The sequence below is a fragment of the Ruminococcus sp. AF20-12LB genome (assembly GCF_003478985.1).
Lineage (GTDB): Bacteria > Bacillota > Clostridia > Lachnospirales > Lachnospiraceae > Blautia_A.
Genome location: NZ_QUGH01000002.1, coordinates 230685 through 288355, shown reverse-complemented (window position 1 = coordinate 288355; position 57671 = coordinate 230685). Strand labels below are relative to the sequence as shown.

Here is a 57671-nt window from a genome sequence, read left to right as displayed (position 1 = left end):
GACGGTCTTCCCTTTTTGTGAACAGCATCTCAAAAGCACCGATTACATATTTTCTTGTATCTTCTGCTTTGATCACAGTATCCACATATCCTCTTGCTGCTGCAGATGCGATACCGTTCTGGAGTTCTTTGTACTCAGCTGCCTTCTCATTCAGTGTAGAAGCGTCAGCTCCCTCATACATGATCTTTGCTGCAAGGGAAGCATCCATCATACCGATCTCAGCTGTATCCCATGCATAAACCATATCTGCTCCGACAGATTTGCTGTTCATGGCAACGTATGCAGTTCCGTATGCTTTACCAATTACAACATTTACCTTCGGTACAGTTGCAGATGCAAAAGCATGTACCATCTCACCTACAGATTTAGCCATCATCTTCTCATTGCAGAGTGTAGCTTTAAATCCTGTTACATTAGTAAGAGTAAGTACCGGAATCTCAAAAGCATCACAGAATTTTACGAAGTCTGCTGCTTTTCTTGCACCTCTTGCAGAAAGAGTTCCGTCGGAAATCTCTGTCTTATTGCCATCAGCATCGTAAGACTCACTTCTGTTTGCAACAGCGCCAACGGTAGCACCGTTCAGACGAAGGAAGCCTGTTACGACATCCTGGCCGTAAGCTGCCTTTGTTTCAAAAAACTCACCATTATCAGCGATTCTTGAAAGCGCGATAGCTGTGTCGCCTGTGCAGCCTGCGATATCATCACATACTCTGTTCAGGTCATCTGTGCATTCCTTGAAGCTGTCATTGTCTTCATTATTTTCCGGAAGCATGCTGATCAGTGTGCGGATCTGTCCGAGGATCTCCTCTTCTGTTCCGATGCCGTCAACAAGTCCTGTCTCCTCACTCTGGAACTGTGCGGAAGCTGAATCGCATTTTTCCACTCTGTTTCCTTCCAGTGCATTAGGAGTGTTTACAAACAGTCTGCCCTTCTTCTCCTCTACAAATGTAAAGTCTGTAAGAGCCGGTACAACTGCCATTCCACCGCCGCATGTTCCGAAAACAGCAGTGATCTGTGGAATAACACCGGATGCCAGTGTCTGTTTCAGATAGATCTCACCAAATGCCTCAAGTGCATCGGTAGCCTCCTGAAGACGAAGTCCCGCACAGTCTACAAGACCGATAACAGGTGCTCCAACTTTCAGAGCGAGATCATAAATTTTGGCGATCTTTTTGGCATGCATCTCACCAACTGTTCCGTTCAGTACAGATGCATCCTGGCTGTATACATACACCAGACTGCCGTCAATCACACCATATCCGGTGATCACACCGTCTGAAGGTGCTTTTTTTTCAGTCATGTTGAAATCCGTAGCTCTGGCTGTGACAGCCTGTCCGATCTCAACAAAACTGTTGGCGTCAAGCAGGGAATCAATCCTTGCGGCCGCTACGCTTTGTGTCGCATTACTCATTATACTATGCCCTCCATTTTTTTATTAATATAACCAAAAATTCAGCCGAGTATAATTGTACCTTTTTTTTGCAGAAAATTCAATACTTTTCGTCACGAACGTTAAAAAATTAACCCCTGACATATGCCAGGGGTCGCTAAATTAATGGAAATAATCCTTAAATACTTTATCCACATACCATTTATAGGTAATTCTGTCGATTTTGTCATCGGCGGTTACAAGGCAGGAAAGGAGTTCTTTTCCGTTGAGCTTTGCATGGAGTGTACCGATCTTCTGGTTTTTCTGTATCGGTGCCGGGAGCTTATCCGGAAGCTCCGTTTCCCATGTGATCGTTTCTGTTTTTTTCAGAAGATATCTTTTCTCACGATCTTTTTCAGAAAGTACTGCGTGTATTTTCAGCATGACCTGTTTTGGAGGATATCCTGAACGATCGGACTTTTGCGGATATGGATCTTCTTTTCCCGGTGCTGCTTCTGTTACCGGGATCTCCGGCAGCTGCGGAAGCTCCGGCAGCATTGAATAATGATAGTTTTCCCTGCCATAAGACAGAAGCTTCCTGGTATCGATCCATTTGTAATTTTTATTTCCAGGCCATCCGCATCCCAGAAGAGCCACGATAAATAATCGCTCGTCCTGTCGGACTGCGCAGACATAACAATATCCGGCATTTCCTGTAAATCCTGTTTTTCCGGAGATCACTCCTGTTTCCATATCCAGGAAAGCATTGGTATTATGTACCGAATAATGCTTTTTTCCTGAGATATCCGTAAAAGTATAATCTCTTGTCTGGGTAATATGGACAAATGTTGCATTTTTTATTGCATACGCCATGATCAGGGCAAGATCCCGGGCTGTTGTATGATGGATACCGCCTTCATCTTCTCCATCCAGACCATTGGGTGTAACAAAATGTGTGTCTTTACATCCCAGCTCTTTTGCTTTTTCATTCATCCTCTCTGCAAAAGCTTCAACGGAGCCGCTGATATGTTCCGCGATCGCCACAGCGGAATCATTATGACTTTTCAGCATCAATGAATAGAGAAGATCCTCCAGATAAAACTGCTGTCCTTCCCGCATGCCAAGACGTGTCTGTGGCTGAGATGCCGCATTCCCGGAAACCTGTACGTAATCATCTCCCTTTGCCAGCTCCAGAGCAAGAATACAGGTCATTACCTTTGTTGTACTGGCATTTGGCCGTCCTTTGTATGCTTCTTTTCCGTACAGCACGCGGCCGGTCTCCCCATCCATGAGAACTGCAGAAAGTGCATATAGATTTTCGTCATCTGCTGCCTTTATCGGAAAGATCTGACAAATAATAAGGACCGCTGTCATCAGCACGACAGCGGCCATACGCCGTTTGCTCATAATGCATCACCCCGTACACTGTTCATATAACTGTTTACAGTAACCGTTATATTTAATTTTATGCGGGGATAGCATCCGGATATCACTTGTATCTATTGTCTGCCGGGATCGATCATCCGTTAAAAGTCAGATCCCATCTGTCAGAAAGATGTCCTGGCCTGACTGCAAGTGAAGCAAGCTCTTCCAACATATCCGGTGCCTTGGCAAGTGCCTCTTCCATCAGACTGTCCAGCTTAAGAAGCTCATCTTTGCAGTCGATCTCCGGCTCCGGGCTCATAAAAAAATCGGTAATAAACGCAGATCTCTTTTTTCCTGCGGGGGAAAGGGCATGTTCCGAAAGGCGTCTCTTCCTTCCTCCATCATCACATACCAAAATACAGGTGAATATCTTCATCATTTTCAATGACAGATAAATGTTCCAGGTACGGATCGCCGGCAATACCTGGTGGATCGTCCATGCACTGAGAAAACTGGCACGGATCCCATGAGACGGATAAAAACGCAATGGATCTTTGCCGGTTTCATACATCAGCATACGATCAAATTCCTTCTCAAAGAGCGTATGTGAGACTTTCCCCCCGGCAGCTACCTGATTGACGTAAGGATGACAAGTAGAATCCAGGATATAATGACATCCGAACCCCAGCAGGTAGGCCATCAGTGCAGGATTTTTTTCCTCCCGGACCTTCGCCATTCCCTTTTCAAAGAATTCTCTTGCTTTCCGTCCGTGCATCTGCACTCCGTACTGTGTCACCGGATTTTTGGATATAAAATAATAAAACAGGATATCCGGACCATGCTGTCCGATCCGGTACAGGTTTCCGTTGCTTCGGATCAGATGCTGTAATTTTGCGGAAAGTTTCCGGTAAACCCTTTTTCCAAAAAGATCATGTGCGTATGTTGTGGGCATTTTTGTCACTCCTCTTCTGTTTCCTGATCTGTCCGGCAGGTCCCGGCAAACCGACATCTGTCCGTGTTATTTGTTATACGTCCAGCTTCAGCTGGATCTCTTCCTCTGCTTCCGCCTTGAAATCCTCCAGCTGGACCGGATCCATTTCCGGAAGATCTTCCAGCCCCTGGACACCAAAGCAACGCAGAAATTCTTCGGTGGTTCCCAGGAGGATCGGGCGACCCGGAGCATCCAGACGTCCAAGTTCTCTCACCAGATCATAATCCATCAGCTTATTGATGGCATGATCACATTTTACCCCTCGGATCTTTTCGATTTCTGCTTTTGTAACAGGCTGTTTGTAGGCAATGATCGAAAGGGTCTCAAGCATAACATCTGTCAGCGTGGGTTTCTTTGGCTGCGCTGCGATCCGGATAAGAGAATCATAGTATTCTTTTTTTGTACAAAGCTGAAAGGAGTTTTCGAGCTCTATGATCTGGATCCCCCGCTCTTCTTCCTGATAACGGATCATCATATTTCGGATGATATTTTCCGTTGTTGTCGGATCCTGACGGATCGCTCTGGCAATACGGGGTAATTCCACAGCTTCTCCCATTGCAAACAGGATGGCTTCGATTTCTCCTTCAATTCGTTTGATTTCCACTTATTATCCTCATTCCTACTATATTATTCATCTGCAAACTCTGTCAGATTCTTCCATGTGTCCGGATCCGTGATAACTTCCACATGAATATCATCAAAAAGATCTTCCTGTTCTGCATGAACATGTCCCATTTTCATCAGTTCCAGAATTGCCAGAAATGTCACGATCAGCTGTATTTTGGAATGCTGATTTTCCATCAGCCTGCGAAAGCTGAATTTCCGGTGAGCTTTTGCATATTCCTTCATTTCCAGCAATTTATCAGAAAGTGATATTTCCTCTTTTTCAATCCTTCCGAATTTACTTCGGATCGGATCGATCTTATCTTCCTGTCTGCGGATCAATGCCTGATAGATCGCACTCATCCGCTCCAGTGTCAGACCCCGGAGAAGTTCCTGGGGATCAGACGGTGGAGTATACTGCAGCACTTCTTCCGGAAGATCCTGTTTTCGGTAATAAACCCCTGCCGCATCTCCAAGCCTGTCCCGTAATTCATAGGACATATATTTGTACATCTTATATTCCAGCAGCTTCTGCACAAGTTCTGCTCTGGGGTCCTCCTCTTCGCCTTCCTCATTTACTTCTTTCGGAAGAAGCATTTTGCATTTGATATCCAGAAGAGTAGCTGCCATGACAAGAAATTCGCTCATGATTCCCAAATCTTCTTTTTCCATGGAATGCAGATATTCCATATACTGATCTGTAATCTCCACAATAGGAATATCATAGATATCGATCTTGTTTTTGTCAATCAGGTGAAGCAGAAGATCCAGAGGGCCTTCAAATACATTCAGCTTAACAGATAATGCCATAGGGTTTCCTCATTTCATTTTTTCGGAAGGTTTTATATCGATTACCAGCAGTTCCCTTGGATTATGGATCCGAAGGGGGATAGTATGTTCTCCAAGTCCGGCACTTACGATCATATGCTGATCACCTTTGTGAAAGTCTCCGCAGCAAAACGGCGGAAAAAGCAGATATTGAGGAGATGAAAGACCGTAATGTTCACTGAGGCGGACAACGCCTCCGTGATAATGTCCGGACAGGATCAGATCAGCGCCCCATTCAAAATAGGTTTTTCCGTATTTCGGATTATGTGCCAGCAAGATCTGCATCCCTGTATCTTCAGGTTTTCCGATCAGTTCTTCCATCACTTCTTTTTTCAGCTTCGGTGATCTCGGCTTGTGATAATATTCGATGGGAAGTTCCAGCCCCCAGAAACAGAAGTGCTCTCCCTTCAGGACTATGGATTCATGTCCGTTCCTTAAAATATGCACACCGGCTTTTTTCAGTGCCTTTTCATATTTCGCATAATATGGCCGATATTCTTCGGAAAGGGACATTTTATATTCATGATTACCAAGTGCATAATACACGGGAAAATCTCCTGCAAGCTCTGTCAGCAGCTTACATGCAGTTACCAGAGTATCCGTTTCTGTGCGTACAGCCATGTCACCGGCAGAAAGGATCACGTCCGGAGCAAGCTTTCGGATCGTCTCTGTCAACCGTATATTGTCTTTTCCGTAGGATATCCCGTGAAGATCCGCAAGAAGGATCATCCTCACGCCCTGTGGAGCATGGATCTTGTCCGTATGGATCTCATATTGTTTGATTCTGAATTTTTTCATATTATTTTCCAAATCCGCAATTCGGGAAAGTACAAACCGGACAGTTCAGACAAAGTCCGCCTTCTCCCAGCCTGGCGATCTCCTCTGCCTTGATCTCATCATCCGCCATTACTCTGGGCAGGATCAGATCAAATACCGTTCTTTTTGCGTACATGACGCAGCCCGGAAGTCCAAGTACCGGTATGGATCTTCCGTTCCGCTCAAGATATGCCACAAGCAGCATAGCCCCCGGAAGTACAGGTGCTCCATAGGTTACGATCTTTGCTCCGGTGTCATGGATCCCGCCTGGAGTACGATCATCGGGATCCACACTCATTCCGCCGGTACAGATGATCAGATCTGCTCCTGCATCTGCAAAAGAAAGAATTGCTTTTGTGATCTCTTCCTTATCATCTCCCGGCATTACCTGGCCTGTCACTTCTGTCGGAAACCCGGAAAGCTTTTCCCGGAGTACCGGTGTGAAGGTATCCCGGATCAGTCCTTTTTTGATCTCACTTCCGGTTGTGACAATTCCTACTTTTTTCTGCTGGTAAGGGAGAATGTCAAAGATCGGAAGACTTCCTGCTGCCTTCTCTGCCGCATTCATCTTTTCTTTCTCGATCACAAGCGGAATGATCCTGGTTCCTGCAACCTTATCACCTTTTTTTATCGGAAAATCGCCATGTCTGGAAGCGATCATCATTTCTCCCAGAGAATTCACAGCCACAAGTGCATCACGACGTATTTTCAGAATACCATCGATTTTTGATACCACCTCGATCTTACCTTCTTTGATCTCAGTTCCATGTACTTTGGAAGAATTTCCGGCACAGATTTTGTAAAGGATCTCTGCAGCTTCATTTTCGTGAAGGATCCCCGGTTTTTTCTCCCACACAAAAAGGTGTTCTTTTCCTACAGAGAGCAGCAGTGGTATATCCTCTTCTTTCACTACATGCCCTTTTTTGAAAAGAACGCCTTTTTTCTCATCTTTTATGATCTGCGTGATATCATGGCACAGAATGTGGCCCACTGCATCTTCTGTTCTGATCTCTTTCATCCAAAATCCCTTCCCTGTTCTGTTATTTCTTCAATCCGTTGTATTATACATCCAGTCTGCCCTTTTTGTCAAAATATGTTGCAGGCATCACAAAAGAAATGCCTGACAGGTTCTTTCCAGCCAGTCACGGTATCCGGCCTTTTTTATTGTTTCCCCGTACAGGATATCCAGACTGCCGATCTTTTTCCCATCCTGATAGTATTCCTGTGCCCCTGCTTTCTGCCCTTTTTTCACCGGCGCACTTTGTTCTTTGGGAAGGATCAATTTTTTCTTAACATTGTCAGGTTTCGTGCCATCTGTGCTGATATATCGGAATTTCCCTCTATATACAAGCGGAACCTGCTCTTTGACTCCTTTGCGGAGCTTCATAGGTTTCAGTGGCTCCAGAGCATCATCCAGATACAATGTGCACTTAGAAAAGCCGTAATTTAAAAGAGCTGCTGCATCCCGGAATCTTGTTTTCGGGTCCGGTGCGGCCATCACGGAGGCGATCAATGTGATCCCGTTTCGTTTTGCCACAGCACTGAGACAGTATTTTGCAATACTGGTGCTGCCTGTTTTAAGTCCCATACACCCCTCATAGCTGCGCAGCAGTTTATTGGTGTTGGTCAGTGTGAATTTTGAGGAACCTTTTCTGGTAACGTGTGTGATATCCTCCATCCAGACAGATGAATATGTAAGAACTTCCGGATATCTGCTGATGAGCTCCCTGCTCATAAGTGCAATGTCATAGGGCGTTGTATAATGCTCCTGTGATTCCGTCAGCCCGCAGCAATCCACAAAATGAGTATTTTTCATTCCAAGATCATTCGCCCTCTCGTTCATCCTATCCACAAAGGCCTGTTCTGTTCCCGCAACATGCTCTGCCATGGCTACACTGGCGTCATTTCCGGAAGCAATCACAATACATTTGATCATGGTTTCCGCATTCTGTGTCTCTCCCTCTTCCAGAAATACCTGCGACCCTCCCATGGATCTGGCGTAGGCACTGGTGGTAATGGTATCCTCCAAATGCAGTGTTCCCTCACGGATAGCATCAAAGATCAGGATCAGCGTCATGATCTTTGTAATACTGGCCGGGCTTCTTCGGGTGTCAGGATCCCTGGAATAGATCACTGTACCGGTTTCTTTTTCCATAAGAACTGCACCCGGCGCTTCGATCAGCTGCTGTGTTTTTCTGCTACCCTCAGTTTCTCCCCTGACACCAGCAGGTGTCAGAGCCAGGCATAAGACTAAGATACAGATTAAAAGGCTTTCCGGAACACTTCTGTTCATAAGCTCACTCCTGCCGAAAACATCTCTGTTCTATTGTAAAAGCTTTCCCGGAAGATTATTCCTGAAATTCTGAAAGATCATGGATTCCGGTCCGTATTCCTGTGTCTTTCACTCTGCATCGCTTTGTTTTTTCAGTTCTTCGTCATACAGCTTAACACCTGTTTCGCAATTTTCAGCAGCATATTTTCTTGCATAATTCGCTGCATCGATTGCCTCAGATGCATTGGCACATTCTTTGGTGATCAGATAGATCCCCGTGCGGACACAGAGCTTCATATCCGGGTATTTCTCTTTCATCTGCCGTAAGAATTCCTGATTGATCTTTAAAGCAACTGTTTCCAGATCACCATCCATATCACAGGGAGTGAAGAGGATAAAATGATCAGAGATCGCCCTGGTAAAATATGTATCCATATCTGTTTTAAGAGTGCTTATCACATACTCGGAAAACTGCCGCAGGATCTGATCTCCCACACGGTATCCGTATTTTGCATTGATACGTTTAAATTTTTCAAAATCGGTATATATCACTGCATGTCCCGGACCGTAACCTCCGATCAGCATTTTCTCCACATCTTCTCGAAATCTTGAAAAAGAAGACAATCCGGTAAGCTGATCCCATCCGGATTCTGCAGCAATGTCACGATAAACACTGTTAAATGCCTGGTTCTTGGCATAATGCGCGGAAATGATCTTGGTAACTTCTCCCAGCAGTTTACGGTCTTCTCTGGACCAGAGTCTTTTTTCCCGGCAGGTCACATATACAATAGTTCCTGTATAGCTTCCTTCACAGTACATGGCAGCACAGACTACGGTTTTTGCTCCACCTTGTAACACATTCTTTCTTCCCTGTTCCGAATAATCAGCCAGATCGCTCTCCTGAAGGACCACAGTACCATATTCATCGTTATGGCGAAATAATGTGATAAAATCACTTTTTAAAAAATGGATCTCATCTATCAAAAGTCTGTAGTCCTCTTCCGAAACCCATTGAAAAATCCGGTCTGTTTTCTGCTCTGCCACTTTAGTACGCAGGATTGTGATCCGGTTAAGTCGGAATTTCAGACCGATCACTTTCATCAGAAGTTCAATAGCAGTCTGAAAGCTGCTCATTTTTTCAAATATTTCAAATGCAGTAGAAACAATATCATTATGAAGATATCTGGCATCTATCTCAACACCCTCATATAATTCCTGCTTTTTCTCTGTCTTATCCTCAAAATGTCTCAGATTATCACAGAAAGCATATCGGTTTTTTCCATTTTTCTTTGCCTGGTAAAGTGCCCAGTCTGCATTTTCAAAGAGCTGCTGATATGTATATCCGGAAACATTTTCCGGAAGAAAGCAGATCCCTACACTGCAGGTTGCCAGATATGTGGTTCCGGGAAATTTGAGTTTCTGCACTTCCCGGATCAGCTTTCCTGCCTTTTTCATGATAGTGGCATGTCCGATGTCCTTCAAAAAAATCACAAATTCATCGCCACCCAGACGCATGATCACATCATTGATGTCGAACAAAGCCACAAACAGCTCTGCAAAACGTTTCAGGACTTCATCACCGAACATATGTCCGTAAGTATCATTTACATTTTTAAAATAATCCACATCAAGCACCATCATCCCGCATCCTGCATAGGGATTTCTGGATGTAAGGTATTCATCGATCAGTTCTTTTCCGAAAAAGCGGTTATACAGTCCGGTCAGAGGATCTTTTTGGGCACGTTCCTCAAGAAATTCTTCCTGTAGCTTCTCCCTGGTGATATCTCTGGAGCTTCCTATAAAATAATGATATCCGGTATTTTTGTCCTGTGCTATAAATCCCCGTACTGTCATAAGACCCGCATTACCGTCTTTATTGATACACCGCACTTCTATCGTCCCGCCTTCCCGGGATGTCAGAAAATCCGTCAGAAACTTCCAGTCGTCTTTATAAACATTGCTGTATTTCTGTCCACTGTTCTTAAAATCCGTAATATTTTTTACAGGTCTCAGGTATTCATCCAGACGTTCATATGTGTCCGTCTCCTGACAGTACTGAAAAATCTTCAGTGTAGTATTTCGATAAATGCAAGCGTATTTTTCCAATGTATCCCGAATATCAAAAACGGGATTTTTTTCGTCTGTTTTCATCATCGACCTCCCAGAGAGTTCTTGAATTCACAGTATTTGTAAAAAAGTATACCATATCTTTGGGTATATATGTAGTTTTTTTATTTCTTTTTACAGTTTGTTTTTTACTATATAAAATACGCAGCTAAGGGCAGGATTACTCCTGCCCCTCTGTATTTTTTTCAGGAAAATGATACGGGTATGGTATTTTTTATGCTGTCATTATGGGAATATCGATCATATCTGGATTTCTCATTTACAAAAGTCAGCGATGCATTTTTGTTTTGCATTGTCAGAGCAGCCGTACCGGAAGCAATCTTCCGGGGATCTGTACCATATGCAGGTGCAGCGCCTTTTATGATGCGGACATTCTCTGTATTTGCCCGTACATCTTTCAGATAGTAGCGTAGTACCGGTTTTTCCCAGACCGTATACTGCCCCAGCGGGATATTCCTGAGAGTGACCGATAATGTTGCATAGCCATTTTTATCGGTTTCATAGCTTCCTCTGGTAAAGGTCACATAATCCTCATATCTGTGAGGATTTCCGGATAGATCCGTACCTTCTGCCACAAAGGAAAAGGTTGGATTTCCATGAGCCCAGGTAATATCCTCCTCTTTGATCTTTTTTATGATGGTGATATTTCCCAGCGGAAGTGTTACCGGAGTATTCTCTGCTTTTAAATCCACAATGTCCGTATCTGTGTTTTCTTTTTTCTGGAAGATTACCTCCTTTTCATATTTGCCTGTATAGTTTTCCGGATTTTTTGTTTCCACTACTTTGAACCTTCCCTGATTAGCATCTGTAAGCACCAGCTCTTCAGTAGAGTACCATCCGGTTTCTACGTCAAACTTCAGGATACTCTGCCCGCCCAGGTCATCCTGGTAAGTCTGGTTCTCTCTGTTCCACTGAAGCACAGTAAATTCAGCATCTTCCAGAACTTCCCCGGTATAAATGTCTGTTTTTCTCAGTCGGATCACTCCTGTATATTCCTTTTCCTTTTCATTGACAACTTCAAAGGAAAGGCGGGCATCCTTGTCTGTGATATTTACTTCTTCCTCCCAGCTTCCTGTATATCCGGGCGGAGTCTTTGTTTCCACGATCTTATATTTTCCCTCATTATCCGAGGTCTTTAAAAGTTCACCGCTTACATAAAGCTCACTTGAACTATCATAATTCAGAAGTGTTCCTTTTTCTTTATAGGCTTTTTTAGCTGCGCTGTATTCATAAAGTGTAAACTCCGCACCCTTCAGGACCTCACCGGTCTTCGCATCGATCTTACGAACCTCTATCCTTCGTTTTTCGTTCTGATAGTTCACTGCTTCAAACAGAAATTCCTGCTTTTCTCCCGGCTTTTCCAACGTAAAATTCTTCTGCCAGTTTCCGGTGTAATTGGGTGGAGCTTTTGTCTCCCGTACACGGAATTTTCCCTGATTGTCTTCGGTATAATTAAATTTCTCGGAGTTATAGATACGTTTCTGTCCATCATAAGTCAGTTTTTTTAAGGTTACATAGCTTTTGCTTTTTTTACTCCACTGATACAGGGTAAATTCAGCTCCTGCCAGTGGATCACCGGTATTTCCATCTTTCTTTCTGATGGATACTGTTCCGCTGATATCCATGATATCCGTTACGTTGACGGTTGTTGTCTTTCCACCGGTTACTGTAAGATTTTTGATAACGGTGTTCAGCTTGTATCCGGCAGCGGTTTTAGTTTCCTTCACATAATATTTTCCGGGAAGCAGCTTTGAAAAAAGGATCTCTCCACCGGCGTTTGTTGTTCCGGATGAAACCTTCTGATCCTTACTGTACATAGTCCGGTATCCGGAGGTCAGAGCTTCTGCTGCAAACAGTCCGTACTGCGCTCCCTGGATCAGTTTTCCCGTGTTGGGTTCCTTCTTGACCAGCTTTGCATTGCCGTAAACCGATGGCTTTACTGAAAACGAAAGGCTTCCTCTTGTTCCCTGGTATACGTAAGCGCCAAAATCCTGTACTCCATCTTTTCCTGCCTGGGCACTTCCGTCAACCAAAATATAGGAAACCGGCTGAAGCAGCATTTTGCAGGAAAACTTCTTTGTAGCAGATGCATTTAACGGAAAGATCAGAAAAAAGTATGCTCCATCCTTCAGGTTCAGGCTTGTTCCCGACATCATTTTGGGATTGGATTTGTGAGAATTATACTCCGCTGCACTTGTCCAGTAGGCAAGCTGCCATTTTTCTGCAGCTCCCCTGGTAATGGTGATCCCATTTCCTGCTTTTGCTCCGTCTGTCACTTTCATAAGAGTACTCATCTGAAATCCGTCCTTCATACTGTCCGGAACAAAGGGAAAACCTGCTGGTCTGCTTCGGAATACACTTAAGGGGATCGTCTTTCCGGATGCTGCCGACCAGGGACCATCTTCGGAAACATAAACGGCTGCCTTGTTTCTTGCAGGGATCGTCAATGTTTGGATCTTATCGATCAGGCGGTTTATCCCTGTATGTTCTACTTCTGCTGCTGTGGCATATCCACAGTCATTAAAGTATACCTTTGACAATGCAATATGCGTGAATACATAACGGTTCTGCCATTTTGACCAGTCTATGTGACTGCAGGAGGGGTCATATCCGGTTCCCAGATCCCCCGGTCCTCCGTAACCAAAGTACAAAAGCTTCTGGATCACAGAATTAGTCAGTGCTTTTACTGCCTCATTCTTCAGTGTCATACTGTCCAGCCCATCCTGGGTCGCTTTCAGGCAATACAGAGGTGAAACCTTCTCCTCACCTGTATCATCGATATAATGTACAGAACGATACGTACATCCCATACGGGTTTTATTTCCGGGACCAAGAAAATCATTGGCAGCTTTCCAGATCTCATCGCAGTAAACCCTGGTCCAGCTGTCCAGATAATACTGGGACGGGGAAAGTGCTGTAACTGCAAGGGAATCCTCTCCCTCTGAAATCACTTCCGCACTGCCTGCTTCCAGGATCTTCCCCGGAAGTGCTGCAGAAAGGGCAATGATCTCTCCGTTTTCAATCTCCTGGATCAGTTTTTGATCCTCTTCACTTTCTGCTGTGAGGATTTCTGCATTTTCTTCCGTAAAAACGATAAATCCCGGATCTTCCGCCTGCTCCGGTGTTTCTGTCAGAGCTATATTTTCTCCTTCTTCTGAAGCAACTTCCGGTTCGGTCAGCTCATCACTGTCAGTATTTTCAGCAGTATCTTCACCTTCTCCAAAAGCTTCCTCCACCGTTTCCTGTTCAGGCAAGGCTGTCGGAACCGGCATCTCAGCCTCCCCAGGCTGAGACGTTACCGGAATATCCGGGGCCTCCTCTTCCTCCTCCGGTTCTGTCTGCTCCTGCTGCGGATCTGCTGATACCGAACTCATATCTGCTGCAGGACTGGCCGAAACCACAAGAGAAGAAGCTGTGATCATCAATGCCATCCATGCACCGATCATTCTTCTTTTCAATTTTTTCGTCCTCCTTTCCATAGCGTCAGACTGCAGGTAAGCAACGCCATACCAGCCATCAGTGCAAACAGGAGCATAGGAGATTCATCTCCGGTCTTCACTGGTGTTGTCCTTACCGAAGAACTGTTATTTCCGGAAGCTCTTTCTGTGGCTTCTTTCCTGTCATTCCGGCGTGGGACGGGACTGGTTTCCAACGTCTCCTGATCCTCCTCCACAGAAAAGATCCATTTCACGTCTGCTGCCCGAAGAGCATATAAATTATCCAGCTCTGCCGGAACCGTAACCTCAAATCTCATGTTTCCTTTTTCTCCACTGGAAAATTCACCCAGGGACACGGCTTTATTGAGAGACACAGCCAGAAGATCCCCGGAATACAGCTTTTTATGATTCATGGTGATCACCAGCTTCAGCTTTTTCAGAAATTCCTGATCCTTTACCGATTTACATTCCGGTGATGTGCGGAAGAATATCTCTGCAGCATGCTCCGTTGTGTTACTGATCTCTACAGAATCATGAAAAACATCTCCCGGCATTGCCGTTGAAAATCCGGAAAAAAAGTCTTCCGGAGCCGCGATCAGTTTGTGCGCGTTTCCTTCAAACTCTACCTTCAGATCCACCGGACTTTTTTTCTGAACCACAAGACCATCGGTATCGTGGATACATCTTAAGATCTTCTGATTTCCCCAGGGTGACATGGCACGGAAATCCGGTGCAAAATTTGCCGCCTGGACAGCATCTGCCACGATGGTGATCCCCAGCTTCTTATCCTGGTAGGATTCATCCCATTGGGATGGTACAGTCACACCGGTAAAAATATCCACGCTGTCTCCCTGTTCCAGCTTCCTGGTATAATAAAAATACTCTCCCTTCCGGATCCATCTCGGTGACATTCCTGTAAGATTCCTGTCATCCAGACCATCCAAACCTTCCAGATCATCTGTATAAGAGATCTTCACCCTTACCCAGCATGGCTCTGAGTGATTGGTGATCCTGGGGATCTTGGATATCTCATCTCCCGGAAGAACGATCCGGCGATCCTGATATTTCATTTCTCTGCCGTCCTTTTTTTCCAGTTCCCTGAGAGAAATATTGATATCTCCCACTGCTATGTGATTGGTCACTGTCACGGAATCTGAAAATCTGGCATAAGCAGCCGTGCACGCCAGGATACTGCCTGCTATAACAGCACCTGCCAGCAGGACTTTAAGGTGTTTCTTCAAGCATTTCCCCTCCTTTCTGCCTGAACAGAAATCGGATCTGAAAAATACCTCCACGCACTTTCATAATCTGAAAATCCTTCTGCCTGTACAGCTTCCTCATAAACATTGATCTCAAAATCTTTAATGCTGTCTCTGTAAGTATCATCGATCTTCTGGGGATCAATCTGAAATCCTGTACACAGAGGAGCTGTTTTTTCTCCCTCGGATATTTTTTTGCGATAGTAATAATAGCCGTCCTGACTGTTATACACCCAGTTTGCCGTATCCAGACCTGTTAATTTAACGCCTCTGCCGATATCGTCATTGGAGTAGGAAAGGGACATCCTCACATAGCAGTCTGCCTGGAACCCTTTCACACTGCCGGAAAAATTCCCGATCCGGATCTCTTTTCTGTAGGACGGACCATTCTCCATAGGCGTAGGTGTAGGATCCGGAAAATCCTCCTCGATCTCCGTTGTCACATACCCCACTGCAGCAGTATTTATCTTTTTTTCGAAATCTGAAAAATACGCCGCAGTCCCTGCTGCACACAGGAGCCCTGTTGTCAGGAGAAGAAACACGGGTCTTTTTAATCTATTCATTTCGTGACACCACCGGCCTGTCCTTTATTCTGATTTACATATTTCTGGTAAGCAGCAGTTGCCTGCTCCAGAACCGTAGTCTTGTCATTACCGGTATTGGTAGCCTGGATCGCATAAGCCCGTACCGGCATATCGATCTGCTGTGTATCCAGCTGACCTTCGATGATATTGGCAAAGGTTACTGTATCAAAAAGAGTTGTTGTCTTTGTTCCCGGCTTCAGGATGTGATTATATGCATAGGTATAGACCATATTCTGCCCCACTTCGGTCCGCTCCAGCTGTGTCCAGTCCTTGTTTTTGGTGAAGCTGAACAGCTCTGTTTTTGCAAGCGCATTCCTGGTGCCATCCTTGGCTGCCGTGATCACATTTCGGACCGGAACAGAAACTTCCAGATATACAAATGCTTCATTTACTCCTTTATTTGATACATAGGGGTCCTTCCGGATCACCTGAGTAGGAACCAGATCCGTATTGTCCTCCGGTTTCCAGTTGGGCTCATCCAGGTCGATATCCACTTTTCCTACGGTAAAGCTGTTAGTTGCCGTTTCAAAATCCGTAAGATATGCCGCTGTTCCTCCGGCTGCCAGTGCAGTGATCACAGCAGCAAGTGCGATTCCTTTTACCAGTTTTCTGTTTTTCATCATGATTAAATTCCTCCCTGTATTTTTTTCTTTTTTGGGGTATATGCCAGATCAAAGAGTACTGACAGACATGCCGCAATGCAAACTGCGGCAAAAGGGATCCGGGCTTTCAGAAAATGGATCACGTAGCCCAGATAAGGCAGGTGAAAGACTACCCGCCCGATGATCTGTGACGCCTCTGCGGGAACAGGATCTTCTGTCTTGTTGGCGTCACCTTTTGTGATAAAGATATCCTTTTCTTTTTTTACCACTCTGTGGGTGACAACGGTATCTCCGTTATGAAAAGTAATGATATCTCCCTTTTTCGGAGAAAACTCTCCTTCCTTTGTAAAAACCACAGCTCCGGTTGGAATCTCAGGTTCCATGGAACCGGAATAGACCACATAGGGCCGGATCCCGAAAAGTCCGGGAATTAAAAGTACCAATGCTGTCACCAGCATCAGCCCAAGAACCGTGTTGCCGATACATCGAAAAAATGTTTTCATTCCTGTATTCTGTTCTATATACGATATTTGATGATCACTTCCCTCTGCAGGGAAAGAAACAGTGTTCGGACATCAGAAAAATTCCGGCGGAGACCTGCTCCACATAAATTGAGCCATAAAAAAGTCCTCCCTGTATAGCAGTTAATATGGCAGTTCGCAACATGCTCCCATCACTTAAACTCACAAATCTTGAAGTGGGGACAAGCATGATCAAAATGATAATACAGCAAAAATACTGAATGGAAATTATTCGAGCAGATATGCTCAGATGTGCAGTTCCTCTCATCACATACAGAGATGAAAGAATTCCTGCAACATTTGTTAAAAAAGATTTGTTTCAGATGATGTTATTATAGGGTTCGCAGCCCCGGAAGTCAATCAAATTCGTCCGACAGGATTCGACACTGGTTTCTCAGCGGGTATGTCTGCCACCCTATTCTTCATAAGCTGACAGACCCTGCATCCGCACAACGCCAGATTTTTTTACAGCTGTACCAGAGAGTAAATATATTCCAATGGAAGGAGCAGCAGATCACGGATTTCCCGTTCTTCCTCTTCTTTATTTCCGGAATTTACCGGCAATTCGATCCGGAAAGCCGGCTGACGGATCATTTCTCCGTAATACTGTTCCGGCCTGCCTGTGCTCCTTCGCCCGTTCTGCACTTCTCTTTCTATTGCCAGCTGCTCCAGCTTTCCCCTGGTACATTTTTTTAAGTGACGTGCAAGACGGTAGCATCTCTGACCAGTGGAAAAATTCTGATCCCGCCGGTAATAAACCACCTTTTTCCCATATCCACAGAAAACCAGCAGGCCACGTCCTCCGTATTCCTGAAAGATCCGGATCAGCGCCCGTGTCTCATTTTCACTGGCAGGCTGCTGATGGATCTTTTTTCTGCTGCAGAAGGTGGTGGGAAAATTCCGTGCAGTATCCATTCCTCTTGCATTCCCCTCGAATTCATCACAGGGAACATCCTGCATTTTCAGCATCTGACGGAAAATGGGATTTCGCACAGTATTGTAGCCCTTCCGGCAAATCTCATATCCATCCGGATTGACCACCGGTATGATACAAAGCCTGGTCTGATCCAGGAGCTTTTTTACCTCATAAAGCTCGTCCACGGTCCAGTTGCATTCATATATTCTGCAAAGCTCCAGTGCCATCCTGGTAAGCCTGTCCGTCATCTGTCCATCCGTTCCGGAAAAGCCGGCCACACAGAAAATACAGGCATCTCCATGTCCGATCTCCAGCATAGGGATCATCCGGTCATCGTGGCTTTTTCCGATTACCCGAAACTGCGTAAAGCCGCTGTAACGCCTGGCAGCCTCCCACAGTGAATAATAAATTGCTTCGTAGGTTTTATCCTGTACTGTATCCATGATGTTCCCTTCCTTCCGTCTTTATATATGTTCATTATTATGTATATTATGCGAAAGAGCATAAAAAAAGAACCGGTTTAACACCGATTCCTTTTGTTTACAAAATAATTCAGGATACCGCCACCGATGATGATTACCAGCGCAACTGCAACCACTCTTTTCGCTGCCTCCTGAGGTAGCTGGCCCTTGGAGCCAATAGAAGCCTCATAAAAGGTCAGTGTATAATCGATCTCATGAGGGGCACCCATGGCCAGTGTATCTGCGATCACTTCCATCTTATCATCCAGGGCAGTTACCGGGACAGTAAAAACAGAATTTCTGCCTTCCTCACTCTCATTGAGATATTTTTCCTCATCTACGATCATGTAATCATAGTTGGAGCTGCTCCACTGGAGCCGTGCATACATCTTCCCCTCTTTTACCAGCATCAGTGTGGGGGAAGAAACGCTGGCCTTTCCGCTTCCGCCTTCCAGTTCCACCTGTATGGAATATTCTCCGTCCTCCAGATCTGTTTTCACTGCGTTCTCTCCATCTGCAGCCAGAACCTGTATAGGGCATAGCAACAGCATAGTCAGAAGAAGCAGCATTATTGTTCTCATCCTGTGTTTCATGGTTTTCTCTCCGTTTTCTGTTTTTCCTTCGTATCACTATAGCACAACGCTCCTTTTCTGTAAAGAACATCTCAGAGTTGTTGAAATGTCTCGGAAGTTTGACAGTTGAATAATTAAAAATCACCCTGCAAGCCTTATAAAACCTGCATTTTTTATGTCAAATTTTACGTTTTTATATGCACTTGTTTGCAATAGTGCGGTGTAATAAAAGAAAAAAGGATTTATTTATCATGTATATCGCAATCACAGGCAGCAAAAGAAACAGAACTTTATAAGCAGCATACCGGAAAAGTGTCTGTAGAGTTCTCCAAAGCGGCAACTATCCCTATGAATGAGCGTCGTTCTTTCAATGTTGGATATCTGTTTCTTCAGGAACTGTGCACTCAGCTCCGTTTAGACAAAGTCTGTCGGACAATCAAAAGCAGAGCCTAAATACAGTCTCCAGGACGTATATCGTTCTCTTTCCGTGATTGCAGGGGAATCTGATTTTATGCAGAGTGAACTTTATAAAAATACAAATTTTCTCTATCCAAGAAACTTATGATCTTGATGAAGAACAGATCCAGAAAGAAGAAATGTAGGATGGGTTTTATGCAGTTATCACAAACCTGGAAGATGATGTTTCAGAGATCATAAGGATCAATAAACAACGTTGGGAAATCGAAGAAAACTTCCGGATCATGAAGACAGAATTCGAAGCAAGACCAATCTATATCAGAAGAGAAGATCGGATAAAAGCCCATTTCATGACTTGTTATATCAGCCTTTTACTCTACCGTCTACTGGAAAAGAAACTTGGGAATCTTTATACAGCAGACCAGATATTGGAAACATTACGCTCTATGCAAATGACTCTGCTGAACACAGCGAGCGGATATGTCCCCTCTTATACAAGAACCGAACTAACCGATGCCTTACATAAAATATTTGATTTTAGAACGGATCATGAATTCATTACTAAAGCAGATATGCGGACCCTCATCAAGAATACAAAACAGATAAAATCAAAGCAAGGATAATATAGTACATATCGCTGCAAAAAGAAAAACGGCCACAACACCCATATTTACTGGGTTTGTAGCCGTTTTGTCACCTTACAACTGCCAAAGATGGGATCTTAACACAAACGCAAAGGCAGAACAACCAATTGCCGGAATCATCAGAATGATTGTTACTTTACCGTAAATCTGCAAAACTGCGCACAGCCTGTACTCTGTTTCTGTTCAGAGTGTACATACATTCCCACTGTACAGCCGGTAAAACCGCCTGCCGCTTCTGTACACATATGGCTGATATCCACCTCCCTGATTATACATTGTGATTTTTCTTCCGTCTCAGGCCGAATCAGCCATACCTGTGCCAGGCTTTGGTCTACGCTCAATCTCAGGGTCTGCATACCTCTTTTCTCTGTTTTCTTTTCTGCAAGTATCTTCTCTGTTCCATTGATACATACTGTGACATAGATATAGCCGTCTACCCCCACTTCTCCATATTCTGCCAGAAAATAATTCTGAGAATTCTGAAGATAGGCAATTCCGGCTCTGTCACCTTTTTCTCCTGCTTTTAACAAAAACTCCGTCTCTGCCTGAAATCTATGGTGCTTTTGTCTCACCGCAACATACGAAGGACTCCCATTATCCCCAATTGCCACAGCTTTTGCAGGAAGTTTTAAACATTCTTCCTGTTCATCTATTGTATAAGCATTCGGCTGGGGATTTCTGAGCATCATAAAATCCGGTGGAAGCTTTTTATCTGTCATATTTTTGAAACTGTAATTTCTGACTTCATTCAGTTCTCCGGGCATAGAGTTATCCTTCTCACCAGGCAGACAGATTTCCTTTTCCAGCATTCCTACTCCCGGGTTTACCACCGGCCAGTCATCCTCCCACTCTACCTTTGCCAGAAAAGTCTCTCTTCCCAGAAATGTCTTTCCGTCCACAGGTCTGCAGCCCAGAACAACCATAAACCAGTTTCCCTGTTCATCCTCAGTCAGATCACAATGTCCTACACAGGTAATCTCCGCATTTTTTCCCAAATGTCTGTGTGTCAGGATCGGATTTGTCCCTGCATATTCATAGGGGCCAAAAATATTTTTACTCCTGGCCACCATTTCACTGTGATGCTCCTCTGTTCCACCTTCTGCATGAAAAATATAGTAATAACCATTTCTTTTATAAAGATGAGGACCCTCCGGCCAGATTGCATTTCTCTGGAATCCATATAAAACAGGATGCGCCTCCCCTTCTAGCCTGAAAGTCTGCAAATCCAGCTTCTGTATCCATATTTCGCAATCACCATTGTACCTGCCGCCACGGGAATTTTCTCTCTGCCCGATATAATAACAGGTTCCATCCTCATCAAAGAATAAGCTCGGGTCAATTCCCCTGGCATTTTCCAAAAAATGAGATTCTGACCATGGACCCTGGGGATTTTTTGCAGTTACTATAAAATTTCCGCCGCCAGATACATTGGTAGTAATCAGATAAAAAGTTCCCTTATGCCACCGAAGTGTAGGAGCATAAATCCCCTCATTATGTTCACAGCCCTGTAAGGGCATCTGGCTCTCCCGTGTCAATATATTGCCGATCTGCTCCCATTGTGCCAGATTTCTGCTGCGAAATACAGGAATTCCCGGAAAATATGCAAAAGTAGATGTAACCAGATAAAACCACTCTCCCACCCTGCATATGGACGGATCCGGATAAAAGCCACTTAAAATCGGATTTTTACAAGTTATCATTGATCATTTCCTCCCGTAAATCAAATATGAAATCTGTAGACTCTCTTATATGCTTTTCAGCAAACCCTATATCAGTGAATGCCAGATTATAAGATCTGGCACTCTCCATTTATTTTACAATATATTTTTATTTTTGATAAATTTTCTACATAGGTACATTCTGCATTGAATATCAGATTTCTGGCTGCATTCATATAATTCACATAATCCATATTAGTGGTATACCACACATTTTCATGGTTTGAAATCTTTCTGCAGAAGCTTTCCATTTCCTCCCATGTCTGTTCCCGTTCAAACTCAAAGCTGTGTCCCCATACATAGAGAAGAGGAAGCTTCTGATAATCCGGTTTGTGCAAAAACTTTTCTGCAATTCCCCTGAATGCATCATTGTGATGACAGGACGGAGTCCACCTCATAAAATCCTCCGGAATGCGGAAATTTTCTGTAGACTCCACAGTCCTGCTGTATGCAAACCCAAGATTCTTCAGGGTATTGATGACCCTTTCGTCATATTCTCCAAATGCATAAGAACATCCCCTGATAATCCTTCCCGTTTCTCTCTCCAGACTGCATCTGTCCTGATAAAATTCCTGAACCAGTCTTTCCTGCGAAAGATGTGTGGGATACTCATGTGCAACACCATGACAGGCAATTTCATGTCCCTGATATAAGCTTTTCAGTTCTTGTGTTTTTATAAATCCTTCTGTATCCAAAGTCCCTGAGTTCAGATGAAATGTTGCTTTCAGATTATATTTATTAAAAATATCAACCAGTCTTCTATCAAAAATCTGGCCATCATCATAGCTGAATGTGACTGCCTGGTCTTTCCACTGCGGATAAAACAATTCAAATTTCACAAGCTCAGTCTTCTTTCTCCCAAATTATCTTTACAGGTTCTGTTCCGGTAAGCTCTATACTTCTTTCATCCGGCTGGCTGCAGCCTGCAAAAATCTCATATTTCCTGCCATCCTCTACGCGTTCTCCATTTTCATTTACCACTGTAAATGCCTTTTCCCAGACAGGAACCATAACTTTTCTGCGTTCTCCTGCTTTTATAAAAATTCTCTGGAATCCTCCCAGTGCAGGATTTGGAATTGCATTTTTACTGTCAAGATTTTTTACATAAACCTGAACAACTTCCTCAGTATCTGCATTACCCTTATTATATACTTCTACCTCTACTGTTATCTTCCGTCCGCACTGTCTTACCTCTGCATTTTCTACTTTTACATTGCTGTAGGTAAGTCCATATCCAAAGGGGAACTGTGCTTTTCCTTCCATATAACGATAGGTTCTGCCTTTCATGGAATAATCTGTAAATTCCGGAAGTTCTTCAAGGCTCTCGTAAAAGGTAACCGGAAGTTTGCCGGATGGGGAGTTTTCCCCAAACAGAATTTTTGCTGCTGCTTTTCCGCCCTGACTTCCTGGATACCACAGAACCATAACTGCATCAAATTTCTCTGCTGCATAGCTCATATCAATATCACTTCCTGCCATCAGACAAAGAACCACCGGTTTTCCGGAACCAGCCATTGCTTCCATTAAATCAATCTGGGACTGAGGAAGCTTCAGGCTCTCTTTATCTCCGGATGCATAGCTGTTTCCGGTATCTCCTTCTTCACCCTCCAGTGTCTCATCCAGACCTACACAAAGAATCACCACATCACTGTTTTCTGCAACGATCTTAGCTTCCGCAAGACGATCTCTGCTGAATGCCAGAGGTTCTGTTCTGTCTCTAAACAACTCGCTTCCTACAGAACTAAGAATTCTCACATCCTCACCTACATAATCCTGGATTCCCTCCTGGATTGTAATATATCTGGATGCAGTTCCATGATAATTTCCAATCAAAGCCTTTCTGCTGTCTGCATTAGGTCCCACAATTCCGATTGTTTTGATATCCTCTTTTTTTAATGGAAGAATTCCATTATTCTTCAAAAGTACAAAACTCTTCGCTGCTGCTTTCTCTGCTGCTGCCAGATGTTCTGCTGATTCTACTTCCCTATAGGAAATATTATCATATTCACTGCCATCAAATAGCCCAAGAAGATATCTGGTAGTAAAAAGTCTTACTGCTGATTCTGTAATCCTTTCCTCTGTGACAAGCCCCTTTTCATATGCTTTCATAATATGAAGATATGTATTTCCACAGTTCAGATCGCAGCCATTATTAATGGCAAGTGCTGCTGACTCATAAGCCGTATTAGTCACCATATGATGTTCATGGAAATCTCTGATCGCCCAGCAGTCTGATACAAAATGTCCCTGGAACTTCCAGTCATCTCTCAGTTTTTTCTGCAGAGCAGGGCTTCCACAGCAGGGCTCTCCATTTGTGCGGTTATATGCTCCCATAACTGCCTCCACATCAGCCTCCTCTACCAGGCTTTCAAATGCAGGCAGATACGTTTCTTCCATATCTTTTGCAGATGCCTTTGCATCAAACTCATGTCTGATCGCTTCCGGTCCGGAATGCACTGCAAAATGCTTTGCACATGCCGCAGCTTTCATAGTTTCTCCATTACCCTGAAGAGCTTTTACAAAAGCTACTCCAAGCTCTTTGGTCAGATACGGATCTTCCCCGTAAGTTTCATGGCCTCTGCCCCATCTCGGATCACGGAAAATATTTACATTGGGGGACCAGAATGTCAGTCCTTTATAAATATCTCTGTCTTCTTCACTGGAATATGCATTGTATTTTGCACGTCCTTCTGTTGCTACAATATCTGCCATTTCAGCTACGCAATCTCTGTCAAATGTGGCAGCCATGCCAATTGCCTGCGGAAATACAGTTGCCTGTCCTGCCCTGGCTACCCCGTGAAGTCCTTCATTCCACCAATTATAAGCAGGGACACCAAGTCTCTTTATAGCCGGCGCATCATATCTTAACTGACTGGCTTTTTCTTCCAGTGTCATTTTGGATACCAGTTCCTGTGCTTTCTTTCTTGCCTCGTCTCTGTTCATACAAGCCTCCTTTTACACATTCCTTTCATACATCATCCTTTTACAGCACCTGTAGTCAGACCTTCTACAATCTGATTACTGAACAGGCAATATACAATAACGGTAGGTGCAATTGCGATAATGATTGCTGCGAACATCTGTACATAGTTTGTGGCATATGGTCCTACGAAATATGTAAGTGTTACAGGCAGTGTTTTCTTTGCCGGATCTGAGACAAATACCATAGCCATCAGCAGCTCATTCCAGTTACCTACGAATGTCATAAGACCTGAAACAAAGAATCCTGTTCTGCAAAGGGGAAGTGCGATTCTGAAAAAGCATCCATAAATTCCACATCCGTCAATGGCTGCTGCCTCAAATAATTCTCCAGGCATAGATTTGAAAAATCCTGTCAGAAGGAAAATAGTCATCGGAAGGGAAAACGTAATATACGGGATCATCAGACCTACTCTTGAGTTAGTCAATCCCAGCCCTGCAAAACGTACGAACAGCGGAATCAGGATACAATGTACCGGAACCATCATTCCGATCAGGAAAAATGTGTGTGCTGCTTCTGATAATTTCCAACGCATTCTTGCAATGGCAAATGCTGCCATTGCTCCAAAAAACAGACTGACTACAAGTGTGATCCCACAGACCAGTACTGAGTTTACAAGTGCAATTCCAAGCTTACCCATTGTCCATGCCTGCTGGTAATTTTCCCAGTGAAATACTTCCGGCAGGGCAAATGGAGCTGCCATTACGCCTGCATTATCTTTTAATGAAACACATAACATCCATAACAGCGGAGCCACATAAATCACAGCAAGTGCAATAAGAAATATATAAAGAATTACTGTAACAGGCTTTACCGGTTTTCTTGATTTTTTTGTCTGCATCTCTGTTACCTCCTAGCCCTCGTAAGTTTCAACTTTAATTAATTTTTTAACCAATAATGTTACGATCAGACACATAACCAGTAAGACTACAGAAATCGCACTGGCATAACCATATTTAAAATAGTTAAAACCTTCCGCATAAAGTTCTGTCGCAAGCACCTCGGTTCTGTGGTTTGGTCCACCCTGAGTCATGTTATACACAAGGTCAAAGAATTTAAGAGAACCGATACAGTTCAATGAAAGTGAAGTTACCATCATTGGTTTAATCAACGGAAGTGTAATGTAACGGAATGACTGTGTCTTTGATGCGCCGTCTATATAAGAAGCTTCATATATGTCTCTGGAAATTCCTGTGATCTGAGCCATATAAAGCATCATATTCTGTCCAACATACTGCCATAAGGCAACAAACGCAATCACCCACATGGGAAGTACAATAAAACCTTTGGAATCCATCAGCCAAAGAGGGCCTTTGATTCCGAACTGTGCCAGCAGATTATTGATACCGATCTTTGGGTTAAACATAAATGCCCATAAAAGACCTAAGGCTGCTGAGGAAAGAACGGATGGAAGATAATAAATATTTTTGAAAAGGTTTCTGCCTTTCTTAATATTGGTAAGCATAACTGCAAGACCAAGGCCGATCACCTGCTGAGTGATAGCAGAAAAGATCATAAAGAAAATAGAGTTCTTTAACGCAATTTTAAATGTAGAATCTTTAAAAAATAGATTTTTATAGTTTGCAAGTCCGGTAAATTTGGGCGGTGTCAATGCCGCATAATCGCATAAAGAATAATAAACCATCTGCACCATAGGGATAACCAGTACCAGGACAAACATGATCAGTGCCGGTGCGATAAATATGAAAATAGCCTTCTTATTACGTAAAATTTTATCCATAATTGCCTCCATTTAAAAACTGCTACGGAACTTTTTTTCTTCCGCAGCAGCCATGTAAATTCTGTACTATCTATCCACAATTATTTCCAGACGTTTTCTTCATAGAAATCCTGTACTGTCTGGAAGGCTTCTTCCGGAGTCTGGTTTCCAAGGAATATATCAACCATTGCATTGTCGAAGCAGTCACCTGCTTCTACAGATGCCAGAGATTCATTGTAGAATCCAAAAGTACCAGTTGCTTTGTCCATAATATCCTGAACATATTTCAGCTGTGCAGGAGCTTTGTCATAGTCAATGTCAAGATCTTTGATGACCGGGAATTTTCCTCCTATTTCTGCTGTATATTTCTGTGCTTCTTCATCTGTAAACATCTTCATCAGTGCAATTGCTGCATCCTGATGCTCTGTTGTAGAGCTCATTATTAAGTTGTCTGTTTTAACGATCATACGGTTCGGATCATTCGCTCCGTCGATTCCAGGGAACTGGAATACACCGCATTTGCTCTGGAAATCAGGATTATTGCCATTGATCTGAGCCATAGCCCATGATCCCTGTACCAGCATTGCTGCATCTCCATTGTAGAAGTTTGCTGTAGCCTGATCATTAGAGTCACCAGCTGCTGTTTCCTGGAAATACTGAGATAACTCTTTTAATTTCTCACCTGCAGCAATACAGTTATCGTCTGTCCAGTTTGCTTTATGATCTGCGATTGCCTGAAGATCTACACCTGAACGGTCACAAAGATAACCTGCGATCATTGACAGGCACCATGAAGTTCCTGCGGAACAGGAGATTGGTGTAATACCAGCATCCTGCAGTTTCTTACATACATCGATCAGTTCATCATAGGTAGTCGGAACTTCTACTCCGGCCTTCTCAAAAAGCTCTGTGTTATAGTATACACAGGCAGCTGCGAAGTTTGTAGGAACTGCCATAATCTTTCCATCATAAGTCAGTCTGTCAAAGATTCCATCTGTAAATGTTGCGTACCAGTCTTTTTCCTGATTCTCAAGAATATCTGTCAGGTCTGCTGCTGCTCCTGCATTTACATATACATCCATGTTGGGTCCCGGGTTACAAATGTATACATCCGGTGTCTGTCCTGCTGCGATCAAGGCATTTAATTTTCCGTCATATTCTTCCAGATTTGTTGTGATCGGTGTTACATGGTATTTCCCTTCATATTCTGTATTGAAGCGATCAATAACATCTTTGTATCCTTTGGAAACCAGATCCTCTGTAGCTTCCAGGTCATCCCAGAACATCCATGTGATTTCCTCCGTGTCATCTGCATATGCAGGCACTGCTACTGCCATGGTTCCCGCTACCATAGCTGCTGAAAGTAATACTGAAAGTAATCTCTTCTTGTTCATTTTTTTAATCCTCCTTTTGATTCATTACCTCGTTTCTTGATGGTTCTACTATATCAGAATGGCCTGTGATTGGCTCCATAATTCTTGTCATGTTGCTATCAATTCTTGCTATTTATCTGCTACTATTTTCTTCAATATGTCAATTTTAATAGATTTTTATATTCTTTTTTGTGTATTTTGACATATGTTTTTATTATTTCAATTTTTCCAATGTTATATATTGCCATTTACACATGTTTTTGATACATTATATACACAAACATCAAAAAGCAACATTTGCTATCAAAAGCAGTAATTAGGTGTGAAAGGAGTCCATATGATCCGAAATTTACAGGGAATTCATGAAACCGTTGATTACAAAGCAGATACCCAGATCTGTCTTTATTACAATGAGGAAGCCGAAAACTATCCGCCTCACTGGCATCCCTCATTCGAAGTGATCATGCCTGTTATTAACGACTACCGGGTTGTCTGCGGTCATAACGATTATCTTATCAAAGAAGGAGAAATTCTTGTTATATGTCCCTGTATGCTTCACGAGCTCTTTGCTCCGGATACAGGAGAAAGGATTATTTTTCAGCCCGGCCTGAACCACATCAAGCTAAAAGAGCTAGATCTGATCACACCACTCCTCAGTCCTGCCATTCTGGTCACCAAGGAAGAATATCCACAGGTCTATGAACACATCCACCGTCTTATGCTGGAAATCAAGGATGAATATATGAATTTTACCACCTATTCTGAAATTTCCATCATTGCAAAATTCCTGGAAATCCTTGTGTATATTGGCAGAAATCACAAAGCTTTTCATCAGCAGGACGGAGACCGTGATATTCACCATCAGAAAGAATATATGGAGAAATTTCTGTTTATCACCGATTATATCAGCAACCACTTTTCTGAAAACCTTACTCTGGAGGAGGTTGCCAGTCTGGCAGGGTTCAGCAAATATCACTTTGCCCGCCTTTTTAAACAATATACTAATTCCTCCTTCTACAAATTTCTGAACCAGAAAAGAATTGAATACGCAAAATCTCTTTTGCTGGATCCGGAGCTTGCTGTTACCGAAGTGGCAGTACAATCAGGCTTTTCCAGCCTGTCCGCCTTTTTACGGATGTTCAAACAATTAAACCTGTGCACTCCCACAGAATTCCGAAATATGTATGATTCACACTTCCAAAAAACACCTGCTTCCGGGAAAAAGTAATCCCGGAAGCAGGTGTCTGTATTTGCTGCTTTGCAGCAAATACACCCCAGATATTCACTGATAACTACATTTCGCAGTTTTCTGGTCAGAGGAAAGGTTCTATCTTCTCGCTGTCTTTGATACAATTTTATTTTTACAGATACCTTTTTATTTTTCCTAACCTTTCAAAAACAAGGCCTGAAAAAGCACTCCACATTTTTCTGCGGAGCGCGTTCTTAATCTCTTATGTTTTTCACACCTTGATTTCCGTTCCGTTCTGGAATGTCACCCGAACATCATCTTTACTGTAGACCGTGATGTAATCGCAGAGTGCGTACCATGCTCCCTCGTCAAAAATCTCGACCTGCTCCGGCAGGGACTGCAGCGTTTCCATAAAATTTTCCATCATCTGCCGCTACGCTTTTTTGCTTTTGTGTAAAGAACATCTCAGAGTTGTTGAAATGTCTCTTCTTTTCCAGTATAATAGAGTGAAATTTGCATACAAACGAAAGGAAATGAACAGAGATGATCGAAACAAAAAATCTCACAAAAAAATTCGACAGTTTTACGGCTGTGGATTCTCTGGATCTTCGCATAGAAACCGGCGAATTTTTTGGTCTGCTGGGGCCCAACGGTGCCGGAAAAACCACCACGATCAGTCTGCTTTCCACTCTGCTCCTGCCCACAGAGGGCGAAATCCTCATTGACGGGCAGACACTTGGACGCAACCGACCGGATCTGAAACGCAAGATCAGCGTGATCACTCAGGAATACTCCATGCGCCAGGATATGAACATGGATGAGATCATGGAATATCAAGGCCGTCTTTATTTCATGCCACGAAAAGAGATCAAACGGAAAACCGAAGAGCTTCTGGATTTCTGCGGACTTCTTCCCTTCCGTAAGCGGACTGTAAGGAAGCTTTCCGGTGGTATGAAACGAAAGCTTATGGTATGCCGGGCGCTTCTCACAAGTCCGGAGATCCTTCTTCTGGACGAGCCCACCGCAGGCATGGACGCGCTTTCCAGACGACAGATGTGGAATCTTCTCCGTCAGCTGAACGGAAAAAACCTGACTATTCTTCTTACAACCCACTATATGGAAGAGGCACAGTCTCTCTGCAACCGGGTAGCACTTATGGATCACGGAAAGCTGGAGGAGATCAATACTCCGTCGGGCCTGATCGACAGCCTTGGCAAATACACCGTAGATCAGGAAACACCGGAAGGGGCAAAAAGCCACTACTTCCACAGCCGGGAAGAGGCCATCTCTTTTCTGTCCTCCCTGGACGGACAGTGCACCCTTCGTGAGACAACTCTGGAGGATGTTTTTGTGGAGCGCGCTGGCAGGCATCTGATGCAGCGATAAGCCGGCGTCAGCCACATATCTTATAATTTAACAGAATGGACGATGAATTATCATGGGAATACTTACTATTTTATGGGAAAAATGGGTGGAATTCCGAAGGGATTTCTATAAGATCACGCTGGCAGCTATGATCGCGCCACTGATGTATCTGATCGTTTTTGGAATGGGGATCCAGACCTCCTCACATGGGGAGCCTTATCTGAATTTCCTGATCCCGGGTGTGGTTTCACTGACTACAATGAATGGAAGCTTTAATGCCATCGCACAGAATCTGAATGTGCAGCGTCTTTATGAGAAAGCCTTTGACCAGGTTATGATATCTCCGACACCTCTGTGGCAGTTTATTGCCGGACAGATCATCGGAGGCAGTCTCCGTGGGCTTTATGCAGGAGGGATCATTCTTCTTCTGACTATGCCGATCGGAACCGGTCTTGTGTTCAACGGATGGTCATTACTGGTAATGTTCCTCAACGGTGCTGTATTTTCTGCCATCGGTGTTGTGGTTTCTTTCCTTGCAAAAAACCATGCGGATGTACCTCGTTTTTCCAACTATATCATTATGCCAATGGCTTTTTTGTGCAACACCTTCTTCTCTACAGAGAAGATCCCAGGCTTTCTTGGGAATTTTGTAGCTGCTCTTCCACTGTCACAGACCAGTCATCTGATTCGTACCATTGCTTCCGGCGGTGGAGTCAATTACCTCAGTATCCTGATCCTGACGGTCTATCTTATTGCATTCAGTATTGCAGCTTCCTGGTTTATCTATAAGAAAAAAAATCTGTAAATTTATCCTTACAAAAAAATCACCGGCTCTCCTGTTCTTTCGGAAAACCGGTGATTTTTTTATTTCTTATGCTACTTTGGCTATTGTGCGTTTAAATATCTTTTTTTCTTCTTCTCACGATCACATATCCACCTGCAAGAAGTGATGCCACTGCCAGTGCGGACATGGTTCCGACCGGTGAGTTATCAGCTGTTGATACTGCGTTTCTGGATCTGGTTCCGTTGCCTCCGTTGGAGGATGTTGCGGATGCCTCTCCTGTTATGGTTGCGTTCAGATCAGAGCCTGTCTGACCGCCGCCATATGAACCGTCTGCTCCCGGAGTTCCGGTAGGTGTCAGTTTTGCAGATTTAAACTGATATACCGCAGATTCAATAGTATCTGTCTGCTGCCACTGACCACCGGTGTAGACGTATTTCTGGAAGAATACATACAGGTTGTATGTAGCGTCTTTGTTGATTCCCTTGGCGGAACCAATCTTCCATGCTGTATGCATCTGGCTTTGGGTTGGGTTTGCAGCTGTACTCCAGTAAACCGGAACCCACTTCACATCACCCTCATTTGGATCCTGGTTGGTTGTTCCTGCACCGATCACAGTAAATTCATAGAACTGATTCGGATAGAACTGAATTGCCTCGTCCAGTCCCTGTACTATGCTCTCTTTTACATCCGGGATGTATGCATTCGGTGTGTTAGTCGGAGTTGGATCTGCAACTTTCGGTCTGAAATCTTCTTTAAATGCTATTTTCAATGGATTCGTCAAAACACCATTCTTATCTTTGATCTGGATATAAAGATCAATTGGATTGTCAGAGTCTAAATCCTCAAGACCGATATTAAATTTCTTATCAGCAGTAAACGTTGTCTGTTTTCCGGTAGATGTAAGATCTTTCGGAGTGGCAGACGTGCCATCACTGTTACGAGAAACCCATTTATAATAACAGGTACCGCTCTTATTCGAAATAAGAGTAACATTCGCAGATGTATGGTTGATCCATGAAAATCCAACCCATCTGACATTTGCCGGACGCTTAGCTTCATCCAATGCAATCTTCTTTGGTGTACTTACAGTTCCATCAGTTCCTTTGATGCTCACATAAACATCAATTGCATTGTTTGCATCCAAATCTTTCAAACTGATCGTGAAATCCTTATTTGCAGAAACATTTTTTCCCTTGCTCATTTTATCAACTGTCGGAGCTTTAGAACCACGTTTTACACATTCATAATAGTACACACCTGCTTTATCAGAACGCATAGTTACAGTAGCAGATGTATGACCTTTCCATTTATAACTTACGTTGGAAATCTTCGCAGGTGTTTCTTTCAAAGTAACAGTTGCAATCTTGGTCACTGCTGTCTTTGATCCATCTTTCGCTACTACCTGCACATAGAGATCAATCGCATCACCTTTCAGGTTTTTCAGATCAATCTTAAAATCTTTGTTTTCAGTGATCTCAATATTGCTGTCTTTAGTTGTGCTAATGGAAGGTTTATCCGCTCCCTTTGCCACCCATTTATAATAGCATGTACCACTCTTATCGGACTGAAGAACTACTTCTGCAGTTGTTGCAGTTTTTCTCTTTGCGCTGATTTTAGTAACCTTTGGTGCTACCGGTTTCGGATTGTCTGGATTCTGTGCCTGGGTTACTGCAATCTCCTTCTTTACACCTTCACCAACAATGTTGTTACCACTTTCACTTTCTTTTACCCATATATAAAGGTCAATAGTCTTGTCTGTGACATTGGTAAGTTTCAGGGAAGTGGTTTCTCCTGCCTTAACCGTTCCACCTTCTGTAGCTTTCTCGATAGTCGGAGCTTCCGCACCTTTTGCAACATATTTATAGTAATATGTACCTGCTTTATCAGATGTGAAGGTTACAGAAACAGTATTTGCTTCTTTACTTGTAGCACTATCAATAGTAACCGTTGGTTTGTTAGAAACAAGCTGACCTGTAGCTGTATTTATTCCATAGCTCTGGTCGCCTTCATAGCTCATCGCATTAACTGCTTTTTCAAATGCATCCGCAGCTAAAAATTCAGGTTTCTGGAAAACTGTATAGTCAACTGTCGGATTCTCTACGGAATATCCAAGGTTCGAATTCTCAAATGCACCGGCAATGATGATGCTTCCAGCATTCTGATCCTGATGTCCTAATACGATATTGGATTTTACGCTCTTCTCTGCATTTGTATTTGTATAGTTCTCGATGATTTTCGGTTCGTCTGCTGCAGCATTCGTTCCCTGTTCCAGGGAAATCGTACCTGTGCTGTAAACAGCTCCGCCTGTAGATACATTATCTTTGATCTCGCCACCTGTAATGATAAGCTTACCACTGTTCTTTATTGCTGCACCGGCTGATGTGGATGAATTATTAGCAAGAGTAACACCTGTAGTCATTACAAATTTTGCATTTGCATCTACAGAAATAATAGAACCTTCTGCCTGTGTTCCATCCGCTTTGGCTCCATCGATAAGAAGTTTACCAATTGTTGTAGTGCCATCTCCATCATTCTTAGTCATGGACAAAATACTACCAGGACTTACTTTAAACATATCACCAGTTACTGTTCCACGGCTGATTGTGGTTTCACTTCCCTGCACACTAAAAATTGCAATATTCTTATTCTCAGGAACCGTAATCGGCTCTGTAAGAGCAAAAGATTCACTGAGCAGGATCTTATAGGAAGAATCATAAAGATTCTCTTTCGTATCATCAATAGAACCTGTAAAATCCGGAGCCCCATTAATCGCATTCTTAAGATCTTCTGCTGTTTTTACAACGACATTTGCTGACTCTGCAGATGTTTCCGTCTGCTCCTGCTGCGCCTCTTCCGCCTGGGCCTGAGCTGCTGCCTGGGCCTCTGCTTCTGCCTGAGCCTGAGCTGCTGCCTGGGCCTCTGCTTCTGCCTGGGCCTGGGCTGCTGCCTGAGCTTCTGCTTCCGCCTGGGCCTGAGCTGCTGCCTGGGCTTCTGCTGCTGCCTGGGCGTCGGCTTCACTCTGGGACTGGTCATCCACAGCTGCTCCATCATCTGGTGTTTCTGTATTCTCGTCTGCAGTCGGTGCTTCTGCCTCTGTTACCGCTCCGGTATCTTCAGCGGCAAACGCTGCGGCAGGTGCCATTCCAACAGTCATGGAACCTGCAAGCAGGACTGCGAAAAGCTGCTTTTTTTTCATTTATAAGTCCTCCTGTTATGAGTTAGTCTTTTTAAATCCAATTACTAAAAAGTATAGCACAACACTTAAAAAAAGTAAAGCGGACCGAAAAACCCGCTTTACTTTATTTGTGTTACGGACGTACCTGTCCATTACCATAAATGATATACTTGGTGGTGGTCAGTGCAAGGAGACCCATTGGGCCTCTTGCATGAAGCTTCTGGGTACTGATCCCGATCTCCGCACCGAATCCGAACTCATTTCCATCGGTGAATCTGGTAGAAGCGTTCACATAAACTGCCGCTGCATCTACCTCATCCAGGAATTTCTGGGCATGTGTATAATCATTGGTAATGATAGCCTCCGAATGCTTTGTATTATATTTATTGATATGTGCAATGGCTTCCTCCACGGAATCCACTACCTTTACAGAAAGGATATAGTCAAGATATTCAGTTCCCCAGTCCTCTTCTGTTGCAGGAACTGCTCCCGGCATCAGAGCCTTTGCCGCTTCATCTGCACGGACCTCCACATGCTTCTCCTTAAGGCGTCCGGCCAGTACCGGCAGGAAATCGTCCTTCACCTTGCGGTTTACAAGAAGGGACTCGCATGCATTGCACACGCCCACACGCTGGGTCTTTGCATTGATCACAATATCCGCTGCCATCTGAAGATCTGCAGTCTCGTCCACATAGATATGGCAGTTTCCGGTTCCGGTCTCGATGACAGGGATCGTACTCTGGTTTACCACTGCTTTGATCAGTCCTCTTCCGCCACGTGGGATCAGTACATCCACATACCGGTTCAGCTTCATAAATTCCGCAGCCGTTTCTCTGGAGGTATCCTGGATCAGCTGGATGGCATCCTCGGTAATGCCGCAGGCTTTCAATGCCTCACGGATACAGTTGACAATGGCAGTATTGGAATGGATCGCGTCGCTCCCACCCTTCAGGATCACAACATTTCCGGTTTTGAAGCAGAGACCGAATGCATCTGAGGTAACATTTGGACGTGCTTCGTAAATGATGCCGATCACACCTAATGGAACACGTTTCTGTCCGATCAGAAGTCCGTTGGGACGTTTTTTCATACCTGTAACTTCCCCGATGGGATCTTCAAGACCGGTAAGCTGACGAAGTCCGTCTGCCATTCCTTCGATCCGCTCCGGTGTCAGCATCAGACGGTCGATCAGTCCTTCCGGCATCTGATTCTTTTTGCCGTTTTCCACATCCAGGGCATTGGCCTTCAGGATCTCATCCGTATGAGCGACAAGAGCCTTTGCCACAGCTTCCAGGGTTTTATTTTTGTCATTTGTGGAAAGATTTCGAAGGACTGTCTCCGCATCTTTCGCATTCTGTCCCAATTTTTCAAGCATTTCATTCATTTCCAAATATTCCTGCCTTTCTTTCTGTCTTTACAGCAATATCTTACTGTGCATCGCGGTATATATTCGCTTCCGTCACAATGACCTGCGGACGGATATCCGTAGGCTCTGTGGGAACCTCCGGAAGGATCTGGAAGGAAAATCCTACTGCAACGCGGCAGACCTCCGGATGTTTTTCCAGAAAGCGGTCATAAAAACCGCCGCCATAGCCTACCCGGTTACAGTTCACGTCAAAAGCCACCCCAGGCATGACCATCATGGCTTCTTCCCAGGAAACCTTTTCTCCGTCTTCCTTTGGCTCCGGGATCCCGAAATAGCCGGATTCCAACTGACTGAAATCGGTCAGTCTGTAAAATACCATATCCTTCCCGAAAACCTTTGGCACTGCCACTTCCTTACCGTCTTTCCAGGCCTGTTCGATAATATAGCGTGTGATCACTTCATGGTTATAATCTGCGTATGCCATGATCCGTTCTGCATTCCGGTATTCCGGAAGCTCTGTCAGGGCCTCTGTGATCCGGAGACTGTTTTCCCGGATCCAGGCATCGGTATGTTCTTTTCTGGCTTTGAATATCTTTTTTCTAATTTCCTTTTTTTCTTCCATATTTTTCTCCAAGATTGGTGATGCTGCCATCCTTTTCTTTGATATCGATGTTATTCAGATGTGCACGGAGATTTCCCTTCACTGCATCCAGATATTCTCTCCGAAGCTTCGCCTGTTCCACCTTTTCTTCCTCGGTAAGACCTACACTTTTCTGTTTATGCGCCAGTGCGTTGATCCTGTCGATCTTGATATTATCCATCATAATCTTATTCTCCTTAAAGCAGTTTTTCGATATAATCAATGAGGAAGAATTCTTCCTTCTTGTTTCCTACAAATAATGTTCCGCAGCTCCTGCCTTCCACGATCCTGTGGATGTTGTGGAAGTCATTTCCGTTGGCAATGACCATGTCCGCCCCTGCCGCAGTGGCGATGATCGCAGCGGTAAGCTTGGTCGCCATTCCGCCGGTACCCACATTGCTTCCTGTGGAGGATTTGCCAAGCTTACGCATATTGTCATCCATGTTTTCTACAATATCGATAAACTGTGCATCCGGATTGGAATTGGGATCGTCTGTAAAAAGACCGTCAATATCGGACATGAGGATCAGAAGATCCGCATCGATCAGTGCAGCAACCACGGAGGAAAGGGTATCGTTGTCTCCGAATTTTACCAGGTTCTGGAATTCGTAGGAGGATACCGAGTCGTTCTCATTTACAATGGGGATCACCTTTTCTGCCAGAAGCTGCTGGAAGGTATTCTGGGCATTCCTGCGGTTGGTGTTGTTGACCATGGTATTCTTGGTCATCAGGATCTGTGCCACCATCTGATTGTATTCCCCGAAAAGCTTCTGATAAATGGTCATCAGCCTGGCCTGTCCCACAGCTGCACAGGCCTGTTTTTTCTCAAGCTCTGCCGGCTTTCCCTTCATACCCAGTGCAGCTGCACCTACCGCAATGGCTCCGGAGGATACCAGCACTACGTCTTTCCCCTGGTTATGAAGGTCGCTGAGCTCTCGGGCCAGGATCTCCAGCTTATGAAAATCCAGTCTTCCTGTTTCTGCGTGGATCAGTGATGATGATCCGATCTTGATAACAATGCGTTTCTTGTCTTTCAGTCGTTCCCTGTAATTTGCGTTCATGTTTTTTGTTTCTCCTGATACCTGTATATTAGTCTTACTGATAAGTAACAGAATCGATCCTGTCATTCTGTACGATCTCCACCCAGGTAGTACCCGGATTCAGGCGGATCTCCTGTTCATTTCCGTCGTAATAATGCGTGATCCCCCATGGAGAATCCTTCTCCCAGCGGATATCAATGGCTTTGCCTCTGGTAATAAATTTGCCCTCTCCGCCGGAAATGGCATCAATATTCAGATAGCCGTTTCCATCGTAAGCCGGGCAGGATGAATACTGAAGGATGATATTGTCGCAGGTAAGCTGTTCATTATCCAGCTGATCCACATGTTCCCTGCCAAACTGGAATCTCTTATATTCCTTTGTCTCTTCATCGTATTCATACCACGGATGATTATCAGTAAAATTATCCAGCTTCACAAGGCTGGCTGTGATCCCATCCGGTACGGTCTCTGTACCATCTTCTGCAAAAAGATAATGTCCGGTATATTCTTCTTTATATTCCTGGCTGTATCCCATAGCATCTATGCCTGCCTGAAGGTGGCTGGCATCTGTATAGGCATTGTGAGGTGCCTTCCTGTCTGTTGTACGGAAAAAAGCAAGCTTGCCGATCTGGATCCCGTTAAGGTTATCGATCACATGCTGCTCCAGATAAGGCAGTGCATAGGCAGCCTGTCCGTAGTGGGCATAGATCGCATTAAATTCGTTGGCGTAAAAGAGATAATAGTCACGGCAGCTGCGAACGGAACCGATCCGTTCCAGCTCATCATAATCTTCGAGAATGCCCATAAGACGGGTAATATTACCTTCCACCGGCGCTTCGTAGACAACACCGGCATGTCCGATACCACTCTGCGGAGCTCCGACACTGTTGTTGCCCATCATCACGGCAACCGGTCTCCTACGTCCAATGCTCTCCGGAACATTTTCGCCGGTGAGATAACTCTTTACCTGGGTTTCTTCCTGTTTCTCCCCATTGGGGACAAAACCTACCAGATCCTGCCCGGCTCCAAAAGCGGGAACAGTCTGGGCAATGCAGATGCATGCAGCTGTGATACCTGCCAGTATACCTGTCTTTTTCATTCTCATATATTACCTCCTTTTCTTAAAGCGGAAAAGCTTTCCGCTTAGCTTTTCTGTGGGACAGCACGTGATCATTCGCTGTATTAGCGGTTGATCCCCAATTCCTTCAGTGCTGCTGCCTGCTTGGCTTCCATGACCTTTGCCTCATCCTCTGTCATATGATCATAGCCCAGAAGATGCAGCATACTATGTGCCACCAGGAAACAGAATTCCCTTGTCACACTATGTCCGTATTCCTCTGCCTGGGCAAAAACCTTAGGCACGGAGATCATGATATCTCCAAGAAGGAGTTCATCACTGTCCAGATCAAAATAGGACTCATCCTCTTCCACAACGGAATAATCCGCCGGTGTCTCAAAGGGGATCATAGGAAATGACAGCACATCTGTAGGAGCCTGGATATTCCGGAATTCCGTATTTACCCTCTTGATCTCCTCGTTGTCTGTCAGGACAAGATTGACCTGTCCGTCATAGGGGCATTTCTCCATCTCAAGAACCTTGTCCGCAACCTGGGATGCAAGGGCAGCATAGTCAATGCCTAACTCCTGATCTGTCTCATATTCGATATTTATGGTCATCTTCTGTACTCCTTATTTTTCACAGCATACCTGTCATCCTTCCTGGATTTGGCAGGCTTCTGTTTTTTTTCATAATCGTCATAGGCCTGCACGATCTGCTGTACAAGTGGATGACGTACAACATCCTTGCTGGTCAGCTGACAGAATCCGATGTCATCGATCTTCTTCAGCACCTTCATCGCCACATCCAGACCGGACGTGGCGTCCCTGGGAAGGTCCTTCTGGGATGCATCGCCTGTGATGATCACCTTGGAACCGAAGCCGATCCTGGTCAGGAACATCTTCATCTGGGCAGGTGTGGTATTCTGCGCCTCATCCAGGATGATAAAGGCATTATCCAGTGTACGTCCTCTCATATAGGCAAGAGGGGCAACCTCGATGAGCCCCTTCTCCATGTTTTTGGCAAAGCTGTCTGCCCCCATGATCTGATACAGTGCGTCATAAAGAGGACGCAGATAGGGATCGACCTTGCTCTGGAGATCGCCGGGAAGGAATCCCAGCTTCTCTCCTGCCTCAATGGCCGGTCTGGTAAGAATGATCCTGGAAACCTCCTCATTGCGAAAAGCAGTTACTGCCATAGCCATGGCAAGATAGGTTTTGCCGGTTCCGGCAGGTCCCACACCGAATACGATCATCTTCTTACGGATCTGTTCCACATAGTCCTTCTGTCCGAGGGTCTTGGGTTTGATCGGCCTGCCCTGTATGGTATTACAGATAAAATCCTTGTCGATCTCCTCCATCACGGAGCCGATCTTCTCCATGGCAAGGGAAAGTGCGTAATTCACATTCTGCTGTGTGATGGTATTGCCTCTGCCCGCAAGTGTGTTCAGTTCCTCCACGATTGCCCTGGCCTGTGTGGCTCCCTCCTGGCTTCCCAGAATCTTAAGAGAACCGTCACGGAAGATCATGGTTACGTTCAGAGTACGTTCGATCAGCTTCAGATGCTCGTCAAACTGTCCGAAAATATTCGCCTGGCGGTCTGCCGGCACATCCACATATAATTCGATAATGCTGCTAGCCATCCTCTGGTGTCCTTTCTTTTGGCTGCGTCTTTTTTTCTGTGGGGGCTTCTCTTCCGGTCCTTTCAATGACGGTAAGAGTGCCTCTGCTGACGCAATCCTGGTGATTTATTTCTATTTTAACATTATTTTCAGATATTTGAACCCCTTTTTCTATTAATTTTTCTTCATAATCATAAAGCCTCTGTATGGCCTGTTTTTTGGCGGCATCCTCTGTCAGTCTTTCTTTTCGGAGCTCAAACCTGCTGGTAGTGATGATTCCCAGGGAAAAAGGAACCTGAAAGATCCCGGTACTGAAAAGAGATTCCCGACAGATAAGACGATCTTCATTTTGCTGCAGAGGAGAAGAAAGGTCCAGGAAACTGCTTCCAAGCTGAAAAAAAAACGTTGTTTTATTTTTACCGGGCCATACCTTTTTCTCTATGTCCAACGGAAAGGTATCGTAATAGGCAATGGAATGACAGACGTAAATATCCGCATCTGCCTGAACATACTCATAGCGGATGACCTCCTGGCTGTCATCTGTGATATCCACGATCCCGGAAACCAGTTCCTGGCCTTTTTTTATTTCATCCCCAGTCCTGACAAGAGGAGTTCCCTGCCGTGTGACCATGGAATCGATCACTCCGTCCAGAGTTGAAAACAGACTGCAGGATTTTTCTTCCGGCTCTGCTTTTTCTCCAACACTTCCCTCCCGGATCTCAAAACGCAGGCCCGTTCCCGAAAATCCGGCAGACACCCAGGTGATCTCCGGAAATTCTCTTCGCAGAGAAGCTGCAAGTGCACTGCAGCTGATCTTCTTTCTGGGCATTCCGAAATGGATTCCCTGCTCTTTCAGAAATCCAATCAGCTGGGGTGTGGGATTTAGAATATTTCCCCGGATCTCAACGTTCCACACTCTTCCTGACAGAAAAAAAAGAAGGCAGAAAACTGCCAGAAACCCTGCAGGGATCATTTTTCTTCTTTTACAGAAAAGCAGAAAAAACAAAGGCCCTCTTTTTTTCAGGATGTGGATATGTACCCCTGTTTTTCTCCGCAGTGGCGAGATCTGCAGAAAATCCGCTGCCTTCATGGTCAGCTGAAGCTCTGTCTCACCGGTACGGATAATCCTTTTCAGATCCATTTCCCTGCCTCTGCAAAGGTTCACAAACCGCTGACACTGCTGCCCCTTAACAGAAACCCGCACAAAACCTGGGGCCATTACTTATTCCCCTCCTCCAGCGTAATGTTTTCGATCTGCCCGCGGATACATAGTTCAAGGGTTGTGTAACAGGGGATCACAAGGTTTTTTCCACGGATCACAAGTCTGCCGGAAGGTGTCAGTATCAGGATCTCCTCCCTTGTATAGCTCTGGATATTCCGGTAATTTTCGATCACTGCCTGACGTTTTCCCGTAAGTATCACCTGCACCTCCCGAAATTCCGATTCCCCGGGAAGCTCCAGAAAATCTGACATTTTTCTCATAAAAAAATCCTCCGGCTTTTATCATTAATCTATGCCGGAGGATTTCTTCTTATGTATCTTTCGCTGCATCTGCTTTTTGTCTTTTATCTGCGGATCAGCACCATGGAAAACCATAGGATGGTATTTCCACCCAGATTGTATTCCATAGCTTCCTTTTCTACGATCTCACTGACAACCACGCCATAGCTTTCCAGACATGGATGCATATGCTCCGGAAAACGGCATGGTTTTCCGTCCAGATAGGCACAGTGTTCACAGAAGTCACAGGATTCCGTGGAAAGTGTAAAGGTCTCGTAGCCCTCTCCCTCCAGAAAATCACGTACCTTCTCTGTAAGCGCTTCGTGTTCCATTCTTGTGGAAAGCATCTCCTTCATGTTCATGATATCCGATACCTCCGCAACGCTGGAAAAGAAAACTGCTCTCGGATAGCTCCTGATCTTCTTTTCGCATTCTGACAGCTCTCCCACTGCCGGAGGACAGGCCCATGTGCTCCCATAACGTTCACATTCCTGTTTACAGATCGTACGCACACGTGACTGTACTTTAATATCCCCTGTATCCAGCACACGATACTCAAAAATGGGATACTGGGAAATAAATTCATCAAATTTTTCTTTTATACTGTTCATACCTTTAAGATCTCCTGTTCTCCAAAAAGGCTCATAACTGCTGCCTCATAGTCACCAAAATGCTGGGATTTTTTGATCTTTTTCAGATATCTGGCATAATTGGTAAAGCCCGGTGCCATATAACTCCACAATTCCTTCATGCGGAAAAGTACATTTCGTTCTCCTGAAAGATGTTCCTGATAATCCCGGTAAAGACGGTCATGAAACTGCCGCAGCTTTTTCCGGTATTCTTCCCGGTGATCCTCTCCGTCTTCTTTTTGCATAATGGCATCCAGAAGATAGGGCCTTGCGATCAGGCCTCTTCCGTACATGACGCTGTCTGCATCCGGAAATTTCTCCCGGATTTCCTGATAAGCCTCCACTGAAAAAATATCCCCGTTATATCCCAAAGGAACCTTCAGCTTTTCCCTTGCCTCCTCATACAGTCCATATCTGGGAATCCCCTTATAATGATCCTTCAGAAGGCGTGGATGGATGATCAGCTCCTTCAGCGGATATCTGCCGTAGATCTCAAGAAGCCGTTCCCAGTCTTCCTCATAATCCGTTCCCACTCTCGTTTTTATGGAGATCTCCATCCCGGTCTTTTCGAAGATCTCATCCAGAAAACGTTCCAGCTTATCCGGCTCGCCCAGGAAACCGGCACCCTTTCCCTTGGCTGTGACAGTTCCCGAGGGGCATCCCAGATTGAGATTTACTTCCCTGTGTCCGTATTCATCCCGGAAGATATGCGCTGTTTTCACAAAATCCTCCGCATTGTTGGTCAGGATCTGGGGAATCACCGGAAGATCTCCGTTGGTTTCCGGTGATACCTCTTTGATCTCCTTGCTGCTGAGACGTTTATTGGGCTTGGCAGTGATGAAGGGAGTAAAATATTTATCCATGGGATAAAAATAGTCATGATATGCATTCCGGTAGACCCAGTTGGTTACGCCCTCCATAGGTGCCAGATAATTCTTCATTGTTTATCCTCCTTCATGCGGAAATAGATCTGCTTTCTCCCTCCGCTTCCCGTGGGGATCCTGCCTGTTTCATAATTTCCCAGAGATTTGATAAAGGGGGTCAACTTGGAATATCCGTAATTACGCACATCAAAATCCGGAAGTCGTTTCCCAAGCTGGTCGCCCAGCTGTCCGGAGGAAAGCCATCCCTCTTCGTCGGAAAATTTCTCGATGATGGCATTAATGGCTTTGCGTACCCGCTTAAGATCTTTGTTCTTCCTGGAGCCGGAGCTGCTCTGTTTGCTGCTGTTTCCGGATTTTTTAGCTTCTGCTGCAGTAGCCAGATCTTCCTTCTTCTCTTCCTCCTGCTGGTTGCGGTAGAGAAGATCCAGATATTTAAACTGGTTGCATGCGGAAATAAACGGCTTCGGCGTCTTCTCCTCACCCATACCCAGGACCAGCATTCCGGATTCCCGGAGCCTTGCTGCCAGGCGGGTAAAATCACTGTCCGAAGAAACAATACAATATCCATCCACATTTCCGGAATACAGAATATCCATGGCATCAATGATCATCGCCGAATCGGTGGCGTTTTTTCCGGTGGTATAGCTGTACTGCTGAATAGGAATGATGGAATCCTCCAGAAGAACCTTTTTCCAGGAGGAAAGCCGTGCACTGGTCCAGTCTCCATAGATCCGTTTGTAGGTGGCTATGCCGATGTTTGCCACTTCATCCACGATGATCTTGATGTATTTGTCTGATACATTATCTGCATCGATCAGTATTGCAATTCTTAATTCGTTGTCCATAAATCCAACCTTTTCTGTTTAATCTGTGCCATCTCCGATGCGGATCAATGCTCCAGCATGATCTTGAGGATCTCTCTGTCTGTTTCCTTCATGCCGTCTTTTCCGATCTGTCCCACACAGCTGATGGTCTCTGCGGTTTCTTCCTGGAGAATTCCTGTATAAGGTGCATAAGACTGCCCGTTCATGGCAAGATGATGCGCCAGGAAGGCTGCGTCAAGACAGGCTGCGATCTTGGCAGCACAGGAGATCTTGGCCCCATCACAGATGATTCCCGGAATATTGGCAAGGGTATTCTCGATCGTTTTTTTGATCAGGGAAATATCTCCGCCTACCATATAGGTAATGGCAGCTCCGGCTGCACAGGAGGCCGATACCGCCCCGCAGAAGGCAGACAGCTTCCCTATATATTGCTTCTGATAGACTGTGAGGAGATTGGAAAACACCAGGGCCCTGTAGAGGCTGTAATCCGGCAGCTCCATCTCTCTTGCATAGACGATCAGCGGAACAGAGCATGCAATTCCCTGATTTCCGCTTCCGGAATTGATGACAACCGGCATATCACAGCCACCCATACGTGCCTCGGAAGCTGCTGCAGTAAGACTTCTCATTCTGGTGAGCATATCATGAGAATAGTTTTCACGGATCACGCGCCCGATACCCAGGCCGTATTTTCCGGTCATACCCTCATGAGCAATGGCCATATTGCTTCTGATCTGCGCATCCAGAAGTTCCTTTACATCGGAAAGCTCTACGGTATCCGCAAATTCCCGAATATCCTCCAGATTTAACAGGCCGCGGTCCGTCTCTTCCTTTTCTTCCACAGCTTTGTCTGCATCAAGGAGGACTTCCCCGTTTTTGCTGATCCTGGTCACGTTGATATGGTCGTATTTGATCTCCAGGCTGACGGTATCTTCACCAGCATACATTTCGATGATAATGTGAAGGACCACCGGCGTGTCCAGAAGCTCTACCTTACAGATATCTGCCTCCAGAAGTTCCCGGCAGCGTGCCCTGCCCTTTTCATCGACTTTGGAAAGAACCTCCATATCCAGAGAAGCATCTCCTGCTACCGCCCCAAGGATCACACCTGCAGGAATTCCCTTTAATCCCCCGGAATTGGGGATGATCACACAACGCACATTTTTGATGATATTTCCGGAACATTTTGCCACGATACGCTCCGGCTCTTTTCCAAGGATCTCTCTTGCTCTTGCCGCGCCATAGGCCAGGGCAATAGGTTCTGTACATCCCATAGCCGGGATCATCTCCTCACGGAGGATCGCCAGATAGTTTTTATATATATTTATGTCCACTTTTTTATTTACCTTCCCGTATTTTATGATTATTTCTTTTCCTGATATTTATGACATGCTACCATATGTCCCGGCTCCACCTGACGAAGTGCCGGTGTTTCCTGTCTGCAGCGTTCCTCACACCACGGACAGCGGTTATGGAAGCGGCAGCCCCCGATAGATCTGGACTGTACTCCGGTATCCGTAACGATCTGATCCAGAGTTTTGACTCTCGGGTCCGGAACCGGAATCGAGGAGATCAGCATTTTTGTATAAGGATGCAGCGGATTGGAATAGAGCTTATCTGCATCTGCGATCTCCATGAGATTTCCAAGATAAAGCACCCCGATCTCATCACAGATCTTCTGGACCACCTGCAGCTGATGGCTGATGAACAGGTAGGTCAGCCCGTATTTTTCCTGAAGATCCTGAAGCATCTGAACGATCTGGGCCTGCAGGGAAACATCCAGCGCAGAAATGGGTTCATCGCAGACTACAAATTCCGGCTGTACGGAAAGTGCTCTTGCAATGGAAATCCTCTGACGCTGTCCGCCGGAGAACTCATGAGGATACTTCAGAAGATCCTGCTCTTTGAGGCCAACCACGCGGATCAGTTCTTTTGCACGCTCTTTGCGTTCTTTCTGCGTGTACATTTTATGGATCGCCATAGGCTCACAGATGATATCCTGCACTGTATGGCTTGGGTCCAAAGAGGAATAGGGATCCTGAAAAACGGACTGCATTTTTTTGCGGTATGGAAGCAGTTCTTTTTCCCCCATGGCTCCGATCTCTGTTCCTTCATAAAAAATCTCACCGCCTGTGGGTTTATGATAACGTAAGATTGCCTTTCCGATGGTAGATTTTCCGCTTCCGGATTCTCCTACCAGACCGAAGGTTTTTCCCTTTTCAATAGAAAAGCTTACCTGATCCACAGCCTTCAGTATGCCCGGCTTAAAGGACAGAAGCTTCGGAGATTTCTGTTTAAAATATACTTTCAGATCTTTTACTTCAATTAAGGGCTTGCTCATCTCTTCTCCTCCCTTCTGTGACAGAATATCCTGTGTCCCTCTGAAGCCTCATAATATTTCGGAAGACAGGCTTCACACGTTTTGTTCGCATATTTACAGCGATTCAGGAAAGGACACAGATCACCGTTTCCGTCCGAAAGATCTCTCTCCAGAAACTGTTCAAAGGTACCTCCCACCCGCGGCATGCTTGCGATCAGTGCCTGTGTATAGGGATGTCCCGGATGAAGAAAGATCTCTTCTACAGTTCCCTCTTCCACTACGTAGCCACCACACATAACAGCTACCCGTTTACAGGTCTGCGCCACAACGCCCAGATCATGGGTGATCAGGATGATACTCATATTGTTCTTTTTCTGAAGTTCCAGAAGCAGGTGAAGGATCTGCGCCTGGATCGTAACATCCAGGGCTGTGGTCGGCTCATCGGCGATCAGGACCTTCGGATCACTGCTCATGGCCATGGCGATCATCACACGCTGGCGCATACCGCCGGAAAGCTCGTGGGGATAGCTGTTCATAGCCTTTTCCGGGTCTGTGATGCCTACGGCTGTGAGAAGCTCCAGCACCCGGGCCTTTGCTTCTTTTTTGTCCATGTTGGTATGGCGTCGGATCAGCTCTACCATCTTATTGCCAACAGTGTAAACCGGATTCAGTGCGGAAAGCGAATCCTGAAAGATCATGGCGATCTCACCACCGCGGATCTCACGGAGCTCTGCTTCGTTTTTCTTCAGGATATCTTCTCCCCGGAACAGGATCTCACCGCCCATGATCTTACAGTTGGATGGTCCGAGACGGAGAATGGATTTGGTGGTCACACTTTTTCCGCTTCCGGACTCTCCTACGATCCCGAAAAAATCCCCCTCACCGATGGCAAAGCCAGCACCTTTTACTGCCTGTGTCTCTCCAAGGTCTGTAAAGAAAGACACCTTCAGATCTTTTACTTCCAGTAATTTTTCCATATGTAAATGTCCTCCTTACTTGGGCTCGAATACTTTTCTTAATACTTCTCCCAGATAATTGAAGCTGACGACAGTGATCAGGATCAGGATTCCGGGGAAAATAGCCAGATACGGTGCCTGCTGGATATAGCGCTGTGCATTGCTCAGCATACTTCCCCAGGAAGCCGTAGGCGGTTGGATACCCAGGCCGAAAAAGCTCAGTGCAGATTCCATCAGGATGGCATTGGCAATGTTCATGGTTGCAGCCACGATAATGGTAGGCATGATGTTAGGCAGGATATGGTGTACAATGGTGGAGAATTTCTTCTGTCCGGAGATCTTTGCATAGATGACATACTCTCTCTCGTTCAGGGAAATAGTCTCGCCACGGACGATCCTGGCAATGTTCATCCAGGTCAGAAAGCCGATGATCAGGACAATGTTCTGAAGTCCCGGTTTCAGGAAGGCATTCATAACGATCATGATCAGGAATGTCGGAAGGCTCATCAATGCATCCACCAGACGCATCAGCACCGCATCCACCGTTCCTCCCACAAAACCGCTGATGGAACCGATGATCACGCCAAGGGCTGTAGAAAGCACCATGGAAAGGAAGCCCACCAGAAGTGATGCTCTTCCTCCGTAAATACAGCGAGCCAGATAATCCCGTCCCATATCATCCGTACCGAAAAGATGCGCCATGGAAGGAGCATTCAGTCTCTCTGTGGCGCTGATGGCATTGGGATCTACCGGATACAGAAAGGCAAAAATGGAGATCAGTGCCAAAAGGATGATAGCTGCTGCACCTACCACTGCAAGTTTATTTGTCTTAAAACCAAGTTTGATATTTTTCCAGATATTTTCTCTCATGTTCCTTCACCTCCTAACATCCTGCTTTCCGGATCCTCGGATCAAAGACAGCATACAGAATATCTGCCAGAAGATTTCCGAGCACCACAAGAAGCGCGGTGAACATGGTAATTCCCATGATCAGGGGATAATCATACTGCATGACGGCAGTAACTGCCAGCTGACCGATTCCCGGCCATGCAAAAACCTGCTCGGTGATAATGGCACCGGATACCAGGGACTGCAGGCTCATTCCGAGAACTGTGATCATAGGAAGCATGGCATTTTTCAGTACATGCCGGAAAAGGATTCCAGACTCTTTCATTCCGTAAGCCTTCTGCACCATAACATAATCGGAGGACATTTCCGTAATGGTACTGCTTCTTAAATACCGGATGTACTGTGACGCATTTGCAAAGGTCAGAACTGCACAAGGCATGACCATATGCAGGATCAAATCTCCAAAGGAACGGTTTCCGTCTGAATGCATACCGATACTTGGCAGGATATGTAAATGCACACTGAGGAGATAGATCAGCATGATACCGAACCAGAAAGTAGGAATGGAGATACCTACATAACAAAACATACTGGTAATCTTATCCAGAACACCATTCTTATTCTTTCCGGAATACAGGCCCAGTACAATGGCAATGAGAAAACCAAGCAGCATGCTGGTTCCCATGAGGATCACGGTTGCGGGAAGCCTCTCCAGCATCTGTGTCAGGACCGGACGGTTATTCATCAGAGAATTTCCGAAATTCCCGTGAAGGATCCTTCCCAGCCACAGAAAGTACTGCTCATAGAGAGGCTTTGTAAGTCCCAGGCTTTCTCTCAGGTTCTGGATATATTCTTCACTCATATTTGGTTCCACATAAGTCAGAACAGGATCTCCGGGCGCTGCTTTTGTCAGTGCAAAGCAGAGAACAGAGACAATAAACAGTGTCAGAATACACTGTATCAGTCGGTTTACGATCTTCTTCAAAATGTACCTCCTTTATTTTCCCCGAAAACAGGAAATCGGCTGGCGCAAAAAACGCGTCAGCCTCTTTCTGTTTCCGGTATTCATCCGCTATAAAATTATTTATTTCTCCAATGTGTAGATCTTGGAATAATCATAATAAATAGTTTTTAACAGACATTCATCAAAGCCCCCGAAATCTTTACTTACCGCATAGAAACCATTGGAATAAGCGATCGGATAGATATACATGTTATCATTGATCGTATTCTGGATCTCTTTATAAATCTCACCACGTTTTGTCTCATCTGCAGTGCTGTTGCCATCTTCCCACAATGCATCCAGATCTGTATCCTTGATCCTGGAATAGTTGGAACGGCTGTCGGAAGAACTCATGTCTGCGTAAAGGCTCGGCTCTTCTCCCAGAGTATAGAAGCTCAGTACCAGATCATAATCTGTGCACTCCGGATCCTTTGTTTTATTCTTGAAGGTAGACTCATCTGTAGGAAGAAGATTGATGGTGATTCCTACATTTGCAAGGGCAGACTGTACATACAGAGCCTCACTCTCCATTGTCTTATCTGTGGAGATATACATCAGGTTCAGAGAAAGATTTGTCTTTCCTGCTTCGGAAAGGAGCTCCTGTGCTTTAGCCGGATCATTGTCGTAGGTATTGTCCGGTTTTGTATAGTAGAGTGTATCCGGTGTAAAAATAGAATCCGCAGGCTCTGCATAGTCCTCGGAAATGAAAGCAAACTGGCAGAACTCCTCTTTATTCAGTGCGTATGCGATTGCCTGACGTACCTTTACATCCTGAAGATCTTTGTTCAGCTCATTCATGAACATGGCGTTGACACGTCCGGAATTATAGGTATTGATGTTTACGTTATCGTAAGCACTGACGGTATCATAATCATCTGCACTGATCAGACGTGCATCCAGATCTCCGCTTGCAAGTGCCGCATTGGCGGAACTGGAATCCTTTACGATCTTGAAGGTGATGGAATCCAGATTTACATCATCAAAATAGTCGTCGAATTTTGTTACTTTATAATACTCTCCGGATTTGTATTCCTCGAACTTAAAAGGACCGTTTCCCACCGGTTCATTGTTGAGATCACTTTCTCCGATATTCTCCACGCCGTCATAAATATGCTTCGGAATACAGTAAACCTGGCTCAGTCCGCCAAGAAAGCCTGCGGAAGATGACCCAAGGGAAAGCTTGACTGTAAGGTCATCAACCTTCTCTGCCTCTACTGCCTTATCATTAACGTATCCGTAAGAAGAGTACGGAACATTCTGCTTCTCATCTACCAGCACCTGCATGGTAAATACCACATCATCGGCTGTGATCGGCTGACCGTCATGCCATTTCAGTCCGTCTTTCAGCTTCAGTGTGAATTCGCTGGCATCATCATTGGCTGTTACACTTTCGCAAAGTCCGTTTCCGTAATACATCTCTCCGTTCACGATCTCAAAAAACGGGCTGTACAGTGCCTGCATCATATCGAAGCTTGTCTGATCCACAACATAAAGCGGATTGATGTTCTGCGGATCTGTTGTTTCTGCAATGGTAATATTTCCACCTTCCGCCTTAGTTCCTTCTGTTTCTGCTGCAAAAACAGTCATTCCTGACATGACAGTTGTTCCTGCCACTGCAGCTGCCAGAAGCGCTGCCAGTACTTTTTTTCTCATTTCCTGTTCCTCCTGTGTTTCAGTGAGTATTCCTCTTTTTCCTACCAGTTTAATATGATATAGGCAAGATAATACTATACCATATTACCTTTGTCAAGCTGTCCCTGGCTCTTCAGAGATTTTTTTACTGCATTTCGCTAAAGCTTGTATTTATTCTACATACAGATCACACAGGCGTCAAGATAAATTTTCTGTATCTTGCCTCTGATCTATATATATTTCCTTAATTCGTCATATTTTTGATCCAATGTCCGTAATTGCACTTCAAAAATGCAGGCACGCATTTAAAGATCTGATCTGCATTCAGGCAGCATACCACTACTGCCGGAGATGCATTGACCACAAATGCCATAAACATGGACAGGGGAATCACGATCCCCCAGGTACTGATCAAATCCACCTTCATGGAATAGGCGATGCTTCCGCTTCCCCGGATAATACCACCGTTTGTCGGCATCTGATAGGACATCCCTACCATTACCACACTTAAAATGATAAGAAAAGTATTGGCCATCTCTCTCGTTTCCGGCGAAAGCTGATACAGGCTCAGCACCGGGATCCGGATAAAGAAAAGAAGGATACCACAGGTGAGTCCCATGACTACAAATAATTTCTGGAGCTTTTTGGAATAAACCTTCGCGAGTTCCAGGTTCCCGGAACCGATGGTTTTTCCCATGGTAACTGATGCAGCGGAGGCGGCTCCCACAGCAGCGGATTTCACCATCAAAAACAGATTGGAGGCTGCACTGTTGGCGGCAATGGCTGCTGCTGTCATATGTCCCAGGATTGCTGTCTGAAGAGCCGTATTCACGCCCCAGAGTCCCTGGAGCACCAGCAATGGACATACCACCTTATAATATTTCCGGCCGAACCTTAGGTCTGAATGCAGATAATCCCGGATACAAATGCCGATCCAGCTCTGTTTTTTGCAGATATAGATGATCAGAACACAGATCTCCGCAATACGGGCAGTCAGTGTTCCCACAGCAGCTCCTGCGGCTCCCATCCTGGGTGCACCAAAATGTCCGTAGATCAGGATCCAGTTTATGCTGCAGTTGATCACAAGAGTCATTACCGAAAGCCCGAAGGCAACCCCTGCAATTTCCACACAACGCAGTGTAGCAAGCAGGATCTGCGTCACCGCAAAGAAAAAGTAAGTAAACCGGATGATCGCCAGATAGGAACAGCCGGCTTCAATAATCGTCTGGTCTGTTGTAAAAAGCCCCAGCAGCTGTGTCGGAAAAAGGCTGGCCAGGATAAACAGCACAAGGGCAATAAAAAGGCCTGTGCGCATGGCCCAGGCACTGATCCTTCTTACCGGCTCTGTCTCTTTCTTTCCCCAGTACTGACTTCCGAATATGACAAGTCCGTCTCCCAGCGCCATAAGCAGCTGCTGAAAGACGAACTGTACCTGGTTTACGGTGGTCACACCGGATAATGCAGTTTCGCTGAAGGCTCCAAGCATAATGTTGTCAGCAAGATTGACACTTAAGGTCACTACATTCTGCAACACCAGCATGGAGCATAATTTCAGAAAATTACGATAAAAATTCTTCATCAGTCTTTTACGATGGCAATGATATCATCTGCGTTGATCACCAGATATTTCTCACCCTCATATTTGATCTCAGTTCCTGTGTATTTTCCGTAGATCACACGGTCACCTGGCTTTACCTGTACCGGTACTTCTTTACCGTCTACGACCTTACCGCCACCTACTGCGATAACCTCTGCCTGCTGGGTTTTCTCCCTGGAGCTGTCCGGAAGCACGATGCCGGATGCGGTTTTGTCTTCTGTCTCAAAATATTTTACGATAACTCTGTCTGCAACTGGTTTTAATGCCATGTTCATTTCCTTCTTTCTGTGATTATTAGCACTCTTGAGTTTCGAGTGCTACTCTTTTCTTATCATACTACATATCCGAAAATTGTCAAGATATTTGCGGATATGCAGTATGATATTATTTATGATAGGGTTCTCCGCTGATGATACGATAGCTGCGGTAGATCTGTTCCAGAAGGATCACACGCATCAGCTGATGAGGAAATGTCATTTTCGAAAAGCTTAAAGCATAGTCTGATCTCTTCAGTACTTCTTTTCCAAGGCCGATAGAGCCGCCGATCACAAACTGGATATGGCTGGTCCCACGTATTCCCAGTTCGTTGATCTTCCGTGCAAAGTTCTCAGAGGTCAGCTGTTCGCCTCCGATCTCCAGAGTGATCACAAACGCATCATCCCGGATATATTTGAGAAGACGCTCCCCTTCCTTGTTCCGAATGGCATCTTCTACTGTTTCGCTGGCATTATCCGGTGTTTTTTCGTCGGACACTTCTATGATCTCCAACTTGCAGTAACGCCCGAGGCGCTTGGAATACTCCGCAATGGCATCCCGCAGATATTTTTCCTTGATCTTCCCTACTGTCAGGATACTTATTTTCATCCGCCGTTCTCCTCCAGATAATTCTCAAATTCTTCTGCTGACATCAAAACCTTCCTTGGCTTGGTTCCTTCCTCCGGGCCTACCACTCCTGCGTCACAAAGCTGATCCATGATCCTTGCCGCACGGTTAAATCCGATCTTGAACATACGCTGGAGCATACCGATGGAGGCCTTTTCCTTTTCAATGATAAATTTACCAGCTTCTGTAAAATAGACATCTCTGTCACCGCCGCCGGCTCCTCCCGGGACACCGGCTGTATTGACCTGCTTCTCGATGGAGGTATCATAAACAGCACCCTGGTTTTTGTCAGAAACATATTCTACGACTGCACTGACCTCCTCATCTGAAACAAAAGCACCCTGCAGTCTGGCCGGCTTCTGATACCCCTGAGGATAAAACAGCATATCGCCCTTGCCAAGAAGTTTCTCGGCACCGTTCATATCCAGGATCGTCCTGGAATCCACACCGGAAGATACGGAAAATGCGATCCTGGACGGCATATTGGCCTTGATCAGACCTGTGATGACATTGACAGATGGCCTCTGGGTAGCAATGATCAGATGGATACCTGCTGCACGTGCCAGCTGGGCCAGGCGGCAGATCGCATCCTCAACTTCTCCCGGCGCAACCATCATAAGATCCGCAAGCTCGTCCACGATGATCACGATCTGCGGCATCTTCTCAGGTGCCTTTTCTCCCTCCGGGACCCGCATATTGGCAACTTTTTTGTTATATTCTCCAAGATTACGTACCCCATATTCCGCAAAAGCATTGTAACGGCTGGTCATCTCAGAAACAGCCCAGTTCAGCGCACCGGCCGCTTTCTTCGGATCTGTGACTACCGGAATGAACAGGTGCGGGATCCCGTTATATACACTGAGCTCCACCACCTTCGGATCGATCATGATCAGACGCACCTCATCCGGTGTAGCCTTATAAAGGATGCTGATGATCAGCGTATTGATGCAGACGGATTTTCCGGAGCCGGTTGCCCCGGCGATAAGAAGATGAGGCATCTTGGCAATATCCGCCACTACCGGTTTTCCGGCAATATCCTTACCTGCTGCAAAGGACAGCTTGGATTTTGCATTTTTAAACTCCTCTGACTGAAGAAGATCCCGCAGCATGACCGGGCTGTTCTCCTTGTTCGGGACCTCGATCCCCACGGCTGCCTTTCCCGGTATCGGTGCTTCGATACGGATATCCGGTGTAGCAAGATTCAGCTTGATATCATCGGAAAGACCAACGATCTTGCTGACCTTCACACCCATTTCCGGCTGCAGTTCATAGCGGGTAACGGTAGGTCCGCAGCTCACATTGGTAACGGTTACATTAACGCCGAAATTATGCAGGGTTTCTTGAAGCTTCTGTGCTGTTTTTCGCAGATGTGCATCGGAATCCCCCTGAGATCTGCCATCTCCGCGCTTCAGAAGCTTCAGCGGCGGATACTGATATGGTTTCTTCTCCGGAGCTCCCCCCTGGCTGATCTCATGCTGGATATTTCTGATCCCATGCTCGATCTCTGTCTGAGATGACTTCGGGTTTCTGGAGGGCTGATGGGATGCCTTCTGTTCAGCTTCCGGCTGAGGATCCTCCTTTATCTCAGCGAGAACGGCTGCCTTTCCTGTTTCCCGGGAAGCTTTTGCTGTTGCATCTGTCTTTGCCGGCAGGATCTGCTGCATCTCGGGAATATCCACATCCTCGTAGCCGTCATAGGCATCCTCCTCTTCGGCTTCCTGCATTTCTCTTTCGAAATCCGGCTCCTCCGACTCTTCCCGGGCCGGCTGCGGCTGTGAACGGTGGATCTGGAATTCCAGCGGCCGGGCATGCTCCTCCGGTTTCTCCTCAAGCCCTGGATCCTCTTCTGTCAGCTCTGTATCTGCCGGAAGTACAGCCTTTTGTTCATCAAGAAAAGAAGGAAGATTAAATTCTCCTTCCCGGTTCGCCTTCACCGCAGCCTGTCTTTCCTTCTGCGATCTTCTGGCTTTTTTCTTTTGTTTTTTTGAGATATTTTCCGGATCTTCCTCTGTAAGGGCAAGTTCTTCTTCCTCCAGCTCTTCTTCCAGCCGGCGGATCTTCTCCGCTCTTTTTTCCGCACGGATCTTTCTGCGAAGCTCCTTCTGCTTTTCTCTGTCCGGCTGTCCCTCAAGATAAGCTTCTTTGCCCTCTCGTGCTGCATCTGTAAAAAAGTCCAGGATCTTATTCATAAATCCGAAGAAGGATCTCTGTGTTATGATGATGAGAGATACAAGAAGCACCAGAACGATGATCACAGTTCCGCCCACAACACCAAAAGCGGATGCTGTGGAAATACATACCGCACCACCGAATACTCCACCGCCGGTACGGTATTCCGAACTCAGTGAATAATAATCCGAAAACGTGGTACTTGGCGTATAGCCCTCTGTGATCAGCTGAAGAAAGCCGCAGAGGAACACAAAAAATACCACGCCTGCCAGTACCTTTTTGTAGGCAAGGCGGTTGGTATTGTTCACGATCAGGAACGTAACTCCGGCAAAAAGCAGGATCGGGAAAATATATGCGCAAAGTCCCATGATGCCAAAACATACGGCACTGATGGCATTTCCTACGATCCCTCCCATACCAAATGCACTGATCATCAGGATCAGGCAGGCCGCAAACATCACAAGGATCAGGATCTCTGTCTGAAAGCGGTTACCGACAGGCTGCTGCTTCGCCGCAGGTTTTCTTTTTCTTTTTTTTGTCGTTTTTGAAGCTGCCATTGTCAGACTCCTCCCAGTTGATATCAAATATAATTCGCTGCCAGAATAAGGATTCCGGCTGCAAAAGAATAAAATGCAAAATAACGCAGTCTGACCTGATTCGAAAGCTTAAGCATAAAACGGATCACCAGATAGCCTGTGATCCCGGCTACGATCATTCCAAGAACATAAGTAAATCCCTGGCCAACAGTCATATGAACAGAAGTGAACTCTCCCATCTCCACAAAAAAAGCTCCCAACACAGCCGGAATGCTCATCAACAGCGAATATTTCACTGCAAACTTCCGTCCGAGGCCGCAGAAAAGTCCTGCACTCATGGTAAGTCCAAGTCTGGAAAGTCCCGGAAACACGGAAAGGCCCTGACAGATACCCATCCACATAGCATCTCCAAAACTGGTTTCTCTTGTTCCCTTGCTGCCATTGACATTACTGTAGTCCACAACAAGGAGGATCACACCTGTAAGAAGGATTCCGATCCCGGAAAACATGTGTGAGGATGCGCTTCGCACAACAAGTCGTTTGCACTGATATCCGATCAGGACTGTAGGAATGGTGGATACCATGATCAGGGCGGTAAGCTTCCGATAAGTTCCACTTATGATCTTTGCATAGGTAAGCTCTTTCCCAGTCCTACGGTTATAGAGAAAAATATTGGCATTTCCGATCAGATCCAGTATCATTCCGATCAGCTCGATCCCGATCTTCTTGATGTCCTTCAGAAAAACAAGGATCAGAGCTATCATAGTTCCCAGATGGAGCATCACTTCAAAAAGCACACCGGAACCTCTGGTACCGCCCAAAAGATCCTGCACTCCACAGAGATGTCCGAAGCTGCTCACCGGCAGAAATTCGGTGATTCCCTGAATGATTCCCAATATAATCGCATGTATCACTGACATAATGATATTTCCTTTTCTTAAATTTTTTCCAACACATTATAGCATAACTGAGTAAAACTTACAATCTTCACTTGGCAAAAGTTTCAAACAAATGTTCTTTTTTGATCTGCAAGAAAAAAAATCCTCCGGCTGCATCAGAAAACACAGTCGGAGGATCTGTTTATAAACAGACTTTCTGCTTATTTATTTTTCAGATATTCGTCGATACCTTTTGCACCAGCTTTACCTGCACCCATGGCAAGGATTACGGTAGCTGCACCTGTAACGGCATCACCACCGGCATATACGCCGTCCTTGGATGTCTTACCGGTTTCTTCCTCGGCAACGATACATCTTCTCTTGTTGATGTCAAGGCCCTTGGTTGTGGAAGAGATCAGCGGGTTCGGTGAAGTACCAAGAGACATGATAACAGTATCTACATCCATATCATACTCGGAACCAGGAATCTCTACCGGACGTCTTCTTCCGGATGCATCCGGCTCACCAAGCTCCATCTTGACAACCTTCATACCGTTTACGTGGCCGTTCTCATCAACGAGGATCTCCTTCGGATTTGTAAGAAGATCAAAGATGATGCCCTCTTCCTTAGCGTGATGAACTTCCTCTGCTCGTGCAGGAAGCTCTGCCTCACTTCTTCTGTATACGATATGTACCTCAGCACCAAGTCTCAGAGCTGTTCTTGCAGCATCCATGGCAACGTTACCACCGCCGACAACTGCAACCTTTTTGCCTGCTGCGATCGGTGTATCGTAGGAATCATCGAATGCTTTCATGAGGTTGCTTCTTGTCAGGTACTCGTTTGCGGAGAATACACCGCTTGCATTCTCACCAGGGATACCCATGAACATCGGAAGTCCTGCACCGGAACCGATGAATACAGCCTCAAATCCCTCGTCCTCGATCAGCTGATCGATGGTAGTGGATTTACCGATGACAACGTTTGTCTCGAATTTAACGCCAAGCTCTTTGACCTTCTCGATCTCTTTCTTGACAACCTTCTGCTTCGGAAGACGGAACTCCGGAATACCGTAAACAAGAACACCGCCAAGCTCATGAAGAGCCTCGAATACAGTTACATCGTATCCTGCCTTTGCAAGGTCACCTGCACAGGTAAGTCCGGATGGACCGGAACCGATCACTGCAACCTTATGTCCGTTC

Annotated in this window: 51 protein-coding genes and 1 pseudogene (2 of these 52 cut by a window edge); 4 read left to right on the top strand and 48 right to left on the bottom strand. The window is 45.3% G+C overall.

Going from position 1 to position 57671, the window contains the following annotated elements; all coding sequences use genetic code 11:
* From DWX61_RS04005 to DWX61_RS03930, 16 genes are all read right to left on the bottom strand, one after another.
* Nucleotides 1-1411, bottom strand: partial view of an acyl-CoA carboxylase subunit beta gene (locus DWX61_RS04005; protein WP_118368835.1) — the 5' portion only. The gene continues 26 nt to the left of window position 1, outside the view; 1411 of the gene's 1437 nt are visible here — the first part of the coding sequence; its start codon is at nucleotides 1409-1411; its stop codon lies beyond the left edge, outside the window.
* 141 nt (nucleotides 1412-1552) lie between these two features.
* Nucleotides 1553-2776: a D-alanyl-D-alanine carboxypeptidase family protein gene (locus tag DWX61_RS04000; RefSeq protein WP_270426875.1), complete on the bottom strand. Its 1224-nt coding sequence runs from the start codon at nucleotides 2774-2776 to the stop codon at nucleotides 1553-1555.
* Between the two features lie 112 nt (nucleotides 2777-2888).
* Nucleotides 2889-3686 (bottom strand): zinc dependent phospholipase C family protein, encoded by a 798-nt coding sequence (locus DWX61_RS03995; RefSeq protein WP_118623935.1) that lies wholly within the window; start codon nucleotides 3684-3686, stop codon nucleotides 2889-2891.
* 73 nt (nucleotides 3687-3759) lie between these two features.
* Nucleotides 3760-4329: an SMC-Scp complex subunit ScpB gene (gene scpB / locus DWX61_RS03990; RefSeq protein WP_022426764.1), complete on the bottom strand. Its 570-nt coding sequence runs from the start codon at nucleotides 4327-4329 to the stop codon at nucleotides 3760-3762.
* Nucleotides 4330-4352: 23 nt separating this feature from the next.
* Nucleotides 4353-5138 carry a segregation and condensation protein A gene (locus DWX61_RS03985; protein WP_118368837.1) on the bottom strand — a complete coding sequence of 262 codons (786 nt, stop codon included), beginning with the start codon at nucleotides 5136-5138 and terminating at the stop codon, nucleotides 4353-4355.
* Nucleotides 5139-5147: 9 nt separating this feature from the next.
* Nucleotides 5148-5954, bottom strand: coding sequence for a metallophosphoesterase (locus DWX61_RS03980; RefSeq protein WP_118623933.1), 807 nt, complete (start codon nucleotides 5952-5954; stop codon nucleotides 5148-5150).
* A 1-nt stretch (nucleotide 5955) separates the two neighbouring features.
* Entirely contained in the window at nucleotides 5956-6990 is a 1035-nt protein-coding gene (locus DWX61_RS03975) for a molybdopterin-binding protein (RefSeq protein WP_118368839.1), read from the bottom strand.
* A gap of 87 nt (nucleotides 6991-7077) precedes the next feature.
* Nucleotides 7078-8265: a D-alanyl-D-alanine carboxypeptidase family protein gene (locus tag DWX61_RS03970; RefSeq protein WP_118623931.1), complete on the bottom strand. Its 1188-nt coding sequence runs from the start codon at nucleotides 8263-8265 to the stop codon at nucleotides 7078-7080.
* Between the two features lie 108 nt (nucleotides 8266-8373).
* Complete coding sequence (locus DWX61_RS03965; protein ID WP_182433942.1) at nucleotides 8374-10395, bottom strand: diguanylate cyclase domain-containing protein; 2022 nt, start codon at nucleotides 10393-10395, stop codon at nucleotides 8374-8376.
* Nucleotides 10396-10556: 161 nt separating this feature from the next.
* On the bottom strand, nucleotides 10557-13829 hold the full coding sequence (locus DWX61_RS03960; RefSeq protein ID WP_118623927.1) for a SpaA isopeptide-forming pilin-related protein: 3273 nt from the start codon (nucleotides 13827-13829) through the stop codon (nucleotides 10557-10559).
* Nucleotides 13826-15049 carry a hypothetical protein gene (locus DWX61_RS03955; protein ID WP_118623925.1) on the bottom strand — a complete coding sequence of 408 codons (1224 nt, stop codon included), beginning with the start codon at nucleotides 15047-15049 and terminating at the stop codon, nucleotides 13826-13828. Before DWX61_RS03955 ends, DWX61_RS03960 begins: the two co-directional genes overlap by 4 nt.
* Nucleotides 15046-15630, bottom strand: coding sequence for a hypothetical protein (locus DWX61_RS03950; RefSeq protein WP_118623923.1), 585 nt, complete (start codon nucleotides 15628-15630; stop codon nucleotides 15046-15048). Before DWX61_RS03950 ends, DWX61_RS03955 begins: the two co-directional genes overlap by 4 nt.
* Nucleotides 15627-16274: a TasA family protein gene (locus tag DWX61_RS03945; protein WP_118623921.1), complete on the bottom strand. Its 648-nt coding sequence runs from the start codon at nucleotides 16272-16274 to the stop codon at nucleotides 15627-15629. The genes DWX61_RS03950 and DWX61_RS03945 overlap by 4 nt, the downstream gene beginning before the upstream one ends.
* 2 nt (nucleotides 16275-16276) lie before the next feature.
* A complete protein-coding gene (locus DWX61_RS03940; RefSeq protein WP_118623919.1) occupies nucleotides 16277-16756 on the bottom strand; it encodes a signal peptidase I in 480 nt (159 codons plus the stop codon).
* A 483-nt stretch (nucleotides 16757-17239) separates the two neighbouring features.
* Nucleotides 17240-18133 carry a M14 family zinc carboxypeptidase gene (locus DWX61_RS03935; RefSeq protein WP_110102293.1) on the bottom strand — a complete coding sequence of 298 codons (894 nt, stop codon included), beginning with the start codon at nucleotides 18131-18133 and terminating at the stop codon, nucleotides 17240-17242.
* A 77-nt stretch (nucleotides 18134-18210) separates the two neighbouring features.
* Complete coding sequence (locus DWX61_RS03930) at nucleotides 18211-18744, bottom strand: hypothetical protein (protein ID WP_270426881.1); 534 nt, start codon at nucleotides 18742-18744, stop codon at nucleotides 18211-18213.
* A gap of 581 nt (nucleotides 18745-19325) precedes the next feature.
* Between DWX61_RS03930 and DWX61_RS19160 the strand changes: the two are divergent.
* Nucleotides 19326-19763: pseudogene (locus DWX61_RS19160) on the top strand (IS1634 family transposase); the annotation flags it as partial.
* A gap of 152 nt (nucleotides 19764-19915) precedes the next feature.
* Here the strand turns inward: DWX61_RS19160 and DWX61_RS03920 are convergent.
* The 6 genes from DWX61_RS03920 to DWX61_RS03895 all read right to left on the bottom strand — a co-directional run bounded on the left by DWX61_RS03920 (nucleotide 19916) and on the right by DWX61_RS03895 (nucleotide 27596).
* A complete protein-coding gene (locus tag DWX61_RS03920) occupies nucleotides 19916-21484 on the bottom strand; it encodes a glycoside hydrolase family 43 protein (RefSeq protein ID WP_118623915.1) in 1569 nt (522 codons plus the stop codon).
* An 86-nt stretch (nucleotides 21485-21570) separates the two neighbouring features.
* Entirely contained in the window at nucleotides 21571-22341 is a 771-nt protein-coding gene (locus tag DWX61_RS03915) for a polysaccharide deacetylase family protein (RefSeq protein ID WP_118623913.1), read from the bottom strand.
* Nucleotides 22342-22345: 4 nt separating this feature from the next.
* Nucleotides 22346-24445, bottom strand: coding sequence for a glycoside hydrolase family 3 C-terminal domain-containing protein (locus DWX61_RS03910; protein ID WP_118623911.1), 2100 nt, complete (start codon nucleotides 24443-24445; stop codon nucleotides 22346-22348).
* 32 nt (nucleotides 24446-24477) lie between these two features.
* The gene (locus tag DWX61_RS03905) at nucleotides 24478-25323 is read right to left on the bottom strand and encodes a carbohydrate ABC transporter permease (protein WP_118513456.1); all 846 of its coding nucleotides are present in this window, start codon (nucleotides 25321-25323) and stop codon (nucleotides 24478-24480) included.
* A 12-nt stretch (nucleotides 25324-25335) separates the two neighbouring features.
* Nucleotides 25336-26223 carry a carbohydrate ABC transporter permease gene (locus DWX61_RS03900; RefSeq protein ID WP_118513454.1) on the bottom strand — a complete coding sequence of 296 codons (888 nt, stop codon included), beginning with the start codon at nucleotides 26221-26223 and terminating at the stop codon, nucleotides 25336-25338.
* A gap of 80 nt (nucleotides 26224-26303) precedes the next feature.
* Complete coding sequence (locus tag DWX61_RS03895) at nucleotides 26304-27596, bottom strand: ABC transporter substrate-binding protein (RefSeq protein WP_118513452.1); 1293 nt, start codon at nucleotides 27594-27596, stop codon at nucleotides 26304-26306.
* Between the two features lie 316 nt (nucleotides 27597-27912).
* Between DWX61_RS03895 and DWX61_RS03890 the strand changes: the two genes are divergently transcribed.
* Nucleotides 27913-28803: a helix-turn-helix transcriptional regulator gene (locus DWX61_RS03890; RefSeq protein WP_118513450.1), complete on the top strand. Its 891-nt coding sequence runs from the start codon at nucleotides 27913-27915 to the stop codon at nucleotides 28801-28803.
* A 232-nt stretch (nucleotides 28804-29035) separates the two neighbouring features.
* Here DWX61_RS03890 and DWX61_RS18860 read toward each other — a convergent pair whose 3' ends face one another.
* Nucleotides 29036-29176, bottom strand: a complete 141-nt coding sequence (locus DWX61_RS18860; protein WP_182433941.1) for a hypothetical protein — start codon at nucleotides 29174-29176, stop codon at nucleotides 29036-29038.
* 131 nt (nucleotides 29177-29307) lie between these two features.
* Here DWX61_RS18860 and DWX61_RS03885 point away from each other — a divergent pair, with 131 nt between their 5' ends.
* Both DWX61_RS03885 and DWX61_RS03880 read left to right on the top strand, forming a co-directional pair.
* On the top strand, nucleotides 29308-30150 hold the full coding sequence (locus tag DWX61_RS03885) for an ABC transporter ATP-binding protein (protein WP_118368846.1): 843 nt from the start codon (nucleotides 29308-29310) through the stop codon (nucleotides 30148-30150).
* Nucleotides 30151-30202: 52 nt separating this feature from the next.
* On the top strand, nucleotides 30203-30934 hold the full coding sequence (locus DWX61_RS03880) for an ABC transporter permease (protein ID WP_110102289.1): 732 nt from the start codon (nucleotides 30203-30205) through the stop codon (nucleotides 30932-30934).
* 91 nt (nucleotides 30935-31025) lie between these two features.
* Here the strand turns inward: DWX61_RS03880 and DWX61_RS18855 are convergent, their stop codons facing one another.
* The 25 genes from DWX61_RS18855 to gltA form a co-directional block, all read right to left on the bottom strand.
* The gene (locus DWX61_RS18855; protein ID WP_182433940.1) at nucleotides 31026-34109 is read right to left on the bottom strand and encodes a hypothetical protein; all 3084 of its coding nucleotides are present in this window, start codon (nucleotides 34107-34109) and stop codon (nucleotides 31026-31028) included.
* 112 nt (nucleotides 34110-34221) lie between these two features.
* The gene (locus DWX61_RS03870; protein WP_118623909.1) at nucleotides 34222-35472 is read right to left on the bottom strand and encodes a glutamate-5-semialdehyde dehydrogenase; all 1251 of its coding nucleotides are present in this window, start codon (nucleotides 35470-35472) and stop codon (nucleotides 34222-34224) included.
* A gap of 43 nt (nucleotides 35473-35515) precedes the next feature.
* Entirely contained in the window at nucleotides 35516-36076 is a 561-nt protein-coding gene (locus tag DWX61_RS03865; protein WP_118623907.1) for a 5-formyltetrahydrofolate cyclo-ligase, read from the bottom strand.
* A complete protein-coding gene (locus DWX61_RS03860; RefSeq protein ID WP_021650535.1) occupies nucleotides 36054-36278 on the bottom strand; it encodes a DUF896 domain-containing protein in 225 nt (74 codons plus the stop codon). The genes DWX61_RS03865 and DWX61_RS03860 overlap by 23 nt, the downstream gene beginning before the upstream one ends.
* A 13-nt stretch (nucleotides 36279-36291) precedes the next feature.
* Nucleotides 36292-37155, bottom strand: a complete 864-nt coding sequence (gene proB, locus DWX61_RS03855; RefSeq protein ID WP_110102340.1) for a glutamate 5-kinase — start codon at nucleotides 37153-37155, stop codon at nucleotides 36292-36294.
* 34 nt (nucleotides 37156-37189) lie between these two features.
* Complete coding sequence (locus DWX61_RS03850; protein WP_227752257.1) at nucleotides 37190-38239, bottom strand: DUF3048 domain-containing protein; 1050 nt, start codon at nucleotides 38237-38239, stop codon at nucleotides 37190-37192.
* Between the two features lie 77 nt (nucleotides 38240-38316).
* Nucleotides 38317-38811, bottom strand: a complete 495-nt coding sequence (ybeY, locus tag DWX61_RS03845; RefSeq protein ID WP_015524845.1) for an rRNA maturation RNase YbeY — start codon at nucleotides 38809-38811, stop codon at nucleotides 38317-38319.
* Nucleotides 38808-39833, bottom strand: coding sequence for a PhoH family protein (locus DWX61_RS03840; RefSeq protein WP_022426778.1), 1026 nt, complete (start codon nucleotides 39831-39833; stop codon nucleotides 38808-38810). The genes ybeY and DWX61_RS03840 overlap by 4 nt, the downstream gene beginning before the upstream one ends.
* The gene (locus tag DWX61_RS03835) at nucleotides 39826-41031 is read right to left on the bottom strand and encodes a sporulation protein YqfD (protein ID WP_118623905.1); all 1206 of its coding nucleotides are present in this window, start codon (nucleotides 41029-41031) and stop codon (nucleotides 39826-39828) included. The genes DWX61_RS03840 and DWX61_RS03835 overlap by 8 nt, the downstream gene beginning before the upstream one ends.
* Nucleotides 41031-41294, bottom strand: coding sequence for a YabP/YqfC family sporulation protein (locus tag DWX61_RS03830; protein WP_118623903.1), 264 nt, complete (start codon nucleotides 41292-41294; stop codon nucleotides 41031-41033). Before DWX61_RS03830 ends, DWX61_RS03835 begins: the two co-directional genes overlap by 1 nt.
* An 83-nt stretch (nucleotides 41295-41377) precedes the next feature.
* Nucleotides 41378-41923 (bottom strand): DUF2284 domain-containing protein, encoded by a 546-nt coding sequence (locus DWX61_RS03825; protein WP_110102280.1) that lies wholly within the window; start codon nucleotides 41921-41923, stop codon nucleotides 41378-41380.
* Nucleotides 41920-42882 carry a tRNA dihydrouridine synthase gene (locus DWX61_RS03820; protein WP_110102278.1) on the bottom strand — a complete coding sequence of 321 codons (963 nt, stop codon included), beginning with the start codon at nucleotides 42880-42882 and terminating at the stop codon, nucleotides 41920-41922. The genes DWX61_RS03825 and DWX61_RS03820 overlap by 4 nt, the downstream gene beginning before the upstream one ends.
* Nucleotides 42879-43670 (bottom strand): NYN domain-containing protein, encoded by a 792-nt coding sequence (locus DWX61_RS03815; protein WP_022426781.1) that lies wholly within the window; start codon nucleotides 43668-43670, stop codon nucleotides 42879-42881. Before DWX61_RS03815 ends, DWX61_RS03820 begins: the two co-directional genes overlap by 4 nt.
* Before the next feature lie 44 nt (nucleotides 43671-43714).
* Nucleotides 43715-44983, bottom strand: coding sequence for an L-cysteine desulfidase family protein (locus tag DWX61_RS03810; protein WP_330674867.1), 1269 nt, complete (start codon nucleotides 44981-44983; stop codon nucleotides 43715-43717).
* A 29-nt stretch (nucleotides 44984-45012) separates the two neighbouring features.
* Nucleotides 45013-45990, bottom strand: coding sequence for an ABC transporter ATP-binding protein (locus DWX61_RS03805; RefSeq protein WP_021650544.1), 978 nt, complete (start codon nucleotides 45988-45990; stop codon nucleotides 45013-45015).
* Entirely contained in the window at nucleotides 45987-46946 is a 960-nt protein-coding gene (locus DWX61_RS03800) for an ABC transporter ATP-binding protein (protein ID WP_118623901.1), read from the bottom strand. Before DWX61_RS03800 ends, DWX61_RS03805 begins: the two co-directional genes overlap by 4 nt.
* A gap of 15 nt (nucleotides 46947-46961) precedes the next feature.
* Nucleotides 46962-47795, bottom strand: a complete 834-nt coding sequence (locus DWX61_RS03795; RefSeq protein ID WP_021650546.1) for an ABC transporter permease — start codon at nucleotides 47793-47795, stop codon at nucleotides 46962-46964.
* A 13-nt stretch (nucleotides 47796-47808) separates the two neighbouring features.
* Nucleotides 47809-48759 carry an ABC transporter permease gene (locus DWX61_RS03790; protein ID WP_270390727.1) on the bottom strand — a complete coding sequence of 317 codons (951 nt, stop codon included), beginning with the start codon at nucleotides 48757-48759 and terminating at the stop codon, nucleotides 47809-47811.
* Nucleotides 48760-48858: 99 nt separating this feature from the next.
* Nucleotides 48859-50430 (bottom strand): ABC transporter substrate-binding protein, encoded by a 1572-nt coding sequence (locus DWX61_RS03785; protein WP_118623897.1) that lies wholly within the window; start codon nucleotides 50428-50430, stop codon nucleotides 48859-48861.
* 223 nt (nucleotides 50431-50653) lie between these two features.
* Nucleotides 50654-51988, bottom strand: coding sequence for an MATE family efflux transporter (locus DWX61_RS03780; RefSeq protein WP_118623895.1), 1335 nt, complete (start codon nucleotides 51986-51988; stop codon nucleotides 50654-50656).
* On the bottom strand, nucleotides 51988-52275 hold the full coding sequence (groES, locus tag DWX61_RS03775; protein WP_118513433.1) for a co-chaperone GroES: 288 nt from the start codon (nucleotides 52273-52275) through the stop codon (nucleotides 51988-51990). Before groES ends, DWX61_RS03780 begins: the two co-directional genes overlap by 1 nt.
* Before the next feature lie 115 nt (nucleotides 52276-52390).
* Complete coding sequence (gene rlmH / locus DWX61_RS03770) at nucleotides 52391-52870, bottom strand: 23S rRNA (pseudouridine(1915)-N(3))-methyltransferase RlmH (RefSeq protein ID WP_021650552.1); 480 nt, start codon at nucleotides 52868-52870, stop codon at nucleotides 52391-52393.
* Nucleotides 52867-55614 (bottom strand): FtsK/SpoIIIE family DNA translocase, encoded by a 2748-nt coding sequence (locus DWX61_RS03765; RefSeq protein ID WP_118623893.1) that lies wholly within the window; start codon nucleotides 55612-55614, stop codon nucleotides 52867-52869. The genes rlmH and DWX61_RS03765 overlap by 4 nt, the downstream gene beginning before the upstream one ends.
* A gap of 23 nt (nucleotides 55615-55637) precedes the next feature.
* The gene (locus tag DWX61_RS03760) at nucleotides 55638-56513 is read right to left on the bottom strand and encodes an undecaprenyl-diphosphate phosphatase (protein ID WP_118623891.1); all 876 of its coding nucleotides are present in this window, start codon (nucleotides 56511-56513) and stop codon (nucleotides 55638-55640) included.
* A 179-nt stretch (nucleotides 56514-56692) separates the two neighbouring features.
* Nucleotides 56693-57671, bottom strand: partial view of an NADPH-dependent glutamate synthase gene (gltA, locus tag DWX61_RS03755; protein WP_118513425.1) — the 3' portion only. The gene runs 416 nt beyond the window's last position; only the last 979 of its 1395 coding nucleotides appear in the window; its start codon lies beyond the right edge, outside the window; it ends in the stop codon at nucleotides 56693-56695.

Coding starts and splice junctions, on each gene's coding strand:
- groES (WP_118513433.1), bottom strand. CDS start 52,275: ATGGCATTAAAACCAGTTGCAGACAGAGTTATCGTAAAATATTTTGAG.
- DWX61_RS03910 (WP_118623911.1), bottom strand. CDS start 24,445: ATGAACAGAGACGAGGCAAGAAAGAAAGCACAGGAACTGGTATCCAAA.
- DWX61_RS03800 (WP_118623901.1), bottom strand. CDS start 46,946: ATGGAAAAATTACTGGAAGTAAAAGATCTGAAGGTGTCTTTCTTTACA.
- DWX61_RS03940 (WP_118623919.1), bottom strand. CDS start 16,756: ATGAAAACATTTTTTCGATGTATCGGCAACACGGTTCTTGGGCTGATG.
- DWX61_RS04000 (WP_270426875.1), bottom strand. CDS start 2,776: ATGAGCAAACGGCGTATGGCCGCTGTCGTGCTGATGACAGCGGTCCTT.
- DWX61_RS03795 (WP_021650546.1), bottom strand. CDS start 47,795: ATGAGAGAAAATATCTGGAAAAATATCAAACTTGGTTTTAAGACAAAT.
- DWX61_RS03885 (WP_118368846.1), top strand. CDS start 29,308: ATGATCGAAACAAAAAATCTCACAAAAAAATTCGACAGTTTTACGGCT.
- DWX61_RS03815 (WP_022426781.1), bottom strand. CDS start 43,670: ATGGACAACGAATTAAGAATTGCAATACTGATCGATGCAGATAATGTA.
- DWX61_RS03840 (WP_022426778.1), bottom strand. CDS start 39,833: ATGGCTAGCAGCATTATCGAATTATATGTGGATGTGCCGGCAGACCGC.
- DWX61_RS18860 (WP_182433941.1), bottom strand. CDS start 29,176: ATGGAAACGCTGCAGTCCCTGCCGGAGCAGGTCGAGATTTTTGACGAG.
- DWX61_RS03780 (WP_118623895.1), bottom strand. CDS start 51,988: ATGAAGAATTTTTATCGTAATTTTCTGAAATTATGCTCCATGCTGGTG.
- DWX61_RS03865 (WP_118623907.1), bottom strand. CDS start 36,076: ATGGAAGAAAAAAAGGAAATTAGAAAAAAGATATTCAAAGCCAGAAAA.
- DWX61_RS03835 (WP_118623905.1), bottom strand. CDS start 41,031: ATGGCCCCAGGTTTTGTGCGGGTTTCTGTTAAGGGGCAGCAGTGTCAG.
- DWX61_RS03945 (WP_118623921.1), bottom strand. CDS start 16,274: ATGATGAAAAACAGAAAACTGGTAAAAGGAATCGCACTTGCTGCTGTG.
- rlmH (WP_021650552.1), bottom strand. CDS start 52,870: ATGAAAATAAGTATCCTGACAGTAGGGAAGATCAAGGAAAAATATCTG.
- DWX61_RS03900 (WP_118513454.1), bottom strand. CDS start 26,223: ATGGATAAAATTTTACGTAATAAGAAGGCTATTTTCATATTTATCGCA.
- DWX61_RS03895 (WP_118513452.1), bottom strand. CDS start 27,596: ATGAACAAGAAGAGATTACTTTCAGTATTACTTTCAGCAGCTATGGTA.
- DWX61_RS03825 (WP_110102280.1), bottom strand. CDS start 41,923: ATGAACAGTATAAAAGAAAAATTTGATGAATTTATTTCCCAGTATCCC.
- DWX61_RS03970 (WP_118623931.1), bottom strand. CDS start 8,265: ATGAACAGAAGTGTTCCGGAAAGCCTTTTAATCTGTATCTTAGTCTTA.
- DWX61_RS03830 (WP_118623903.1), bottom strand. CDS start 41,294: ATGAGAAAAATGTCAGATTTTCTGGAGCTTCCCGGGGAATCGGAATTT.
- proB (WP_110102340.1), bottom strand. CDS start 37,155: ATGAACGCAAATTACAGGGAACGACTGAAAGACAAGAAACGCATTGTT.
- DWX61_RS03995 (WP_118623935.1), bottom strand. CDS start 3,686: ATGCCCACAACATACGCACATGATCTTTTTGGAAAAAGGGTTTACCGG.
- DWX61_RS03870 (WP_118623909.1), bottom strand. CDS start 35,472: ATGAATGAAATGCTTGAAAAATTGGGACAGAATGCGAAAGATGCGGAG.
- DWX61_RS03890 (WP_118513450.1), top strand. CDS start 27,913: ATGATCCGAAATTTACAGGGAATTCATGAAACCGTTGATTACAAAGCA.
- DWX61_RS03985 (WP_118368837.1), bottom strand. CDS start 5,138: ATGGCATTATCTGTTAAGCTGAATGTATTTGAAGGCCCTCTGGATCTT.
- DWX61_RS18855 (WP_182433940.1), bottom strand. CDS start 34,109: ATGAAAAAAAAGCAGCTTTTCGCAGTCCTGCTTGCAGGTTCCATGACT.
- DWX61_RS03805 (WP_021650544.1), bottom strand. CDS start 45,990: ATGAGCAAGCCCTTAATTGAAGTAAAAGATCTGAAAGTATATTTTAAA.
- DWX61_RS03760 (WP_118623891.1), bottom strand. CDS start 56,513: ATGTCAGTGATACATGCGATTATATTGGGAATCATTCAGGGAATCACC.
- DWX61_RS03880 (WP_110102289.1), top strand. CDS start 30,203: ATGGGAATACTTACTATTTTATGGGAAAAATGGGTGGAATTCCGAAGG.
- DWX61_RS03905 (WP_118513456.1), bottom strand. CDS start 25,323: ATGCAGACAAAAAAATCAAGAAAACCGGTAAAGCCTGTTACAGTAATT.
- DWX61_RS03785 (WP_118623897.1), bottom strand. CDS start 50,430: ATGAGAAAAAAAGTACTGGCAGCGCTTCTGGCAGCTGCAGTGGCAGGA.
- DWX61_RS03860 (WP_021650535.1), bottom strand. CDS start 36,278: ATGATGGATAATATCAAGATCGACAGGATCAACGCACTGGCGCATAAA.
- DWX61_RS03950 (WP_118623923.1), bottom strand. CDS start 15,630: ATGAATAGATTAAAAAGACCCGTGTTTCTTCTCCTGACAACAGGGCTC.
- DWX61_RS03920 (WP_118623915.1), bottom strand. CDS start 21,484: ATGATAACTTGTAAAAATCCGATTTTAAGTGGCTTTTATCCGGATCCG.
- DWX61_RS03820 (WP_110102278.1), bottom strand. CDS start 42,882: ATGAAGAATTATCTGGCACCTATGGAGGGCGTAACCAACTGGGTCTAC.
- DWX61_RS03980 (WP_118623933.1), bottom strand. CDS start 5,954: ATGAAAAAATTCAGAATCAAACAATATGAGATCCATACGGACAAGATC.
- DWX61_RS03850 (WP_227752257.1), bottom strand. CDS start 38,239: ATGAGAATGAAAAAGACAGGTATACTGGCAGGTATCACAGCTGCATGC.
- DWX61_RS03935 (WP_110102293.1), bottom strand. CDS start 18,133: ATGGATACAGTACAGGATAAAACCTACGAAGCAATTTATTATTCACTG.
- DWX61_RS03930 (WP_270426881.1), bottom strand. CDS start 18,744: ATGAAACACAGGATGAGAACAATAATGCTGCTTCTTCTGACTATGCTG.
- DWX61_RS03765 (WP_118623893.1), bottom strand. CDS start 55,614: ATGGCAGCTTCAAAAACGACAAAAAAAAGAAAAAGAAAACCTGCGGCG.
- DWX61_RS03965 (WP_182433942.1), bottom strand. CDS start 10,395: ATGAAAACAGACGAAAAAAATCCCGTTTTTGATATTCGGGATACATTG.
- DWX61_RS03975 (WP_118368839.1), bottom strand. CDS start 6,990: ATGAAAGAGATCAGAACAGAAGATGCAGTGGGCCACATTCTGTGCCAT.
- ybeY (WP_015524845.1), bottom strand. CDS start 38,811: ATGACCATAAATATCGAATATGAGACAGATCAGGAGTTAGGCATTGAC.